We start from the raw sequence: 57671 nt of genomic DNA on the forward strand, positions 1-57671 counted from the left end.
AAGTGATATTAAAAGTGCTTTTTTAGTTGTTGCAGCGAGTAGTGATTCAATATTAAATGAACAAGTTGCTGAAGATGCCGCTGAGAATCAATTAGTAAATGTTATTACAAATCCGGAAAGTGGTAATGTTCATTTTCCGGCAGCGATTCATCGTGGTTTACTTAATATAGCAGTTTCTACTGGGGGAGCGAGCCCGAAGCTCGCAAAAAAAATTCGAGATGATATTGCAAATAAATATGATGAGACATATGAATCGTATTTAGATTTTTTATATGAAGTAAGGTTGAAGTTAAAAGATTTACAGTTAGAAAAGAGGGCACGAAATATATTGCTCCAAGAAGTGTTAAAATCAGTATATGTGCAAAACGAGGGGAAAAGAGAAAGTTTTTTACGAGAATTAGAGGAAAAGATTTTAAAATAATAAAAGATAAAGTGCGCTTTACAAATATAAAAATATAATTTATAATCACAAGTAACTTCAATAGATGAAATCGATGAGCAAGAAGAGTACGTATATTTGATGCGTTCAGAGAGCTGGGGTTAGGTGGGAGCCCGGTACGATAAAATATACAGAATGGGCTTGCGAGAGGTATGTTGAACATTGTAGTAGGCAACCCGGGTTCCGCCGTTAAAAGGATAGAGTATCGGATTTATTCCTGTACTTGAACAAGTGGGATTTATCAATCCAATTGAGGTGGTACCACGGTATTTACATTACATATATCGTCCTCTACATGCATATTTGCGTGTAGGGGACTTTTTTATTTTCTAAAGGAGGTGTGCGAGTATGAAATGAAAGTGTATAATTAACAAAAAATTAAATATTCAGAAAAGGAGAATTTATGATGAAAGAAACACAGCAATGGACGTCGAAAATAGGCTTTGTACTCGCAGCAGCCGGAGCCGCAGTAGGTCTTGGTGCGATATGGAAATTTCCATATGTTGCAGGTAATGGCGGGGGAGGCGCATTCTTCCTTGTATTTTTACTATTAACTTTATTTATAGGTATGCCTCTTCTAATAGCGGAGTTTGTTATTGGACGTAGCACGCAAAAAGAGGCGGTTACAGCTTATAAAGTACTAGTGCCAAATAGCAAATTATATCCTTGGATTGGTCGTATGGGAGTTGTTACTTGTTTTAGTGTACTATCTTTTTATAGTGTTGTAGGTGGATGGATTTTACTTTATTTATATTATAGTGTGACAGGAAGTTTCTGGAATGGAGCAGCTGATTATGGACAATTGTTCGGTGAAACGATTTCAAATCCATTAAGCGCGATTGGAGCACAATTTATCTTTATGCTTTGTACGATTTTTGTTGTAAGTAAAGGTGTAGAGAAAGGTATAGAAAAGGCAAGTAAGTACATGATGCCGCTATTATTTATTTTATTTATTGCGATTATTGTTCGTGCGCTAACACTCGATGGTGCTTTTGCTGGAGTAGAGTTCTTCTTAAAGCCGGATTTTTCAAAGCTTACAGCAGATACGATTTTATATGCGATGGGACAATCTTTCTTCTCGCTAACTGTAGGTGCCTCGGTAATGGTAACGTATAGTTCGTATTTAAAGAAAGAAGAACATTTAGCGAAATCAGCAACATCTATTGTAAGTTTAACGGTTTTTGTTACAGTACTTGCAGGATTAGCAATTTTCCCAGCGATTTTTGCGTTGGGAGTTAAACCGACTGAAGGACCAGGACTACTGTTTATCGTCCTTCCAGCAGTATTTGCAAAAATACCATTTGGTCAATTTTTCTTTATTATGTTTTTAATTTTATTCTTCTTTGCGACTTTAACATCAGCAATTTCAATGCTTGAAATTGTAGTAGCATCTGTTGCGAAAGGTAATGAGAAGAAGCGTCCGTCAGCATCATTATTAATTGGTATTCTTATTTTTGCAGTCGGTATTCCATCAGCTTTATCATTTGGGATTATGAGTGACGTGAAAATATTCGGGAAAACATTCTTTGATTTAGTTGACTTTTCGGTAAGTAACGTATTGCTGCCGTTAGGAGTACTAGCTATTTCATTATTTGTACCAAATAAAATGAGTAAAGAGTTATTGATGAAAGAATTAGAAGTGACGGAAACGAAGGGGAAAACGTTATTTAACATTTGGTTCTTCTTACTTCGTTATGTTATTCCGGTAACTGTAATAATTGTATTTTTAAATGCGATAGGTGTATTTAAAATGTTTGCATAAAAAAAGGCGGGGATCTCCCGTCTTTTTTTATGTGGATGTTGATGAGTGTAATAAACGATTATATGCTTTATAGGCTGTAGTGACTGCAAGGAATGAACCGATTAAAAATAATACTGAGCCGCCAAATGTAAATATCCGGCCAATATACGTCTCTCTAGCTTCTTCTATTTTTTGTTGTAATTGCGTATTCATATTGATCACCTCGTAAACTATAGGCATTTAGTTATAGTCTATGTAGAATGCCTATATTGTGTGAAGTGTAAATAAAAAACCTCGGTAGGCACCGAGGTTTTTTATAATCCGATATAAGGAGATGGGTCAACTGCGTTTGTCTTGCCGACATTCCATTCTCCAAGATGAAGTTCGAAGTGTAAATGTTGTCCGTATGATTGGCCCGTGTTCCCCATAAATCCAAGCTGATCGCCTTGTTTTACAGTTTGTCCATTCGATACAGAACGGCTATTCATATGAGCATATACTGTCGTATATGTTTTTCCGTTTATACGGTGAGATAAATACACTACGTTTCCGTAACTAGATGATAATTCTGAACGAATAACAACGCCATCTGCAGCGGCGATAATTGGAACCGTTCCCGAAGCAGCGATGTCAATTCCTTTATGATTATCTAAAGAACGTACACCAAATCCGGAAGTTTTTGATCCAGCTGCTGGTTTGATAAAGCCACCGATATTTGTATCATGTGGTGTTGGGGCCGCTTGAGTTGCTTGAGCAGATTTAGTAGCTTGTTGTTTGCGAGCCTCTTCTGCCTGGCGAGCTTCTTCCGCTTTACGAGCTTCTTCGGCACGTTTTTCTTCTTCAATTGCTTTTTGAACAGCTTGACGTTGATTTTCTAAAATGCCTTTGGATTCTTCTAATCCTTCAATCTCTGAATCTACTTTTGCTACTTTCGTATGTAGATCGTTAATAAGAGTTTGTTGCTGTTGTTGGTTATTTTGTAATTCTTGCTGTTTTTGTTCTAGTTTTTGTTCAGATTCTTTCAGTTGTTGTTCTTTTTTCTCAACAGCCTCTTTTTCTGACGTTACAGCATTTTGATCAGATGTTTGTTTTTTTACAATATCTGTATCGTTGTTTAATATTAAACTTACGGAGTACATATTATCAACAAGATCAGCAATGTTTGTAGAGTTTGTTAATACTTCTGTAATGATATTGGTACGCGGTTTTTCTTGCATAGATTGTAACCGTTGTTTAATAACTTCCTGACGTGTATCTATGTTTGTTTGTAATTGTTCTATATGTTTCTTTTTGTCAGTAATTACTTGTTGTGTTTTGCTAATTTCTTTTTTTGTATCATTTAATTCAGTCTCGTTTTTATTAATAGAAGTAGTTAATTCATCAATTTTCTTCTGTAATTCTTGAATTTCTTTTTCTATTTGTTCTTTCTCGACTGATTTATTTTGTAAGTCACTTTGTTTGCCTTCTAATTCAGATTGAATGTTAGATAATTTATCTTGATTCGTTTCAGCGTATGCAGGTGAAAGTAACGGGGAAGCAAAAATCGTTCCTGCTGCTAAAACACTAAACGCTGCAAATTTCTTTTTCATTGTTGTCTGACTCCTTTCCCTATGAATGTTATATATCATAAGAAGAGGGGTGTCTATCGTTGTAATCATAATGTAAAGAAAATTTTATAAAATTGCTAAGTTTTGTCGGAATTTATCATTTTTCAACTGTAATTGTCATAGTACATACATTTTATTCATATGTGTAACAAAGGTATATTTTGGAATTAATCTGTAAAATGAAGAAGGAAAGTAATCGTTTTTATGAGGTGAAATATTACTTGGAAAGCTAATAAAACACTAGTGAGGAATCGTTCTCATGTTAGGTTTTCTGACATGGGTCTGCTTTTTGTCAAGAAAATTATTTGTGTTCGGGCAAAGTTATTTTGTTGTCAGATTTAAATTTTTGATTTATGATTTTTAACAGGGGCAAAATGTAGTGAATTGTCGAATAATATGTAATACTCTTAATTTCTTAGTTTTATAGAGATAGAATGAGAGATAGAGTGACACATCGAAGAGGGGGTTACAACAAATATGAAAAGAATAGGACTTGCATGGCAAATATTAATAGGGCTTGCGCTTGGTATTGCGGTTGGGGCGATTTTCTTTGATAATCCAGCTGTTGTGAAGTACTTACAACCAATTGGTGATATTTTCATCCGATTAATTAAAATGATCGTTGTACCGATTGTTGTAGCAAGTATTGTTGTTGGGGTTGCTGGTGTTGGCGATGTTAAAAAACTAGGTCGACTAGGCGGAAAAACAATTCTTTACTTTGAAATTATTACAACAATTGCAATTATTGTTGGTCTATTAATAGCGAATATTTTCCAACCAGGAAAAGGCGTAAATATGGAGCAGTTAACAAAGACAGATATTTCGAAATATACACATACGACAGAACAAGTACAAAGTCATTCATTTGCAGATACATTTGTAAATATTGTTCCAACGAACATTATGAAGTCGTTAGCTGACGGAGATATGCTTGCTATTATCTTCTTCTCTGTATTATTTGGTTTAGGTGTAGCAGCAATTGGTGAAAGAGGAAGACCAGTTCTTCAATTTTTCCAAGGTGTAGCTGACGCAATGTTTTACGTAACAAACCAAGTTATGAAATTTGCACCATTTGGTGTGTTTGCATTAATTGGTGTTACAGTTTCTACATTTGGTCTTGCTTCATTAATTCCATTAGGGAAATTACTAATTGTCGTATATGGAGCAATGATCTTCTTCGTCGTAGTTGTCTTAGGACTTACAGCGAAAATATTTGGAATCAACATTTTCCAATTCTTTAAGATTTTAAAAGACGAGCTGATCTTAGCGTATTCTACAGCAAGCTCAGAAACAGTTTTACCAAAAATCATGGAGAAAATGGAGAAATTCGGTTGTCCGAAAGCAATTACATCTTTCGTTATTCCGACAGGTTATTCATTTAACTTAGATGGATCAACTTTATATCAAGCAATTGCGGCTCTTTTCTTAGCACAAATGTACGGTATTGATTTATCTATTACACAACAAATTACATTATTGCTTGTATTAATGGTTACATCAAAAGGTATCGCAGGTGTACCGGGCGTATCATTCGTTGTATTATTAGCGACACTTGGTACAGTAGGTATTCCACCTGAAGGCTTAGCGTTCATTGCTGGTATTGACCGTATTTTAGATATGGCTCGTACAGCAGTTAACGTTGTAGGAAACTCTTTAGCAGCTGTAGTTATGTCTAAGTGGGAAGGTCAATATGACGCTGAAAAAGGACAAGCTTATTTAAAAGAGATTTCTGAAAAGGGTCAAGCGGCTTAATTATAATATGAACAAGCTCTCACATAATATGTGGGAGCTTTTCTGTATATAGAAGAGGAGCAGACATAATGAAACGTAAATATGGTGACGGTTCTTCGTGGAAGAGGCTAATAGAAAAGAGTTATACGGTTAAGCAAGTGGAAGAGGGAATGCTCGGAATACTGGATATAAAAAAGGTGAGAGAGCCTAGTTGTAAAGAATATGATGGTGAAGAACTTTGTATTGCAGCGGATCAGTATACGTGGATTCAATATTTCATAGACGGGAAAAACTTTGCGATTACCGCTATGTTAGATGATCAGAAAAAATTAGTGCAATATTATATCGATGTGGCGAAAGAATATAAAATAGACGATCGTGGTTTACCGTATTTTGATGATTTATATTTAGATGTAGTATTATTACCTAGCGGTAAGGTGTATGTATTAGATGAAGAGGAGCTAGAGGATGCTTATAAAAGTGGTGATGTCACGAAGGAAGAGTATGAGTTAGCTTGGTACACTACGAAATGGATATTAGCAACAATAAAAAATAATGAATTTTATTGGATTTCAATGTTGAAAGAAGAAATAGAAAAGTTAAAATGATTGTTGTATTCGAATTTTTGTATAATTACCAAAAAAATCTATACAAAAAATAATTGACTTTTGTTTTGTAAGCGAGTAAAGTTAGGAAAGAAATTATTATTAAAAAATAAATATGAAACCTTCTTATAAAGAGAGGCGGAGGGACTGGCCCTACGATGCCTCGGCAGCGGACTTGATTTCAGAGTGCTGTGCCAAATCCAGCAAGCGTGTGCTTGAAAGATGAGAAGAGTGTTTCTTATAGATGTATAAGACCTCTTCTCATCGGAAGAGGTCTTTTGTTATTCATTAGAAAAAGGTTGAAACTAGGGAGAGATGATACTTTGAAAGAAACGAGAGGAAATGGTTTAGCTTTATTACCACTTGGGATATTTTTGGCGCTATTTATTGGTTCTGGAATTATTACAGGTGATTTCTATAAATTGCCGATACTTGTAGCGATCTCAATTGCTGTAGGAGTCGCTTTAATGATGAATCGTAAAGAAAGTTTTAATGTGAAAGTAGAGCGGTTCGCTAAAGGTGCAGGAAATCCGGATATTATGATTATGGTATTAATTTTTGTGCTTGCAGGTGCATTTTCTGAAACTGCTAAAGGAATGGGCGGAGTAGACTCAACTGTTAATTTAGCATTAACTATTTTACCGCCAGGATTTATCGTAGCTGGAATCTTTGTTATTGGGGCATTTATTTCATTAGCGATGGGAACTTCAATGGGAACAATTGCAGCATTAGCGCCGATTGCTGTAGGTATTAGTGGTCAAACTGATATCTCAATTGCGCTTGCAATGGCTACTGTTGTTGGCGGAGCGATGTTTGGTGATAATTTATCATTTATTTCAGATACAACAATCGCAGCTGTTCGTTCACAAGGAACAGAAATGAAAGATAAGTTTAAAACGAACTTTTTAATTGTGTTACCAGCGGCTATTATTACAATTGTGCTATTAGTAATAGTTACTTCAGGAAGTGACACGCAAATTAAAGCACATAGCTTTGATTGGATAAAGATTTTACCGTACGCAGGAGTACTTATTACAGCGCTACTTGGCTGGAATGTACTTATTGTATTAACTGGTGGAACTGTACTATCTGGTGTTATCGGTCTTATAGATGGAAGTTACACGTTAGAAAGTTTCTTTAAAAGTGTAACGACTGGAATGGGCGGTATGATGGAGTTAGTATTACTTGCTATATTAATTGGCGGTATGGTTGAATTAATCCAATATAATGGTGGTATTCAATATTTAATGAATGTATTAACACGTAATATTCGTTCGAAAAAAGGAGCGGAATTTGGTATTGCTGGTTTAGTGAGTATGACGAATATGTGTACAGCGAATAATACGATTTCAATTATCTTTACAGGCCCGCTTGCTAAAAATATTGCAGATCAATATGAAATAGACCCTCGTAAATCAGCGAGTGTATTAGATCTTTTCTCATGTTGTGTGCAAGGATTAATTCCGTACGGTGCCCAAATGTTAACAGCAGCAGGATTTGCAGCGTTATCTCCGGTTGAATTGTTGCCATATGCATTTTATCCAATCTTAGTTGGAGTATGTGGGATTGCTTCTATTTTAATTGGGTTTCCAAGGTTTTCGAAAGTAGCTGAGAAAAAAGAGTATCATAAAACAGCTTAATTTAATATGAATGTTAGTAATTAAAAAACGTGCAGAGAATAGACTCTGCACGTTTTTTGCGTAAAGGGCTGAATATGACTCGGTCTTAAGTCTGAGTTAAAAACGGTTCTTAAGCTCGTTATGGGAAGATGAAAAAATAGTTAAGATAAGAGTATCAAATCGAAGGGAGGCAAGCACAAGATGAAACAATTTCTAGCGTTTATCGCAGCCGGTATTTTGGCTTTAATTGCTCTTGGTAGTCTTGCTGGTATTGTAGGATTCGCAATCGGAGCAGGAGTTGTATATTGGAGCTATAAATCATTTGTGCGAGCTAAATCATTTTTTGGAAAGTTAGCTTGGGGTATTGTTGGTTTAATCGGTTTATCCATTGCACTTTCTCATTCGCCAGCATTAATCGGTATCGCTGCTTTAGTGGTTTTATACTACGGATACCGTGAGTGGAAAAAAGAAAAAGATGTAGTTGTTGAATCTGCTCCAGAAAGTTCTAAATCATATAGCAACTTTGAAGATGAGTGGAACAAATTAATGAAAAACTAAAACAATAAATCAAATTATAATTAAAGTAGAAGAGAGGAAGATTTATAATGAAACAATCTTTATTCGGACGTGTACGCGATGCAATTTTAGCTGATTTTCATAACGTGTTAGATGAGAAGGAAAGAAAAAATCCAATTGCGATGTTAAACCAATATTTACGTGATAGTGAGCGTGAAATAACAAAAATTGAGAAGTTAATTGAGCGTCATAAAACATTAAAATCTAACTTTGCTCGTGAGCTTGAGCAAGCACGTTATTTCGTTAATAAAAGATCAAAGCAAGCTATCATTGCTCAAGAAGCAGGTGAATTACAATTGCACGAACGTGCGTTAGAAGAGGTAGCTTATTATGAAGGGCAAGTAACTCGATTAGAAGAAATGTATGCAGGTGTTGTAGAGCAAATTGATGAGTTAGAGCGTCGTCTTTCTGAAATGAAAAATAAATTAAAAGAAATGCACGCAAAGCGTATGGAACTAATGGCACGTGAAAATATGGCACATGCAAATCGTCGTATGAATACTGCGATGCATAAAATGGATGAAAATAATCCATTCTTACGATTTGAAGAGATTGAAGATCATATTCGTGACTTAGAAACTCGTATGAATGAAGAGCATGAGCGTGACACATTTGATATGAAAATTGCAAAACTTGAGCGTGAAATGAAAGAAAAGAATGATGTATCGTTAACGAAAGAGTTAACAAAATAATAGTAGTATATTATAAAACAGGCTTATGATATAGTGATAGGAGAAAAGGTGTTGGAAAGCAATGCCTTTTCTTCTATGTATATGTGACAAGAAGGGGGGAGCTGAAATGAAGAAACATTTTTCAAAGACACAATTAATGGGGATGCTCCTCATCATATTTGGGTTCGGTCTTTTTCTTGATATGATACTTGGACATTTTGAACCAGGTGGTCTCATTTTTGCATTTATTATGCTTATGTTTGGAAGGCATTATCGTAAAAAGAATCGTTATGTACGGGGAAATGTATTTTTATTTGTTGGTGGTATCGTATTTTTATTCTTCTTATTTTCATCAGCAGCATTTGTTCTTGTCGTATTTGCTTGTTTAGCTTTAATTGGTTATCAATTGATTCAACAAGGGCATCAGCAAAAAGCAATGAAGGTTGAAATTAAAGAAAAAGGGATGATAGACGAAGAGAAGCAAATATATCGTACAGAACCATATTTGAAAAATATGTTTGTAGGCAATGTGCGAATGATGGATCATATTTATGAACTTGAGGATATTAATGTTCAATATGGTGCTTGTGATGTGGAAATAGATTTAACAACTGCTATGATTCCAGAAGGGGAAACGGTAATTGTTATTCGAGGTGTCGTTGGTAATATTCGTTTATATGTGCCATATGATATTGAACTTTCTTTAAATCATTCTGTTATTGTCGGGCGTGTGCTCTTGCCAGGTCATGAAGAGACAGGGTTTAACCGCAATGTTACATTTAGAACAGAGCAGTATAAAGAGGCTCCTCGACGTATTAAAATTATTTCTTCGCTTGTCGTAGGCGACACGGAAGTGAGGAAAGTATAATGAAGAAACAAAAAAATATTTCGTGGATGTATATTCGTTATTCTATGTTGTCCTCTGTTAGTATCGCACTCATTTGTACAATTGTATATGTATGGAAAAGCGAGCAACAAGTGTATGATTTATTATGGAAGGAATCCATCGCTTCTGTTCCAATTGGCTTGTTTATTATGACTACAAGTTTACTTATCGGGGGAATTGTAGGATATGCAATCGGTTACTATATAGAGCAGCGTATACAAGGATTAAATACGTTTCTATTTGAAGTAGAGCGAGGGAATTTTCCGAGCGATGTTTCGTTTACTGCAGATGATGAATTTCATGAAGTGGAACGAAAAGTAATCGTTCTGGCTCGTCGATTAGAGGAGCAAGCTGGACTCTTTCAAAAAGTAACGAATGAACGAGCTCATTGGAATGAAGAGATGAGACAAGAAGCGATTTCTCAAGAAAGGCATCGTTTAGCAAGGGAGTTGCATGATTCAGTAAGTCAGCAGCTTTTCGCAATGTCGATGATGATGTCAGCGATTAATGAACAAATAACTGAATTTCCAGATGTGACAAAAAAACAATTGCAACTTGTTGAAAATATGGTTGTAAATGCTCAATCAGAAATGAGAGCATTGCTCCTTCATTTACGTCCTGTACAATTGGAAGGTAAGAAACTGACAGAAGGTATAGAGGAATTATTAACGGAATTATCACGAAAACAACATATGAAAATTGAATGGCTTATTGAGCCAATAGAATTAAAAAAAGGTGTAGAAGATCATTTATTCCGTATTGTGCAAGAAGCGCTATCAAACACGTTGCGACACGCGAAGGCAAAGAAAACAGAAGTGCGCCTTCGAAAAATTGATCAATATGCGATTTTAAAAATCATTGATGACGGCGTTGGGTTTGAAGTAGGGGTTAATAAGGCTGGTTCATATGGCCTAAGATCGATGCAAGAGCGTGTTCATGAAATTGGTGGGACACTCAAGGTACTTAGTTTCCCGGCCAAAGGTACACAAATAGAAGTAAAAGTACCGATTATGATTGAGAGAGGAGGAGAAGTATGATAAAAGTATTGCTTGTCGATGATCATGAAATGGTTCGTATGGGTGTATCGGCATATTTATCTACACAGCCAGATATTGAAGTAGTAGGGGAAGCTGAGAATGGAAGAAAAGGATCAGAATTAGCATTGCAATTAAGGCCGGATATTATTTTAATGGACCTTGTTATGGATGAGATGGACGGTGTCGAAGCAACACGTGCTATTATTCAAGAATGGCCAGAAGCAAAAATTGTAGTTGTAACAAGCTTTTTAGATGACGAAAAATTGTATCCTGTTATTGAGGCTGGGGCGACCAGTTACTTATTAAAAACATCAAGAGCAAGTGATATTGCTGATGCTGTACGAGCTACTTATGATGGAGAAACAGTATTAGAGCCGAAAGTTACCGGGAAAATGATGTCCCGTATGCGTCAAAAGAAAGAGCAACCTTTGCATGATGATTTAACGGAAAGAGAGTTTGAGATTTTGTTATTAATCGCAGAGGGAAAAAGTAATCAAGAGATTGCGGACGAGTTATTTATTGCACTGAAAACGGTAAAGACACATGTGAGTAATATATTAAATAAATTGAATGTAAGTGACCGTACTCAGGCGGTTATTTATGCATTTAGGCATCAATTAACGAAGTGATAAAGTGAAACTTTAATCAGTGGGGAGGTTGTTCCTCCCCCACTGATTATCAGCCCTCACCAATCGGGCTTTTACGGGCAGTTAATGCGGGATAAAGTGAAACTTTAATTGGCGGGGAATTCCTCGCTGATTATTGGCTCGATACAATATAGATTTGGCGTTAAAACTATTGAATGTTTTTATTGACGATAAATAATGTAAGCGTTATCATTGAGGTGTTAACAGTACATATAAAGGGGAGAATGTATATGTTAGTTCAAACTATATTCGGAATGGATAAGTCTAAAAAATTAGGGAATTATGTGAACGCATTACAAGCGCTTTGTGAACAATATAATGTTGAAACAGATAAAATTGCGATTATTGAGGCTACAGAGGAATACTATTTATTTTTAGTAAAGCAAGAAGAGCACTATGATGTTGTCAAGGTAGAAACAGTTGATACGAATATTGAATATTATACGAAGGCTTATAAAATAAGCAGTTTTAATCATACTGCGTATCAAATGTAAAAAAACTCCCTTTTGGGAGTTTTTTTAGGAGGCTTTTACTTCGTGAGATTCGGTTACTAATGGAACTTTTTTCGTACCGCTTAACTTAGCCATTGCAAGACCAATAAGAGCTCCTGCTAATGCTGGTATTAGCCAGCCGATTCCTTCATTATATAAAGGGATAAATTCAAAATATGGTGTGATAAATGAAACTGAAATACCACCTTGTTTTAATCCATCAAATACGCTCACTACAGCTGCTCCAATTAAAGCACCTACATAAACAGAGCGATATCCACCGAAGTATTTATGAAGTAATGATAGTAGTACGAGTACAATCGCAATTGGATACACAACAAGTAGAATTGGAACAGAGATTGCGATAATTTTCGTTAAACCTAAGTTGGCAACTAGTAATCCTAATGCGCAAATGATACTCGCGAACGTTTTGTATGAAAATGTAGTCAATAATGTTGAAAAATATTGGCTGCACGCAGATACGAGTCCAACGCATGTCGTTAAACAAGCGAGTGTAACGATAAGAGATAATAGGAGCAAACCGTATGGACCGAATAATTGTTGTACGATAACAGTAAGTAGCTGTCCGCCATTTTTTGCATATCCGAGCGAGACGCTAGTTGCCCCAAGCCAGCCGAGTGCACCGTATACAAGTACGAGCCCTGTAGCGGCAATAAGCCCTGCTTTTGCTGTGGCGATGGCAATGGACTTACGATCATTCACACCTTTAGAGCGAATTGCATTTACAACGATAATTCCGAATGCAAGTGCTGAAATAGTGTCCATTGTTAAGTAGCCTTCCATAAAGCCTTTGAAGATTGGAGAAGTTTGATACTCTTGCATTGCTGGTCCTGATTGCCCAAGTGGTGTAAATACACTTTTAACAAACAATAAGAAAATAGAGAGTAATAAAATAGGTGTTAATACATTTCCAATACGATCAACAAGTTTAGATGGATTCAAACTCAGCCAAAATACGATAGTAAAGAAGATGATTGTATATACAAATAGCACTAGGCTGCTAGAGCGGATTGTTTCTGGTAAGAAAGAACTAACACCCATTTCATAAGCGACATTTGCAACACGTGGGATGCCCATAGATGGACCGATAGCAATGTATACAATTACTGTAAAGAAAATTCCGAATAATGGATGAACATGACTTGCAAGTTGCTGCATTCCATTTCCAGATAGAGAAATTGCGATAACAGTTAGTAGTGGTAAGCCAACTCCTGTTAGTAAAAATCCAATCATTGCTGGCCAAAAGTTTTCACCTGCATTTTGGCCAAGCATGGGAGGGAAAATTAAATTACCTGCCCCAAAAAATAAAGAAAATAGCATAAGACCCGTGAAAAAAATATGTTTTTTTGATACAGTGTTCATTGTTTTTCCTCCTTTTTTAAATTCATTTGTAAGAACACAAAAAACTCGTCCCTAAAGAAAGGGACGAGTTATATTTACCCGCGATACCACCCTAATTTACACATGTAGAAATAAATCTATATGTATACGGCTTTGCAACGTACAACATGATACGTGTTCCTTGTAACGGGGGACGGCCGGTAAGAACTTACTGTAACATTCGGTTCTACTTCTCGGAGATGATTTTCGGTTACGCGCTGAACGTTGGCTTTCAGCAAATCGCCAACTCTCTGGGGAACAGTTCTATAACGTACTCGTTCTCGTCAATGAATTTTTATTCAAGTATTCTGACAGTATTGTTGCATGTTTTTTTTAGAAAGTCAATATGTTTTTTGAAAGATATATTTATATACGGAAATATCGAAAGTGATATTCGTTGTTGTAAAGGAAATGATGAATTGTAAAATGGGAGTGAAAATTTGCGGAGAATTGTAAATTTTATAGAGAAAATTGATATTTATAGGAGTGAAGAAGGGATTGTTTGAATTTATAGAGAATAATACAACAATCCACTTGCTGGAAAGAACAAACCAAAAGAGGTGACTGAAATGCTTGCGATGGGAGTATTATTTGGCATTATTGCTATAATTGGTTTTATGTGGTTATATTATTCGCGTTCGTTTAAACAAGCAGAAGTTTTACTCTTTCAAAAAGGTAGTTTGTTGACAAATCAGTCTAGATATTTAGTATGTCCGAAGTGTGGAAGTGCACAGGCCAGAAGTGGAGGATATCAAGAGTGTTGCAAAATTAGATTATGAAAGAAAGGAAGCCTCACATTATTTTGTGAGGCTTCCTTCCTTACAACTTCATGGCGCTCCAAATTGTCCATCGATCTCTTTCAATAATAGGAGAGACGTTTTGTAATGCGGTCTGTATATGTTGTAGAAGTTGAGAAAGTTCATCATCTGTTAACTCATATAGAATGGATCGACCTGTTCGAGGAGATAAATCTTGCAATAATGTTTCTACAGAATCATGTATTTTTCGTATTTCCCATTGTGTTTGTGTGGGAAGTACATGAAGAGAATGTTTTTGTAATTCTGTCTGTATAGTGTTGGTTTTTGGACGTCTTTTTGACTCTATTTCAATAAGTTTTGGAAATAGAGAGAAAAAATATCCGCGAATGTGTTCGGGACTTCCTGGAATTGTACAATCTTCAATTGTTCGATCTTGTAAAATAAGTACACCGTTTTTATTTAATATACGAGAAGCTTCACGTAAAAATGTAGGAATGTCTTGTAAATGATGAATAACTGCACGCGAAATAACTATGTCGAATGTTTCATTAGGGTATGGGATATTATGTGCATCACCGTGGATGAATGAAATGTTTGAAAAGTTGTTACAATTTTCTTTTGCAGCTTGTAATATTTCTTTTGAAAAATCAAGTCCCACAACATTATTGGCTCCCATAAGAGCGAGTTCTTTCGTATAAATCCCACCACCACAGCCGATATCAATTATTTGCTTGTTTTGTATTTCTGTAATGTTTTTTACCATTTCAGCCCAAGAAATATGAGCGTTTCTTGTTGCATATGTGTACTTATTATTTTCATCATGAAAATTAATGGACATGATAAAGACCTCCTTTCAATGATTAGTATAGCGTATTTAATAGGATGTCACGTTTTTGTTTTATGTATGAAGATTATAAGGATTTCTTATCGTAAGAGGAGGATTAATTTGAAAGGGAAATATGTATTGGTGTTGTTGTTTGTTATGTTACTAGCAGCTTGTGGTCAAGTTGAACCGAAAAAAGAAACAAAAAAAGTAGAAGAGACGGTGAATGAAGTGAAAGAAACAATAGGGGTAACCGTTATACAAAAAAAACATAAAGAGAAAAAGTTGCAGGAATCAGAAGCGAAGTTAGTAATAGACATTTTGAATAAAGCTGAGAAACAAGAAATAACAGGAAGCTTCGGTGAACCTGAATATGAAATACAAATTAGTAGAGATGGGAAAAAAGAAACTTATTATGCATGGTTAAGGGGAGAAGATAGACGAGGATGGGTGCAATATAAGAAAGCTATGTATATGTTGAATGAAAAAGATACGGAAAAGCTTTTGGATATATTTCCAAATGTCTCAGAACAAAAAGAAGATGAGATGCAGGTAAGCCCTTTAACGGAAGTAACAAAAAAAGATTTGCAGATTACCGCGTTTCATATTAAAACAGGCGATCAAAACGTGAATTATACGGTACGGTATACGATTTCACAATCACTATACAATAAGTTAGTGAAGGAGCAAGAATATTATTTGCAACTCAATTTTCCAGAAAAAGTTCAAAAATTAATTGGAGCAAAAGAGAGTGAAATGATTTTAGGTGAAAAAGTAAAGGAAGGGTATAAGCAATATGAATTACATGCTACTGTTCCGATAAAAAGCGCTTCAGAATCACAATTAAAATCATTAGAAACATATTACGAAAGTTATGATTTGAAAATATTAAACAGTAAAAAAGAAAAAATAGGTGTGTTTCAAAATATAATTCAGATTGTTAAAGATTATGGTGAAAAAATGAATTTTCAAAGATAAAGTGAGACTTTAATTAGCCCTTACGGATTGGAATGAATATAAACTCGTCAAATCTATATGACCTTTCCTAGGAAATGATAATAGAGAGGGGAAAGCACCCCTCTCTATTACTTTGCTTTTGCAGATGGCTCATTCATTGATTTTCGTGTAATAAGAAAAGAAATCATAAGAGCGGAAAGGATGACAAGGGCAATAAATACGTGATTGGGCAACAAATCTAATAATAATACGTAACTAACGGTATAAAAAATAAGAGTTGAAGCTAAAAACGATAGAGCACCTATTATAAGAGATTGTAAATTCATTTTTGTACACCTCCTTTTATTTATATTTTTGGCTGAAAATGGATTATATAAACATTATTTCTAACAATAGAAAAAAATATGTCATAATAGAGAAAAGAACAAGCTTTAATGAATGAATATGATTCATTAATGAGAGATAAAGGAGAGGAATATGAAAAATAATAAAAAAGGATTATGGGGAATTATTGTTGCGATAGGTCTATTTTTACTGTCTAAGTTAAAGTGGGTATTTGCAATTTTTAAATTAGCAAAGTTTTCAACGGTATTTAGTATGTTTCTATCGCTTGGCGCATACGCAGTTCTATATGGTTGGAAATTTGGAGTGGCGCTCATTTATTTGTTGTTTGTTCATGAAATGGGCCATTTATGGGCTGCGAAAAGAAAGGGGATCCCAACATCGCCAGCAATCTTTATTCCATTTATGGGGGCCCTTATTGGAATGAAAGAGATGCCGAAAAATGCGAAAGATGAAGCTTACATTGCCTATATGGGTCCGCTTTTCGGACTTCTGTCATTTTTACCCGCGATACCGCTTTATATAATGACGAAAGAGCCATTTTGGGCGCTTGTTATTTTGCTTGGAAGTATGATTAATTTCTTTAATTTAATTCCCGTTTCGCCGCTAGATGGTGGGCGAATTATTTCAGTTGTCAGTACTAAAATTTGGGGAGCAGGCCTTATTTTATTACTTGGCTATTCAATTTACTTTAAAAGTATTTTGGGAGGATTTATTGTTATTATCGGTTGTATGGAGTTATATAGAGTAATAAAGAGAGATGAGCCGATTAAGGAATTAGGGCATAAAATTGATGGGATGAAAGAATATGTTACTAGGCTTGAAGAGGAATTAAAAGAAACGGGTGCTGTACATCGGACTATATACGTGATGCATCATGAGATGAATGCATTAAGACAAAGAGAACGGGAAAAAGAGTTACAAATAGGTGAACTTCAAAAAATGGAAGTGTTAGAGTATCTTTTACCGAAGTTCGAACCGTTAGATTATGTTCCATATGAAGATGAAAAAGATGAGTATACAATTCACATAAGGGAAGCATTTGAAGCGTCAGAAAGAAAATTAAATGAATGGAAAACAGAAAAGGAACAACAAGAAAACTATTATAAAGTGGATGCGAAAACGAAATGGACAGTATTTGCTTGTTATATTGGATTAATGGCTATACTCGGTTACACAGCTTATGAAGGATATATTGTTTTACAAGAACATTTGCCAACGAGAAATGTATAGAAAAATATTGTCGAAATGATAGGAAGAATTTATACAGGAATTATATTTCTACGAGAGAAAGTTACAAGTATAGTCATACATTGTAATATTTTTAGTAGAGAAGGAGTTCTGTATATGAAGAAATTGTTAAGTGTATTCGGGATTATTATCGTGATGATCATTGCGAGCTATAGTCTTATGAAAGTGCTGTTACATTATGCGAATAAGCCTGCTGAGGTAAATACAATAGCTCAAATAGAAGATGTGCAAGAAGAGACAAAAGTGCTAAATTTTATTCGAATGACACATGAAAGCTATAATAATTTCTTAAATTACGGTAAAGCAGAGAATTATACAGACGGGGATTGGAATCAATTTAAGCAATGGTTTCAACAACAAGAATCATCGTTAAAAAATATACATACAGAAATAAAGAATGAAAAAATAAAACGTGATGTAAATAGAAGCTATGAAATTGTAAAAAAAGGTGTGGAACTTCAAAATATTGAGTATGTAGTGTATGCCCACCGTGTATATCATGACTTGGATATTATCGTAAATAAATATAGAGGTGAAACGAATATCTGGGGATATACGGAGTTTGGCGATGGGAAAGATATAAAAGTAATTGAACAAGCTATACAAACAAAATAATAAGCTAGCTAGAATTCTAGTTAGCTTATTTTCTTTTGTAAATACAATGTTCATATATTATTCACAAAAACACCGTGTTAATAGTGATTAAAATCACAATCTGCATTATAAGATTCAGTTAAACTAAAAACAGTTAAGGAAATAGAGGAGTGGGATACAATGTTAAGTGCAAAAACAATTGAAATCGTAAAGTCAACAGTACCATTATTACAAGAAAAAGGCGTTGAAATTACAACGAGATTTTATGAAATTTTATTTTCGGAACATCCGGAGTTATTGAATATTTTCAACCATACAAATCAGAAAAAGGGAAGACAACAACAAGCGTTAGCGAATGCTGTTTATGCAGCTGCAACGTACATTGATAATTTAGAAGCTATTATTCCAGTTGTAAAACAAATTGGTCATAAGCATAGAAGTTTAGGTATTAAAGCAGAGCATTACCCGATTGTAGGTACATGTTTACTACGTGCCATTAAAGAGATCGCAGGTGCACCTGATGAAGTTTTAAATGCATGGGGAGAAGCATATGGTGTCATTGCTGATGCATTCATTAGCATTGAAGCAGAGATGTATGAAGAAGCTGCACATAAAGAAGGTGGATGGAAAGACTTCCGCAACTTTGTGATTGTTAAAAAAGTGAAGGAAAGCGATGTTATTACGTCATTTTATTTGAAACCTGAAGATGGAGGGAAAGTTTCTTCATTCATCCCAGGTCAATATGTAACGATTCAAATCAATATTGAAGGTGAGACATATACACATAATCGTCAATATAGTTTATCCGATGCTCCTGGGAAAGAATATTATCGTATTAGTGTAAAAAAAGAAAAAGGTGTAGATACACCAGACGGTAAAGTGTCTAATTACTTACATGAACATGTAAAAGAAGGAGATGTTTTACCAGTAAGTGCACCAGCGGGAGATTTCGTGTTAAATATGGATTCAACATTACCAGTTGTACTAATTAGTGGTGGAGTAGGGATTACACCGATGATGAGTATGTTAAATACGTTAATTGAACAAGATTCAAAACGTAATGTATATTTTGTTCATGCAGCAATAAATAGTAATACACATGCAATGAAAGAACACGTTAAGACAGTAGAAAATGAATATGAACAAGTTAAAGCATATACTTGTTATTCTGCACCGACTGAAAAAGATTTAGAAATGAAGAACTTTGATAAAGAAGGTTTCATTGAAAGTGAATGGTTAAAAACTATTATTCCGACAACTGAAGCAGAGTTTTATTTCTGTGGTCCAGTAGCATTTATGAAGCATATAAATGCTGCACTAACTGATTTAAGTGTGAAACAAGAGCATATTCATTATGAATTTTTCGGCCCAGCAACAAGCTTACAATAAGCAAAAAAACGAGGTATTTATTTTACCTCGTTTTTTATTTGTTCTCGTAATAAACGGTTTACTGTTTCACGACGTATACCTATCAGTTGACCAATTTCGGTTTGTGTTAATATTTCATATATAGGAATGTCACCTAAATATAGGGCGAACCATTCTTGTAAACGATGAAGACGTTCTTTCGGAGAGACGGTTGTCAATTGATCAATTCGTTGTTGCATCATTCTTAATTTAGATTGCAATTGCATAGCGATGTTAGCATACGATTCGGGATTTGCTTGAAGTCTCTCGTACCATTCACTATTAGTGATCGGTTCCACTTCTGTTTTTATTAAAGCGATAGCTGTACCGTGATATTCTTTCGGTGAAATTAAAGAATGATGAGGTATCGTTTCACCTGGAACGATAATGTTGAATAAAAATGGTGTTCCGTCTTCTTCTAGCCGAACTACTTTTAATAAGCCTGTTTTTATAAAGTATAAAGGACCGTCCTCGCCTTGACGGAATAGTACATCTCCTTTGTGTAGAATCAATGTTAGCCCCCCATTAATATGTTTCTATTTCTTCTATTTTAGCGTATATGTATATAGACAATATGCTATTTCAACAGCAATTTCATTGACGAAATGTATGCTATTACAGTAGTATACTATTTAGTGTGTAATAGTACTAGCAATGAATACGCTGTAGGGGGTTTAGTATATTGTTAGATGCGATGAGAATGACGGATATGAGAATTCCGGCGAATGCTATCATTCATGTAGAAGAGATGAAAGGTGGAGTCGTTTTATCCGTTGAAGTAGACGGCCAAATTATTTATACGATGGCTTATGATGAAGAAACAGATAGCTATGCTGAATTATATGATCGAAACGATAAGAGGGCGTGCCAAGTACATGAAGACTTCATGGGGTGGTCACTTCTTCATTAAAAAAGATGTCAATATGACATCTTTTTTTATTAAATCGATAGAATATACAAAGAAATGAAATATAAGGATAAAATTTGTAATAATTGATTTTGCATTGTTAGCACTCTGTAACTGCAAGTGAACTATTTTTTCGCTATCATAAAGATAACAGTCGCAGTTATAGGAGTGGTCAACTTGAAGAAAGTACATATTTCAAATTATATGTTATTATGTGTTTGTTTAATTTTATTTGTTCTCCTCGGAGGATTTTTATATTCATGTGTATAAGAAAAACGCATTCTAAAAAGAATACGTTATAAAAGGGAAATAATGATTAATCTAGTTCCAAGAATAATCAACGTAATACGTAATAAATTAATTACGGCGTTACCACTTAGTTTTGTATTAATGTAAGCCCCGATTTTTCCGCCAATCCATGCACCCGGAATCAGGATTAATGCATAAATCCAGCTGACATTTCCAAGTGAGATGTGAGTTGCAGAACTTACAATTGCTGATAGAAATACGATGAACATTGAAGTTGCTACTGCAATATGTGCTGGGAATGCAAAAAGAAGCATCATTGCTGGAACAAGTAAGGCACCGCCACCAATTCCAAATAATCCAGATATAAACCCAACTATAAAGGCGATAAAGATAGCAAGAAACGGTGGGAATTGGTAGTGTACAGTATTTCCATCATTATCTGTAAAAGAACGCTTAATTACAGACGTATTTGAGAGGGAAAGAGGTTTTAATTTGTCTCGAAGCATAAGTAGAATTGAGACGAATATAAGGAAAATCCCAAAGTATAAAGAAAATGTGTCTTGGTTTAAAAATTTATTTGCCCATGATCCGATAATACCACCAGGGCCGCTTCCGATAAATAAAATAAGTCCACTTTTATAATCTACTCGCTTATGCTTCATGTAAGTAAGGGTGGAAGATAGTCCTGTGAAAACGACTGTTACCATAGAAGTCCCTACTGCAAGTTGTGGTGATAAACTGTGTAATCCAATTAATAACGGAACAATAATAATTCCGCCTCCAAGCCCAACTAGGCTGCCGACTGTTCCGGCGATTAGTCCGATGAAAAGTAACATGATGTATTCCAAAATTGCCAACTCCTCTAAATAACTTATCCACCAATTATTATACACGCTTTTTAATGAGAAATAGGCTTGTTCACAAAAAAGTCGTCTTCCTAGAAAAATAAGGAAGACGACTTTTGATTAGAAAACAAAATGTAATAGGTAGTAAAACAGAGCAGCTAAAGAAGCTGAAATAGGAAGTGTAATAACCCATGTAATTAACATGCGTTTTGCAGTTCCCCATTTTACCCCTTTCACACGGTGAGAAGCACCAACCCCTAAAATAGAAGAAGAGATAACGTGCGTCGTACTAACCGGTAAGTGAATGAATGTTGCACCGAAAATAACAAGTGATGATGATAAATCGGCAGCTACACCATTTACAGGACGAATTTTCATAATTTGTCCACCGACAGTTTTAATAATTTTCCATCCGCCGACAGAAGTACCAAGCCCCATTGCGATAGCACAAGATAATTGTACCCAGAACGGGATATCGCTAGAAGTATGATAGTTATTAGCCATAAGAGCCATCGTAATGATTCCCATTGCTTTTTGTGCATCATTCGTACCGTGTGTGTAGGCTTGTAATGCTGCAGTGAAAATCTGGAATATACGGAAGTTCTTATTCGTTTTCGTTAAGTTAAAGTTTTTAAATACTACTTTAAAAATACTGTATACGGTATAACCAATAACGAAAGCGATAATCGGTGAAATGATTAAAGCTTCAATAATTTTAATAAATCCTTTAAGATTTAGCGAGCTAATCCCAGCGGCCGCAATTGCTGCACCTGCGATTGAGCCGATAATTGCATGCGAAGAACTACTTGGAATACCGTAGTACCAAGTAATTAAGTTCCAAGCTATCGCCGCAAGCAAAGCAGCTAAAATTACAAGAGAACCATTTTGTAAGGCGAATGGATCAACGATATCTTTTGTAATCGTTTTTGCTACACCTGTAAATGTCATTGCGCCCAAAAAGTTCATAATAGCCGCCATAATAATGGCATGTCTAGGCTTTAGAGCTTTCGTTGAAACAGCCGTTGCAATAGCGTTTGCTGTATCGTGAAATCCATTGATAAAGTCAAAAGCTAAAGCGCAAATGACTACTAAAACGGTCAGTATCAAGAGTGTATCCATGATCAAACTCCTTACGCGTTCTTCATAATAATTGTTTCTAATACGTTTGCAACGCTTTGACAGCTATCAGCTACTTCTTCAAGCTCTTCGTAAATCTCTTTAAATTGAATAATCTTAATCGGATCTTTTTCACGAGAGAATAAGTTCTTAATCGCATGACGGCGAATATCATCACACTGTGATTCATAATCCTTAATCTTAATCGCATTTGTACGAATGTCGACTAATTTTTTGTTAGACATTAATTCAACAGAGTTTGCAATCTCAATCGCACATTGATTAATTGCTTCTACGAATTTAATCATGTATTCATCTGCTTCTGTAATAGAATACATTTCGAACAGACCAGCACTGTGATCTAATCCGTCTAATACATCATCCATACTCATTGCAAGTTGTAGGATGTCCTCACGTTCAATCGGAGTGATAAACGCTTTGTTTAACTCCATAATGATTTCGTGAATAAATGAGTCACCTTTTGACTCATACTCTTTCATGCGCATAGAAAACTCTTTTAAATCGCTAGCATTTTTAATTTTATACTCCACGAAAAACTGCGCGCCTTCTTTTAAATTTTCGGAAACATTCATTAACATTTCAGAAAATTTATCTTTTTTTGATTTAAAGACCATTATTGTTACCCCCACAAAAGTAATATATGTAAAATATATTGGCTAATCAATTCTAACAAAAAACTGTCGTTTTTTAAAACATTTTATCGAAAAGTTTACAAAAACTTAACATAACTCTCGTTGTTCTATTAATAATATTAATATCCAATAGTGAATATCTTACTTGTAGAATGTCCTTTTCTTGCAAAAAGTATGAATGTAAAAGAAAAGCTTTACACTATAGGAATGACTACGTTATTATAATAAATTTAAAAGGCGGTATATTCTTCCTTTTAAAAAGAAGAGTGTAAATAAATGAAGGAAGTGAACGAATGAAATTGAAGAACACTCATTTTAAAAAAATGCTTGAGTGGTTCAATAAGAGGAAGAAACTTCGTAATTCATTAATTGTATTGGGAAGTCTATTCGTTACTCTATTTATTGCTGTAAATATAATAATTTCCATTCAAGACATATCTGAACTAAAACAAGCTGTTCCACAACCGACTTTAATTTATGATGCAAATAATGAGGTCGCAACTAAATTAGCTTCTTCGAAAACAGAAGGCGTTAAAAGAAAAGATATTCCTGATATTATGGTTCAGGCAATTGTTGCAGTAGAAGATAAGGAATTTTTTAACCATCATGGTATTTATTATAGTGGAATTATAAGTGCGGTTTTTAAAAATATTACAGCAGGAGAAGTTGTAGCTGGGGGAAGTACAATTACACAGCAGCTTGCGAAGAATGTATTTCTGACACAAGATCGTACATTTTCTCGTAAAATAAAGGAATACTTTTTAACAAAAAAAATAGAACGTACTTATACAAAAGATGAAATTATTGAAATGTATATGAATCAAATTTATTTTGGGGAAGGTGCTTGGGGTATAAAAAGGGCAGCAAAATCTTATTTTGATAAAGATGTAAAAGATTTAACAATTTCAGAAGCTGCAACGATTGCAGGCTTGATTAAAGCACCATCTGCATATTCACCTTATAAAAACTTTAACAAGTCAATTGAAAGACGTAATGTCGTATTAAGCTTAATGAAAGAGCAAGGGTATATTTCTGACGAACAGTATAATAAAGAAAAAGAGAGTGGTCTTGTATTAAAACGTGGTGTGGATGATAAATACAAGGGAAAATATTCTCAATATGTAGACTATATTGTTAGAGAAGCGATGGACAAATACGAATTGACACAAAATGAAATTTTAGCAGGTGGTTATCGTATTTATACTGAGCTTGATCCGAAAAAACAACAAGCTGTAGAAGATGTTGTGAATAATGATAGCTATTTCAAAGATAGTGGCTCAGATCAACTTATGCAAACAGGTGTAGTCCTTATAAATCCCAAAACAGGCGGTGTTCCAGCTTTAGTTGGGGGTAGAGGACCATATCAGTTTTTACAATTTAATCATGCTACGCAATTAAAAAGACAGCCAGGTTCAACATTAAAGCCTCTAGCTGTATATGTACCCGCTTTAGAACAAGGGTATGAAGTATACGATATATTAAAGGATGAACCATTTCATATTAAAGAATATGAACCGAAAAATAGTGATCAGGCTTTTCATGGTAATGTGACAATGTATGAAGCGGTAGCAAAGTCGTATAATGTTTCCGCTGTGTGGCTATTAGAACAAATAGGATTAGATAAAGGATTGAAATCTTTAGAGCGATTTGGTATTCCATTAGTACCAGAAGACCGTACGTATCCAATTGCTTTAGGTGGGATGCATGTAGGGACATCACCATTTGTAATGGCTCAAGCATATAGTACATTTGCTAATGATGGGGTTCAAGTAGAGGCTCATGCGATTAGAGAAGTTCAAAATGCTGAAGGGGAAATAATAGGGAAATGGTATAAGAAAGAGACACGAGTGACGAGTGAGAAAATTGCTCAAAAGATGACGTATTTATTAAAAGGTGTTGTAGAAAAGGGAACAGGTGGAAAAGCGAAAGTTACTAATGTTGATACAGCAGGAAAGACAGGGACTACTCAACTTGTAAATGGCCCGAGCGTAGGGGCAAAGGACTCGTGGTTTGTAGGATACACACCAGATTTAGTAGGTGCGATTTGGGTAGGATATGACAAAACAGATAGCGAGCATTATGTTCCAGGTGGTAGTCAAATTACAACGACGATGTTCCGGGATATCATGAAAAAAGCAAATGCAAACCCAGCCCAAAAAGCGTTCCAATTATCGTTAATATCTGAGGCGGACTATAAAAAACAATTGCAAACAATTGAAGAAGAAAAGCGAAGAAAAGAAGAAGAAAAGAAAAGGCAAGAAGAAGAACAACAAAGGAAAAAAGAACAGCAAGAGTGGTTTAATAAAGTGAAAGAGTGGATTCCATCATTATGGTAAAAAAAGAGGCGAATTTCGTTATTCGCCTCTTTTTCATGTGAAAAATAAAGTGTGCTCATAATTTGTGAGGTAAATGCTACTATTCATTAAGAGTAATGTTCGTACTGCCAAAGGAGTGGGAATCGTATGTGATGATTATTGTTCCTTTACTAATCGGTTCGTATGGTAATTCTTCTTCATAACTACCATTATTTTCATTATGGATAGACAGCGTGATTTCATCAATTCCTTTATTTGTATATTGATCTTTAATCGTTTCAGCAATTTGAAGTAGAGTTTCGTAACTAGGAGCTTCCGTAATAAGCATTCCTTTTATAACTTTTTTTTCATTATTTGTGGAATTGGAATAAAGGATGTTGTTTTGTTTCGTATACAAAATTTTGTATGGAACAGTTTTTCTATCTGCTTTTGAAATAGTGGAATATTTTAGAGTTAAAAAAAATCCTACACATAAAATAATGCATACCATAAGAGCAATCCAAATGCGTATCGGTGACATAACTCTCATTTTTCATCCCTCTTTCATATCTTTGACTTCATTATTTATCATACAAAATGAGGATTAAGATAGAGTAAATTTGAGGTAAAGAAACGTAAAGAAGGAGCACTTATCCTCCCAAACAAGTGCTCCTTTTTATTAAAAGAGAGATTTAATAGACAATCAAAATCACATCTATTACTTATAAATGTGCTTAGTCCTCTCAAAATATTTTCGGAAATTGTGGTTAGTAAATTCGGAAGACAGATAGTGTCGCAGTTGTATCGCCCGCAGGTCCTTGAGCGCCTTGAGGTCCTTGAGCGCCTTGAGGCCCTTGAGCACCAGTAGTCCCCGTAGTTCCTCCGCCTAGGCAACCAAATCCATATTGAACTAGAATAGCTTGACCAAGAGCTTGAAGAAGTCTAACAAATTCTGTAAGTTCTGACTTAGGGATGTTAATATGGTTACATGCTCTTACTTCGCAACAATTATTACCATAAAATACTTTTCCTTTATTTTTATTGTTCATCTTTTCATTCTTTTCTTTCATAGAATCATCAGTCATTACTATATATTAAAATGAAATTTATACTAAATTCGTGATGGACAAACTACCATTTCTAAAAAAAATAAGAAATTGGCCCACCTACGAAAGAAATAAGTAAGATATAGAGAAAGGTTTATATAATGTAAAGAAGAAAAGTGCAACATAAAAAACTACATGCTAATTGTTGGGAGTGTTTAACAATTGGCATGTAGTTCGTGGATTAGTCCTTTATTTACATTGATTTAATTTTTCAAGGGTTGTTTTAGGTAAGATTGGAATTGAAATAGTGAAAGTTGTACCATCTTCATTACTAGTCATTTTTAATGTGCCGTTATGATTTTGGATGATTTTTTTTGTTACTGACAAGCCTAGTCCTGTTCCCGAATCCTTCGTTGAGAAGAATGGATCAAAGATATATTCTTGAATAGCTGGAGGAATACCAATTCCATTATCTGTGAAAGTAATCCGAATGAAGTTATTAAGGCGATAACTAGTAATTTGAATAGAAAGAGGTTTGTCGCCTTGAGCATCGACGGCATTTTGAAATAGATTTAAAAACACTTGAACAAGTTCATGTCGATCAATATTGACTAAAATATCATCTAATTCATTAGAGAAGTTATAATCAATTGAAATATTATGCAAGGAAACTTCACTAGCTAGTAACTGTTGAATATAGTCACGTAAAAATGTATTGATGGGAAACGGTTCTCTTGTAAATTCCCGTGTTTTTGAAATGGCTAAAAATTTTGTAATAATATTATTTGCACGATCTAATTCAGGGATAAGCAAGTTTTTAAATAACTCTTTATTTGATGGAGAAATGCTTTCTTGTAAAAATTGTAAGTATCCTCGTACTGTTGTAAGAGGATTTCGTACTTCGTGTGCAATTCCAGCTGCGATTCGCCCTGCTAACGAAAACTTCTCTGCATCACGTTCTGTATTTAAATAATGAAAGACACTAATAACTCTAAAAATCTCCCCGTTATAATCGCGAATAATTCGGTTATTTATAATGCCATAGTTTTTGTCTAAAACTTCTTCATTATATATTTCTGTTCCCGTTTTTAATGTTTCAATTGCTTTAATTTTTTCTTCCGGCAAGTTTAGTAATTGTTGAATCGGTTTTCCGATAATATCATTTCGTATTATACCGAAATCATCTGCAGCAACTTGATTACATAAAGTAATATTCCCGTTACTATCGATAAAGGTTACATGATGTGAAAAGGCATCAAAAATATGTACAAAGTGTTTTTCAAGTTGTTCAAATAAAAATAATGAATCACAAGTAAGTTGAAAATGAGCCTCTTTATTCTCTTTTGGTATTTCTTGAATGGAATGAGTCGTTCTAGTTTTCTTTATTCGTAAACCAATATGTGGATTTTTGTATGTGAAATGATGTGGTAATTGATTCACAAGTTCTTCATAAAAACGTACTTTATTTTCTAGTTCTTCAATTCGTTTTTCATGAGATACAGTAGCATCGTTTGGAAGCATAAATAAATAACCCCTCATTTTAAAAATTCTTCCATATAGTATATCATATTTTTATAAGGATACTCTTAAAGAAAAGGCTACATGATGCAAAGTGTTTGGAAAGTGAATTGAAGATGAAGTTAAAAGGGAGGGGTATATGTGCTGTTTATTGGAGTGACAGGATGGGGAGATCATGATTCTTTATACATAAATCCCTATGAAAATAGAAATAAATTACGAACATATAGCGAGTATTTTCCTATTGTGGAAGTGGATAGTTCATTTTACGCGATGCAACCTGCACGAAATTATATAAAATGGGCAATGGAAACGCCGAAAGATTTTTCTTTTGTCGTAAAAGCGTATCAAGGAATGACAGGACATATGAAAGGTGAAATTCCTTTTTCTACGTTCGATGAGATGTTTGATGTGTATAAACAGTCTATTCTTCCTTTAATAGAAGCTGATAAATTAAAAACAATTTTATTTCAATATCCACCATGGTTTGATTGCAAAAAGAAAAATGTAGATTTTCTTCGATATACGAAAGAAAAAATGGAAGGTTTACCATGTGCAATAGAATTTCGAAATCAAACATGGTTTTATCCAGAAATGAGAGATAAGACGTTACAGTTTCTAGAACAGGAGAAATGGATTCATACAATTTGTGATGAACCACAGGCTGGGATAGGTTCTGTGCCACTCGTGTTAGAGGTTACGAATTCAGACATGGCATTAATACGTTTTCACGGTCGAAATGTTCATGGTTGGCTTGATAAAGGGGAAAATTGGAGAGCGGTTCGCTGTTTATATCGCTACAACAATAAAGAACTGGAAGAATGGGTTGAACGACTAGAGCAATTAAAAAAGAAAACAAAGGATATATACGTACTGTTTAACAACAATTCAGGTGGGGATGCAGCAGATAATGCGAAACAGCTTATGAAAATGATGAACATTACATATGGTGAGCCGAAGCCGGAGCAATTAAATTTTTTTGAATGATAATAAACAAGAAAGGCACTGTACAAACAGGGAGAATGTACAGTGCCTTTCTATATGAAAAAGAGGGGTAACAATGTTACTGAGCGTTTGGTTGATTCATCAATTGTTGGCTTCATAATAAATGATAATGGTTATCATTATCATTGTCAATGGTTTTTCTAAAAATATATAAAAAACTTTATATATTTTAAATAGAGATAAAAAAAGAACAGCGATTAATGCTGTTCTTTTCCATTGACGAATTGTTGTAAATCAAAAGGAGTTATCGCTTGGATAAATTCTTTTGAGATAAGTGTTTGAACGAGAGTGCTCTCAGAGATAGAAGCACCTGTCTTCTTTTCATAAGCTTGTTTTAATAAATCAAGTTTTTCAGCCGTTTCTTTTGGTAATTCAATTGTAAGTGTGTTCATAATTTCTCCCCCTTATTATTAGAGTACCACTACAGTATAGGAGAGACAAGAAAAGAGAATATGAAATATAAAAAAGGTTACCAAATTTTAAAATGGTAACCTTTTTTATGTATAAGAGTTATTAAGCAATACCGATATACTTTAAAGTTTTTGATGGAGTACTGTGATCAAAGAAGTGTTGTAAAAACGCAATATCAACACCTGATTTGTATGCACAATAACCCCAAGTTTTTCGAAGTGTATGTGAGCTAATCCCTTCTAATCCAACTTCTTTTGCAGCTTTGTTTAAAATGTACCATGCATGTTGTCTCGTAATAGATTTTGTTCCTTTTTGAGATTTTAACAATGGTTCATTACGTTTCCAAGTTTTACGTTCTTTCATGTAGTCTTCGATTGCGTGCTGTAAGTCTTCATTTACAGCAAACCATTTATGTTTCTTCACTTTTTCATTGTAAAATAAAATGGAATGGCGAACATTTTCATTTTCATCGATTACATCACTAACTTTTAATTGTAAGATTTCACTTACTTTCAAGCCAGAATTTACAGCTAATACGAATAATAAGCCATCACGTTTCGAAGATTGTAAAAGTATATTTTTGATAGTTTCTAATTGTTTTTCATTTTGAATAGGTTGTCCTGCTTGTTTCATTTCACGCACTCTCCTCTTTTATATGTGTAAAGGAAAGGATTAACTTGTTTCTTACTATAAAGGGAGAGTGTGAATTTCATGTGAACTCCTAGTGAAATTAAGACAAATTATTTGACTTCTTTTACTTTTTGTAAATTGAAATAGAATACAACACTGTTAGTCGTATTATACACACCATACTCGGCATGATGTAGGTCTAAAATGTTTTTTACAATAGATAATCCGAGACCGGTACCTCCAGTGTGACGGCTACGTGATGCATCTAGACGATAGAAGCGATCCCAAATTTTTTCAAGACTTTCTTCAGGGATAGGGTTTCCTGTATTTTCGATTTCGACTTTTACGGTATCTTCTGCTTCTATAATGGAGACTTGTATTTTTTCTCCCTCTGGTGTATACCGAATTGCATTACTTAGTAAGTTCACAACTACTTGCTCAATGCGACTGCGATTTGCTGTAACAAGTATAGAAGGGTCTGCATCGACGTTCACTTGTAAATGTTTTTCTTCCATGCTAAATAATAATTTTGTGTAGACTTGTTGCGTTAATTCACCGATTGAGAACGTCGTCATATCTAGTTTGTAAGTACCAGATTCCAACTTTGCTAATTCTAACATTTCAACAATCAGCCTGTTCATATTTTCTGTTTCTTCTAAAATAACATCAGTATAATACGAAGTATCCTTACTAACACCATCTTTAATTCCTTCTGCAAAACTTCTAATTACACTTAGCGGTGTTTTTAATTCGTGTGATACGCCAGAAATGAATTCTTTTCTTGTTTTTTCTAATTGACGTTCACGTTCAATATCTTGTTGTAACTTTGTATTAGCAACATTTAATCGATCGATTCGATCTTTTAAATTTACAGATAATGTATTGATACTGCCAGAAAGTCCGCCAATTTCATCGTCAGCTGTAACTGGTAATTTCTCACTAAAATCAAAATTAGCCATTTTTTTCGTAACACGATTCATTTTAATTAATGGCTTTACAATGATTTTTGAGTAGTAGAAGGATAACAAAATAATAACGAGAAACACGATGATTAAGGCATAGACATAATAATCTTTTAAAACGAGCATCGCTTCATTAACAGGCTGCAAAGATGCTATCGCAAAAGCGTATTCTGTAATCCTTCCATTTTCTATAATCGGTTTTACAAAGATACTATTTTTTATATTTTCTCCGCCATCTAATATGAAAGTACTTAATTGGTTCGAGTTAGAAGTGCCCTCTCTAATCATATCAGCAAAATATTGAACGGCTTGTAATGTTTCAATATCATTTGCAAGGCGAACCTCAGCTTTGGATGGGAGCTGTAACTTAGTTATAACACCTGTAAAGACGATTCGAGTTGTAGATTTGTATCGGCTCGCAAGTCTATTCTTAGAAGGATTTCCATTAATTGATTGAAAATCCGAATAGAAATGTTCGTTTTGCCATTGATTATAATTCGTTCCTAATTTTTGTGGTGTGATTATATTATTCTCTTGCACGACTCCATCAACATTGATTATTACATCTTTTTTTAAACCTAAATTTTCGAATTTATTATATTCTTCTGGTGTTAAAAGATTATTGAGTGGAATGGAATACTGTTTATTATTGTTGGGATTAAATACATCGATATAGTAATTGTTATCACTTTTAATAATACCGTTAGAATCTAAAAACTGCATATCGGCATTTGTTTTATCATGAAATTCTTGTTTTAGTTTTCTAACCTTCTCATAACTTTTATCACTTTTATCATAATTATCTACGAATTTTTCAAAAGCAGTTTGGACTGTTTTTACTTTCTTATTAATATAAAATTTCTCTAAAAATAGAGATTGTCCTAGGAAAAAAAGTAGGAATATGATTGTAAATAAAGTGGATGTTAATAAAAATAGTTTAAAGACGATACTTCTGTTTTTCACTGCGTCACCTCTTATGAGAAATACTGTAAATGATTTCTTTATCCCGCTTTAACGGGCAATAAGACTCCCACTTCAAAATTCGGCGAATACAAGGGAGTTAAGTGGGAGATCAATTGCCCGTAAAATCCGATTGGTTCAACTAATAATCAGTGGGGGATGGAAAAACCCCCCACTGATTAAAGTTTCACTTTATTATAACAAACGTTACAAGAAAGTAGAGGGGAGAAATCTGTCTCTTTATAAAGTAGTTATTTATAAAAAGTCACATAAAAAGAACTCGCCAGACGTATGACAAGTTCTTTAGTGTACTATTGTTGAATTGCTGCATCTAAAGCGATTTCAATCATTTCGTTAAATGTAGTTTGACGCTCTTCAGATGTTGTTTCTTCGCCAGTGAAGATGTGATCGCTAACTGTTAATACTGATAATGCATTTACACCGTATTTCGCTGCTAATGTGTAAAGAGCAGTTGTTTCCATTTCTACTGCTAATACACCGTAATCTCCAAGTTTTTTAACCATGTCCATGCTTTCACGATAAAACACATCTGCTGTTAAAACGTTACCGACACGAACGTGTAATCCTTTTTCAGTTCCAGCATCATAAGCTTTCTTTAAAAGGTCAAAGTTTGCAGCTGGTGAAAAATCAAATCCTGGGAATGTTAAACGGTTCATATTAGAATCAGTACAAGCCGTCATTGCGATAATAACATCACGAACTTTTACATCTTTTTGAATTGCACCGCAAGTTCCAACGCGAATTAAATTTTTAACTCCGTAGCTTTGGATTAATTCGTTTACATAAATAGAAATAGAAGGAACACCCATACCTGTACCTTGAACAGATACACGTTTTCCTTTATAAGTTCCAGTGAAACCTAACATACCACGCACATTATTATAGCAAGTAACGTCCTCTAGAAATGTTTCAGCGATATATTTTGCACGTAATGGATCACCAGGTAATAGAATAGATTCAGCGATTTCACCTTGTTTTGCTTCGATATGTACACTCATAAAAAAGTCCTCCTTATAATGTATTGATAGAAATCAATATCATTTGCATTATACACTACGAATCCTTTCAATTAAAATCTTTTTATTATTTGTAATATGTGCAAAATAGGAGGATTTCATAAATCATAATCTAGAATATATATCTTAAGAAGTTTTGTATGAATAGAGACAATAAAAATGGTAGGTGATGTTTTGAAAAATCTTGTCATCGGGCTTATTGCGTTAGTACTTATTGTGGCAGGAGGATTTTACATAAAAAAATATCAAGAAAACGAAGAGACTGTAGGAGATGTTCAGGAAGTAAAGTGGGATGTTTCGAATGGAAAGGGAAATGAGAAAGTAGATATTGTATTTCAGTTGTTAAACAACAAGAATAATGAAATTCGTGGTGTAAATGATCAAATGCGGGCAGTGATTGTAGATGGACAGTTAAAAAACATACAACAAATTAAACCCACATTTGCAGGGAACGGGTCATATAAGTTATCTTCCAAAATAGCGAAAGACGAAGAATATACAATATTTTTATACGAAGACAAAAATAAGTCCGTAGAGTCATTCGCTAGGAAGAATTTTGGTAGAACGAAAGAGGAGAACAATAAGAAAAAAGTGAAATTTCCAATCGACAGTGTACTTACAAAAAAAATAGGAGAGTATGAAGTTTCTCTTTTATTTGGTGCATTACATCCGAATGAACCAGTTACGTTAACATTTCAGTTTCAAGCGAAAAAGGGTGAAAAATTGAAATTACATTCAGAGAGAGGAGAAGTAGAGTCACTCTATATAGTGGATGAAACGAAGGAGAATTTTTTATACGCTATGCCTGTAGATACGGATGAACAATTACAATACCGAATTACATTTCCTGCCGAGGGCACGTATAAAATGTGGGGGAATTTCTATATAAATGGTAAGAAGTATGAAAAAGAATTTATTGTACAAGTTCAAAAAAGAAAAAACAGCTAAGAATTTAGCTGTTTTTTCTTTTTCCTATTAATTTTGTTACAGAGAGCATTGTAATTGGTAAAGAATGATTCTTCCTAAATGCTAAATATTTACCGCTCCATGCTGGTTTATATTTTTCTTTAAAATGTCGTAATCCGCTGAAACTATACGTATAACGAACGTTATTAAAGATTGCAGCAGCCACTCGTTCAGACCAGAAAGACTGTGTGGATAAACCAACATTTGAAAGTGGTGCCATACCGATATTAAAGGAGTGGTATTCATTTTCTTTTGCCCACTGGAATAAGTGGATGAAAATTGCGTCCATAATGCCGCTAGGCGCATCTGGATAATATCGCATTAAATCGACAGATAATGATCCGTTTTGATATACAGGCATGAATGTTGTGAATGCAATAATTTTTCCATCCGCATCAGATAATGTTGCGATAGGAGCGCGACTAATATATTCACGATCGAAGTATCCGAGTGAAAAACCTTTCTCTTTTTTTCCACCAAGCCATGCATCTGAAACTTTTCTTAACTCTTCATATAATTCGTCGGAGAAAGGTGGCTCATGAATAGAGAATGTATAGCCTTCTCTTTCAAAACGGTTGAAAGTAGCTCGCATGCCAGCGCGTTTCTTTCCTGTTATTGTAAAGGTATTTAAATCAACAACAGCTTCTTCACCAAGCTTAAAGAAGTTATAACCAAAATCGTGGTATAAACTCATCCATTTACTTTCAATTTGATAGAATACACAAATGTATCCAAATCGATCAGCCTCAGCTAAAAACTCTTGCAATACAGTACGATAGGAGGAAGGGTCCCCAATTGGATCACCTAGTACAATAAGTCGTTTTCCAGTTATTGAGAAGAGAATGAGTGCTTTTCCATCACTACTGAAAAAGAACTGTTTATCTCCTAAAAAACCTAAATGACTAAGTACATTTCCACCATGTTCATCTAAGAAGTTGTGTAATCGTTTATCATTAGCTGGTTGCCCGGGAAATTCATTTCGATAACGATTTGCAATGAGTGAACCAATTAGTAAAAAAGTAGGAACAAAAAAGGCAGCTGCTAATGCACTTCGTTTCACTTGTGTAATATTACGAACGACAAAATCAGGTTTGAAAGCTTCTTTTGCACCTGCAAATAAAATACCTAAGTTTTTATATAAATATAACGTTACAAGTAGGAATATAAAAACTTTTACGATATCGGAAAGTGAGACTTCCATTTTCTCACGTACAAACCTTTTACGAAGCATATACAATACAGCGAGTACGATTAATAAAATAAAAGTTTCTTCAACATCAATTCCTTTTAGTGTGTTAAAAATAGCCGCTCCAATTAAAGAAACAATCGTCATATAATAAGAACGTTTTGTTCCGTAATATATCCCCCGCGAAAGAATGAGGAGGAGAATACCGAATGTTAGCGATAAGCTAAAAGAAAATTGAATAAGATGTTTTGGAGCTAGAATATGTAAGGCGTGTGCCCGATTTATACTTGTCGGTAGAATGGTTGATAAAATAACCATTAAGCCAGCAAATACTGTTAAAGCAGCAGATGCCCAAGAACCTAACTTTCCTAGAAAGTCACGCTGCAAAGTCCATATAACACCAGTTGTCTCTAATGCAGGCGCAATAAAAGGTTTATCTTCAAACTTTTTAATGGCTACTCCTGTCATTTCAAAAGCTGCAAAAATGAGACCAAGGCAGAAGGGCAAGATGTAATAGACGAGACGATATAATAACATAGCAGGGAGTAAAACACCTGTATCGATGCCGTATTGCCCAAGCCCAGTTAAGAAGACAAGATCAAATGATCCAAGGCCACCAGGAACAAGACTAACGACACCAGCTAAAGCAGCAATAACATATACGCCTAAAAACTTTTGGAATTCGATTTCAATGCCAAATAATAGTAATATGACGTACATAACAATACCAGCAGATACCCATTCGACTAATGAAACTAATGAGTATAAAACAGTTGGGTTTTTCTCCTCTTCTTCTTGTTCCTCTGTTTGCGTCGCTTTTCTATTTTTTAATTTAGAAAATCCGATATATATAGGGACGAAAAGAGCGAAGAAGATAAGAACAGGCCATAGCCATGGTTTTTCATGCAAAATAAATCTCGTGTCTAATATTCCGATGAGACCAAGAAATGAAAGAATGGCTAATCCATTAATAAAGGCAGTTGTCATCCAAGCGATACTTTTAATAAGTTTTCCATTTTCTTTTATATATGGACGATAAAGCATTGTGCGTACGCCGGCTCCAACAAGACCACCAAACCCGATAAATCCATTTAAAGTATTAGCAATCCACGAGATACGGAAAATCTTTTGGACAGGGATATCAGCTTTTAAGTAACGAAGCATAACATAGTCATAAAAGAACATTGTTGATACAGCGAATGCACCAAGTGTAATTGCTAAAAAGACTCCTCCAGTTGGAATGTTTTTAATTGTATCAATCGCTTCTAAAAAAGAAATGCCCGCTAATTCTTTTTTTGCTTGAAAGAATACAATTGTTAATACAACAAATGGGAAGACAATTTTCCCGATTTGTAAGAAACGTTTCCATGAAAACGACATAAATACAACTCTCCTTGTATAAGAAAACTGAGACAATAATATTATTATGACAAACTTCAAGAAAAATAAAAAGGTAAATTCCTGTATAGGCGAGCTATTTTTTATATAGGTATATTTAAAAGAATATTTTGTTTATCAGAAAATTAAGTTAGAATAAGATGAAAGAGGGGGAGGGGAGTATATGATTATAAAAGGTTACGTAGGATATGAGTTAGAAAAAGCGAAACCTAATACATCAGAAGATTTTTTTAACAGATCTGAAGTGACATATATATTAAATGGTAAAGAGAAAACTTTTTCGGTTTTATACGTTCGATATTTTGAAGAAGTTTTACAAGAAATTACTCCTTTTGAAGGAAATCCAGTGTATAAAGTAGAAGAACAAAACATATATTTGCGTGATATTGTAGCGATATGTTGTTTAGTGAAAGATAAGGAGCTTCGTGCGCAAAAACGTTTGTATTTAAATAATATGGAAGAATTTCAACAATATTTTGATGAGGGAACGGTGTCGAAAGTACAAGAAATATTGGCTGAATTACATAAAAATAAAAGAGTAGAAATAGCGTGAAATGGCAAAGGAGAGAGAAAAATGTCTAATTTGATGGTTGAAAATCAAACAGAACAAGTTTCTATATTTTTAGAAGATGCTATTAATTTGATAACCAATTATGTAAATTATCATACGTTACCTTCTTTATTAGAGGAAACACCAGCAGGGAATGAGCAATATTATAAAGGGGTATTAGCATCAATGAGACGACTTCTCGTTTTTTGCGAAGAAGGACAGGATGCATGTTTTGTTTTGTTGAATAGCCAGCCATTTCGAAAAACAGCAGCTGAAAAAATTTTATATAAGATTTACCATCAAGTAATTGCAGAGTTTTTTTCACCGAAGAGTGATCATTGGTATGAAAATAGTCGGTCTGCATATACAGGGAAAAATTCTATCGTTTTTCAACAAACACCACCTGCATCTTTGGAGCAAGTGATGAAGAGTTTAGAAGGTAAATTTCAATTGATGCGTGAAGAACTAGAATATTATGAGACGGATTATCAGACAAAGATGTTGCACAAATATTGATTGAGGAAAAGAAGCTAAGGTTACTTAGCTTCTTTTCCTTTTGTACAGTTATATAAGGGATTTTCATTGAATATAGTTAAGTGGATAGCATTAGGGAGGTGCAACATGAATCAGCAAGGTGTATTTACAGATTACTTTCATGAAGTAGAAAATTGGTGTGAAAGTGTTCTTCACGTATTAGATAGCCGCGCAATGGAAGTGTATGATGTCCATATGCTTGCCTATAAAATTCAGACGTTATTAGAGCGTATGAAAGAGCATGAGTATGAAACAGATGCAGAGTTTATGTATGAAATAAGCGATGATGTAGAACATATTCAGCATCACTTGCAGGAAGTATTTATGCAAGAAGAAGAGGAATATGAATTATATGAAAGAGGGGATAGTGAACGAGCTGTCCCGATTGGAGGACATACACTCCCGCCATTACCTTATCCGTATAATGCATTAGAACCGTATATTTCTAAAGAAATTATGATGTTACATCATGATAAACATCATCGGAGTTACGTGGAAGGGTTAAATAAAGCAGAGAAGATGATGGAAGAAGCGAGAAAAACAAATAAATTTGATTTAATTAAGCATTGGGAAAGGGAAGCGGCTTTTCATGGGTCAGGTCATTACTTACACACGATATTTTGGAATAACATGAAAAAAGACGGTGGTGGAAGTCCAAGAGGAGCTTTTTCACAACAAATTGAACAAGATTTTGGGAGCTTTTTACGTTTCCAAAAACATTTTACAGAAGCGGCCTCTAAAGTAGAAGGTTCAGGCTGGGCAATTCTCGTTTGGGTACCCCGGTCTGGAAGGTTAGAAATTTTGCAAAGTACACTTCATCAATTATTTACACAATGGGATACGATACCGCTCCTTGTACTAGATGTCTGGGAACATGCGTATTATTTACAATACCAAAATCGAAAAGATGAATATATTAAAAACTGGTGGAATGTTGTAAACTGGCCTGATGTAGAAAAAAGGTTTGAAACTGCGAAACAAATTGAATGGACACCATATTAGACGCAAATTCTCTGCGTCTTTTTTAATGGAAGTAGAAGGAAGATTTCGTTCATATTTTAAAAGGCCAAGCATACACTTGTACAAAAAGTGCCAAAAGGACGTGGGGGGAAATATGAGACGAATTTGTGTAATCATTACGCTTCTTATGATGTATGCAAGCGTTATGCCGATTCCTACATATGCAAAGATGAACAGCAATGTCAGTGCTCGAAATGCTGTATTAATGGAGCAACAGTCTGGTCGTGTATTATACGGAAAAGCAGAACATGAGCCTCAAAAAATTGCTAGTATAACAAAAATTATGACCGCCTTATTAGCTGCTGAATCAGGGAAGATGAAAGAAATGGTATCAGTTAGTAATGAAGCGGTGAGGGTGGAAGGATCGGCAATCTATTTAAAGCCTGGACAAAAAGTGAAGTTAGAAGATTTAGTATACGGACTCATGCTTAGATCTGGTAATGACGCAGCGCAAGTAATTGCTGAAAGTGTGGGTGGGAGTATAGATGGATTCGTATATTTAATGAATCAAAAAGCGAAAGAAATTGGAATGAAAGATACGCACTTCTCAAACCCTCATGGCTTAGATGGAGATGGATCACATTATTCGTCGGCTTACGATATGGCATTATTAACGAAATATGCAATGGGAAACGAGACATTTAAGAAAATCTTTGGAACCAAAACATATAAATCAGATTCTTGGGATTACCCGTGGAAAAATAAACATAAGCTGGTAACGTCTTATTATGAATTTGCAACAGGAGGAAAAACAGGCTTTACGAAGAAAGCTGGGCGAACGCTTGTGACAACGGCATCAAAAGATGGACTAGATTTAATTGTCGTAACTTTGAGTGCCTCTAGTGATTGGGATGATCATATGAATTTGTTTGATAAAGGTTTTGAACGTTTCAAACAAACGAAAGTTTTAGGACAAGGAGCAATTGCTGAAATAAATGAAAAGAAGTATGCCAACCATGTTTATACGAAAAATAGTTTTTCGGTACCGTTAACTGAAGAAGAAAAAAAGAACGTAGTATTAAAAGTTGAACTCCATAAAAGTATAAAACTTACGGATGGAGTAAAGGTTGGGAAGACAGACATTTATGTTGGTAATGAGAAAGTTGGAGAACGGAATTTATTTTATAGTAAACGGAAGTTAGTAGCTACAACGGGACTTTACTGGAATAATGTGAAAGAAATTTTTTCTTACATGATAGGTGTTGGGAACGATGGTTAATCTCGTATGGGTAGCGATGGCTGTCATTGGGATTGTATACGCCATGATAAATGGAACGATGGAAGAAGTGAATAAAGCTGTATTTGACGGAGCAAAAGATGCGGTAACGATTTGTATAGGACTTATTAGTGTTTTAGTATTTTGGCTCGGTTTAATGAAAATTGCAGAGGAAGCCGGATTGTTAAAAAAATTAGTTACACTTTTTATGCCGATAGTAAAAAGGTTGTTTCCAGAAATACCAAAGGATCATCCGTCTATGGGATTTATTCTATCAAATATGATGGCAAACTTTTTTGGTCTAGGTAATGCAGCAACCCCTCTTGGTATTAAAGCGATGGAACAACTGAAAGAGTTAAATGGAGGAAAGGATTCGGCGAGCCGTTCTATGGTGACGTTTCTAGCATTAAATACATCAGCCATTACATTAATTCCTACGACAGTCATTTCCATTCGAATGACGTATGAATCAGCGAATCCTACTGAAATTGTTGGGGTAACATTTATTGCACAAGTACTTTCTATGATTGGAGCAATTTGGATTGACCGCTATTTTTACCGAAGAAGGAGTAGAAAGGGGCGGAAAAAATGAGTATTGTAAATACAATTTCCTTATGGGTAATTCCTTGTGTAATTGGTTTTATCCTTTTATATGGCACAATAAAGAAAGTACCGACGTATGAATCGTTCGTTGAGGGAGGAAAAGAAGGGATTCAAATTGCAATTTCCATCTTACCGTTTATGGTTGGAATGCTTGTGTCTATTTCTATATTCCGGTCTTCAGGTGCGTTAGACGCAATGATATCGGTAATGAAGCCAATGTTAGATTTGATCCATGTTCCAGCAGAAATTGTTCCACTAGCACTTATACGCCCTATTTCAGGCTCTGCTGGTTTAAGTATTACGACCGATTTAATTGCCACATATGGGCCAGATTCGTTTATTGGGAGATTGGCTTCTACGATGCAAGGGAGTACAGATACGACTTTCTATATTTTAACTGTATATTTTGGAGCGGTTGGGATCAGAAAAATGGGGGATGCACTAAAAGTAGGACTTTTTGCAGATTTAATCGGGATTATATGCTCAATTGTGTTCGTTTCTTTATTGTTTCAGTAATACTATTCATTTTTTACGCTATTTCGCTTATAATACGTATACGACCACTATTAAGGTGTAGCTTAATAGTGGTTTTTTTATGTGGTATTTTTGACAAAATGATGAACTTTTATTGTGAGAAATATGAAAAATATGGACAATAATAAAGGGTAAAAACATGATTTGACCTTTATATGTTTATTATCATCGCTATGTTGTTTAAGTAAGATGAAGCGAATAGCCGTAAAGCGTATGCGGTTGCCAAGTCTTTCTAATGTAAGGTAAGATAAATTCGAGGTGAAAAAAAGAAATGGAACGATTACAAAAAGTGATTGCGCAAGCAGGTATTGCATCGAGAAGAAAGGCTGAGGAATTAATTCAGCAAGGAAAAGTGAAAGTTAATGGAAAAATAGTGAAGGAGTTAGGGACAAAAGTAACTCCTCAAGATAAAGTAGAAGTAAATAACATCCCTCTTGAAAAAGAAGAACCTGTTTATTTTTTACTATATAAACCAACTGGCGTAATTTCAAGTGTATCAGACGATAAAGGAAGAAGTGTTGTAACGGACTTTTTCCCGGAAATTACACAACGTTTATTCCCAATCGGACGCTTAGATTATGATACGTCTGGCGTATTATTAATGACAAACGATGGGGACTTCGCAAACGTATTAATGCATCCTAGATATAAAGTTGAAAAAACATATGTTGCAAAAATAAAAGGGCCATTAACAGGTGAGAAAATTCGCATGTTAGAACGCGGTGTTACGTTAGAAGACGGTAAAACAGCACCAGCACGTGTGAAAATTATTTCTTGGGACAAGCGTAAAGAAATGGCTATTGTACAATTAACAATTCATGAAGGACGTAATCGTCAAGTACGTCGTATGTTTGAAGCGTTAGACTGTAAAGTAGTGAAATTAAAACGTGAACGTTATGCTTTCTTAGAAGTAGGAAGCCTGCGACCTGGTGATGCGAGAGAATTGACACCACATGAGGTGAAACAATTACGCGCGCTTGCTTCTACAAAGCCAAGATAAGCTATAGAGTTAAAAATTCACCAGTGGAGTGCTCTGCTGGTGATTTATTCAATACAACATTTACAGAAGATAATACATAACATTTATCGAGGAGAGGAGAAGTAATATGAAGAAAAATCGCTTATTATTTCGCGTTATTATTCTACTCATTTTATGTGGTGCTGTAGGATTTACCCTTTATCAAGGATTCTTTGCTAATAAAGAGAAAATGCAAATCGGAAAAGAAGCACCTAACTTTGTTGTGACGGATTTAGAAGGGAAGAAAATTGAACTAAAAGATTTAAAGGGAAAAGGTGTATTTTTAAACTTTTGGGGCACGTGGTGTAAACCTTGTGAAAAAGAAATGCCTTATATGAATGAATTATATCCAAAGTATAAAGAAAAAGGTGTTGAAATCATAGCGTTAGATGCAGATGAAACGGATATTGCAGTAAAGAACTTTGTGAACCAGTATGGTTTGAAATTCCCAGTTGCCATTGATAAAGGACAAAAGATTATAGGAACATATGGAGTAGGTCCATTACCGACAAGCTTTTTGATTGATAAAGATGGAAAAGTAGTGGAGCAAATTATAGGTGAACAAACGAAAGAACAGTTAGAAGGGTATTTAAAGAAAATTACTCCGTAATAAAGAAAGCCTTTACATAAGGGGTGCGTGTCTATAGTGCCTCTGGTTTAAAAATTCTGAGTATTGCGGTAACTCGAGGTTAGAATATACAATAGTACATATAGATACAGGGGCGGTGAGAGTGTTGAAAGAAATTAAATGTGAATGTGGACATGTTAATCCGATAGGAACCGTTTTTTGTGAAGCTTGCGGGAAACCATTTGAAAGCAATGAAAATACAAAACTATTGGATATGCGCTATGAGGGGAGTGCACGGAGATCTCTCACGCAGACAAAAACGATAATCGATAAAATTTGGAGCTTTTTCTCTTCTGTAAAAGTGGGTGTATGGCTAATCGTAATAACTTTAGCTGCATCAGCGATAGGAACTATTTTTCCGCAAGAAATGTACATAACTCCAGGGATTGCACCAGCTGAATATTATAAACAAGAATACGGATTTTTAGGACAATTATACTATCAATTAGGGTTTAATAATTTATACGGTTCATGGTGGTATATGATTTTGATTGCTTCTATCGGTATTTCACTTGTGATATGTAGTTTAGACCGTGTTATTCCACTTTATAAAGCTTTAAAAAAGCAAGGCGTAAAAAGACATCCTAGCTTTTTAAAGAGACAGAGATTATATGGGACTGGTACACCGCAAGAAGGTGACCTGGAAAGAGTGCAAAAGAATTTAAAGAAAAGAAACTATAACGTGAAAGTGGAAGACGGAAACGTTTTAGCAGAAAAGGGACGCTTCTCGCGTTGGGGTCCATATGTAAATCATATCGGTCTTATTATCTTTTTATTCGGTGCGATGCTTCGTTTTTTACCGAGTATGTACGTAGACGAAGCACTTTGGTTACGTGACGGTGAAACGAAAGAGATACCAGGGACGGATGGACAATACTACTTAAAAAACGAGAAATTTATAAAAGAAGTTTATGATAAAAGTAAGGACAAGGAAGTTTTTGATGAAGCGATTGATCGTGTAGGCGATAAAATGATTGCGAAAAACTTCCAAACGAATGCCGTATTATATAAAGCAGTAGGAGAAAATATAGCAGGACAAAAACCGAAATTAGAAAAAGTAAAAGAAGCGGAAATTCGAGTGAATGAACCACTGAAATTTGATCAATTTGCAGTGTATCAAGTGGATTATAAAGAAAGTGAATTTAAAAGTATGTCCTTTAACTTACAAAATAAAGAAAATAATCAAAAGTGGGGACCGATTAAAGTAGATTTAACGAATCCTAAGGAAAAATATGATTTAGGAACTGGTTATTCTCTAGAACTATTAAGCTATTTTCCTGATTTTTATTTTGATGAGAATGGAAAACCAAATACGAAAACGAAATTACCAAACAATCCTGCATTTGTATTTAAAATGTTTACACCTGAAACACCAGATGGTGAAGTGAGTTTTGTTGGTATTCAGCAAAATATAGAACCAGATGGAAACAACAAATATAAAATGTCGTTTGCAGGTGTTGAAATGCAAAATGCAACAGCACTTACTGTAAGAAAAGATTTAACGCTTTGGATTCTCGGCATTGGAGGATTTATATTTATGGTTGGTGTCATTCAAGGTATGTATTGGAATCATCGCCGTATTTGGATACAACGTGTTAATGATGAATGGTGGATTGCAGGGCATACAAATAAAAATTGGTTCGGTTTAAAGAAAGATATTGAAAGAGTAATAGAAGGTACAGCAATTCCACAGCCAAATGATAAAGTAATTGATAAAAAAATTAGTTAAGGTGGGGAAACGATATGGTGCAAATAAGTAGTAACTTTCTCTTTACCGCATTTATTTTATATTTAATTGCGACTCTATTTTTTGGGGGAGCCATTAAAGAAAAGGGTCATAAATGGGCAAATGTAGGAATAACGATTACAATTTTAGGGTTTATAGCACAAACAGTATATTTTGTTACAAGGTGGATTGCATCAGGGCATGCGCCAGTTAGTAACTTTTTTGAATTCGGTACATTTTTCGGCATGATGCTTGTAGGAGCATTTATTGTCATGTATTTTATGTACCGTGTAAGCATAATCGGACTATTTGCATTACCAGTTGCGCTTTTATTAATTGCCTATGCAAGTATGTTTCCGAGGGAAATATCTCCGCTTATTCCATCTTTAAAAAGTAATTGGTTACATATTCACGTGACGACTGCAGCAGCAGGACAAGCCATTTTAGCGATTAGTTTTATTACAGGCGTTATGTATTTATTGAAAAATGTAGATCAATCGACGAGAAGTAAACGTACATTTTGGCTAGAGACGGTAGTATTTACACTTGTTTGTACAGTTGGATTTATTGGAGTAACAACGGTATTTTCTAGTATGAAATATGAAGCGAAGTTTCAATGGATTGATAAAAATGAACAACAACTGGAAATGAAGTACAATCTTCCGGCTTTAGTTGGACCGCATGAAGGGAAGTTACTGACAGAAAATAAATTAGAACCGGCAGTTGAAGTTCCAGCAATTGTAAATGCAAAAAAATTAAATACTGTTATTTGGTCAGTGTTAGTTGGAACATTACTGTATATTGTATTAAGACTCGTTTTACGGAAGCGAGTATCGGCGGCACTTCAGCCGTTAGTAAAGAATACGAATAGTGATCTACTAGATGAAATCGGATATCGATCTATTGCAATTGGATTCCCAGTTTTCACATTAGGTGCATTAATTTTTGCGATGATTTGGGCTCAAATAGCGTGGACGCGCTTTTGGGGCTGGGATCCGAAAGAGGTTTGGGCACTTATAACGTGGCTCTTTTATGCTGCAGTACTACATTTACGATTATCTAAAGGGTGGCATGGGGAGAAATCAGCTTGGCTTGCAGTAATTGGTTTTGCAATCATTATGTTTAACTTTATTGTAGTAAACTTAATTATTGCCGGTTTACATTCATATGCATAGAGAAATAAAATAGGAGAGTGCATGTCACTTTCCTATTTTATTTTTGTCAACTTTTCTTCTTTTTTGAGAAAAACATGACAAAGTAGCGGTTGATTTTGTAAAATGATGTCGAGGACATTATATACAGTTCAAAAAAAATACATAGTTTTGGAAAAAAATTGAACAAAATTTATTATTCTTGTGAAGCATAATATGGGAAGTGAAACATTTAGAAGATTGCTTAAATAAACGAGAATAGCGCAACATAATAGTTAAAGAAGGGTAGGTGTGAACCGCTGAGGTGAGAGTACGCAGCGGGTAGAGATGGAAAATGAATCAAGAATTTTAATTGTAGATGATGAGGATCGTATTCGTCGTTTATTGAAAATGTACTTAGAAAGAGAACAATATACGATTGAAGAAGCAGATAATGGTGATACAGCTTTAGAAATGGCGTTGCAAAATGATTACGATTTAATCTTATTAGATCTTATGATGCCTGGTAAAGATGGCATTGAAGTATGTAAAGGGGTTCGTGAGAAGAAAGCGACACCAATTATTATGCTGACAGCAAAAGGTGAAGAAGTAAATAGAGTACAAGGATTTGAAGTTGGAACAGATGATTATATTGTAAAGCCGTTTAGTCCACGTGAGGTCGTGCTACGTGTGAAAGCGGTATTACGTCGTGCTGTACCAACAACATTCTTTACACAAGATACAACGACAAAAGATGTTACTGTATTCCCTCACTTAACAATTGATAACGATGCACACCGTGTTACTGCAGATGGCAATGAAGTAAACTTAACGCCGAAAGAATATGAGTTACTATTATTTTTAGCGAAAGCTCCTGATAAAGTATTCGATCGTGAGCAGCTGTTAAAAGAAGTATGGCAATATGAATTCTTCGGAGATTTACGTACAGTTGATACACATGTAAAGCGTTTACGTGAGAAGTTAAGCAAAAAATCACCAGATGCAGCGAAAATGATTGTTACTGTTTGGGGTGTAGGTTACAAATTTGAGGTTGTGAACGACTGATGCTTTGGAGAAGTGTAGTAGGGAAGTTATGGATGACCATATTACTTCTCGTTTCGTTTGTTCTTGGATTTGTTGCGATTTTACTTTCACAATTTTTTAGAACGTATTATGTTGATATGAGTGAAAATAGACTTCAAAAAGTCGCAACAAGTGTTACGGAATTAATTGAAGAAGGTGCCGATGTAAAAACGATTGAGAACATCGCGTACAAATTCTCTGATCCACTTTCAAGGATTATTATTGTAGAAGATGGCAAGGAAATCTCTTCTTCACCGAAACAAGAAGGGTTAGTCACCCTTACAATGGATAATTTAAAAGAAGATAAAGAATTAGCCGCTGTTTTTACGGACAAAAAAGAAATTAAGAACAACATTAGAAAAGCTTCTGATAGTAGAAAGAATAAAAGCACTGAAAATGATATTGTGATCGTTGGGAAACCAGTGCAATCAAAAAATCAAAGCGCAGTGTTCGTATATGAATCTTTACAAGTGCCAATAAAAGATATGGAGAGAACGACTGATTTCATTTTCTTAGCCGCTGGGATTGCGATTATATTAACAACTTTCTTTGCGTTCTTCTTATCTACTCGGATTACAGCACCGCTTCGTAAAATGCGTGAGGTTGCTTTTGAAGTGTCACGTGGGAAATTTGATGCAAAGGCTCCTATGGTATCTCAGGACGAAATTGGTGAGCTGGCAACGGCCTTAAATCAAATGGGTAAACAGTTGAAGTTTAATATGAATGCTTTGCAGCAAGAAAAAGAACAGTTAGCCAGTATTTTGAGTAGTATGGCAGATGGAGTTATTACGTTAAATCAAGAAGGTGAAGTCGTAGTTATTAATCCACCGGCTGAACATTTCTTACAAGTTTGGCAAGAAGAAAAAGAGATAGAGTTAAGTAAAAAATTACCTTCTGAACTTGTGGAACTATTCCATCTCGTTGTAGAAAGCGAGCAACAACAAGTTGTTGAAATTAATTTACAAAAAGGGAACTATGTAGTTCTTATGACACCACTTTACAATCAAACGAAAATTCGTGGGGCTGTAGCGGTACTGCGAGATATGACGGAAGAACGTCGTCTTGAGAAAATGCGTCAAGACTTTATTGCGAATGTATCACATGAACTTCGTACACCGATGGTCATGCTGCAAGGGTATAGTGAAGCGATTTTAGATGATATTGTGCAAACGAAAGAGGAAATAGATGAGTTTGTTCAAATCATTTATGATGAATCCGTTCGTTTAGGTAAACTTGTAAATGAATTGTTAGATTTAGCTCGTATGGAAAGCGGTCACGTAGAGTTACATATTGGTGAAGTGGACATACATCCGTTTGTGGAAAAAATTGGTCGTAAATTCCAAGGGATTGCAAAGGATAAAGAAGTTGAACTAACAGTTGATTTCCGGAATCAGATTGAAGAATATGCGTTTGATGCAGATCGGATGGAACAAGTGTTGACGAACTTGATTGATAACGCAATTCGTCATACGAATGCGGGTGGACATGTAACGCTTGTAATTGATACGAAAAATAATGGCCTCATTTTTGAAGTACAAGATTCGGGTGTAGGCATTCCAGAAGAGGATATTCCATTTTTATTTGATCGTTTCTATAAAGCTGATAAAGCAAGAACACGTGGGAAAAAGGGTGGAACAGGACTCGGGCTTGCAATTGCGAAAAATATTGTTCAAGGCCATGACGGTAAAATTTCTGTATCAAGTGTTGTTGGAGAAGGAACTACATTCTCTGTATATTTACCGAATCGTATAATTTAGATATGCTTTTTTAAAGTTGATAATGAATAAAGTTCTGCTGTTTTTTATTTTTTTGTAAACTCAATTAAATAAAGAATGGTAGAACTTTTTTCTATCTTGGTCGAATCAAGAATAACAAGAGAGGGTGCTGTGAAGAAATGAAATTATATACAAAAACAGGAGATAAAGGAACGACAAGTGTAATAGGTGGCAGGGTTGATAAAGATGATATCCGTGTGGAAGCGTATGGAACAATAGACGAGGCAAATTCTCATATTGGATATGCAATGACTAAGGTTCAAGGCGGGGCTTTTAGAGATATTTACAATGAGCTCGAAAATATTCAACATGAACTATTTGATTGCGGAGGAGACTTGGCAATAGTGGAACAAAAAATTCCTTATAAAGTGACAATTGAGATGGTTGAAAGTTTAGAAAGAAAGATTGATTTATATATAGAAGAAGCCCCGCCATTAGAACGCTTTATTTTGCCAGGTGGTAGCGAGGCGGCGGCTACTATTCATATTGCACGTACTGTTGTAAGGAGAGCAGAACGCTCTATAGTATCATTGCAAAAAGAAGTGAAAATAAATGAAGTTGTCTTAAAGTATGTAAATAGATTATCTGATTATTTGTTTGCGATAGCTCGAGTAATAAATGCCCGATTACAAGTGAAAGATGTGGAGTATAACCGTAGTGCATTAGTTTTTCGTGATAAGAAAGAGAAGGAAGTGGAGTAATTCACTTTCTTTTTTTGTATACTTTTTTCTGTAATATACCAAAATAGAGAAGGTATGGTGGTAATTAGAAAACGGAGGATGTATATGAAAGTTTTAAAATGCGGCGTCATGTTATTGAGTATGCTGTTTGTATCTCAATTACATGTTTATGCAGAAGAAAATCGATGGACATGGCCTGTTGAAGGTCAGATAAGTGATTATTTTGGGACAAGGCATGGAAAACACTATGGTATTGATGTAGCTGCGCCGATTGGAACGCCTGTGGCAGCTATTCAAGATGGTAGGGTAACGAAGTCTTATTATTCAAGTAGTTATGGAAATGTTGTATTTATTAAACACGGAGAATATGAGGCTGTATATGCACATTTAAATAAGAGATATGTGGGGCAAGGAGATTATATTTCCAAAGGAGAAAAAATTGGAGAAGTAGGGAACACGGGAGAATCGCGAGGTGCACACTTACATCTAGAACTTCATCAAGGAAGATGGACGATGGCGAAAAAGAATGCGATGAACCCATTGCTTGTTTTAAATGAACAAAGAAATGAAGTTGTTTCTTCATCATTATATGTCGTACAAAAAGGGGATACTTTAGTTAGTATTGCACGGAAATTTAGTATGACACTTAAGGAAATTAAAGAAAAAAATGGATTGCAGCAAGAGCTAATTTATCCTAATCAACAATTATATGTTAAGTGAAGGAAACATTTCAAAAATTAAACTTTGAACAAATTTATGTTCTTCTTAAATAAGGTTCAATGTAAATGAAATTATATGGGCGCTTTTGCTAGAACTATTGAGTGAATTAGAGCATCTATATCTAAAAGAAAACCGTCCCAAAATTTATTTTGGGACGGCTTCTTTTACCAAAAAATAAAGACACATATAAATCCAGAAATAGCTAAATAGCTATATAAGTAAAAAACTTTTGTTCTTGTTTTCTCTTTTGTTCGAAACAGTACGATAGTCGGTTCAATTAAACCGATTGTCAAACAAAGTAGGCCAAGAAGCATACAACCAATCGAAATAGAATACAGGGCGATTTGTGGTGCTTGAAATGGAATCATCCATTTTAATAAAAATGCAATAAGTGCAGTGTAACAAATACTACCGATGTATTTATTCAGTGGTGTATTAGAACGAAAACCAGGAAGTTTTTTTAAGAAAGAGCGGGAAACAACTTCTGTTTGTAAAGATGTATGCTCTTCAATAATTTTTTGAGCTTCTTTTCCTTTTTGAAAAAGAGATAAGATCCAATTTCGCTCACCCTGAAAAATAAATTGAGAAGTTGTCAAATAGTGATCAATCTTCACTTTATTCCAACTCTTCCACGGATGACGCTCACACAATTTTAATTTACTTTCTGTTTTTTTATCATACTGATAAATACTAATGCCATCTTCATCGAAAGTAGCATAGTATGTCTCGTTTGAGAATGTGCCTAAATCAATTGGACAGTAGAAAAGTAATTCTTTTTTTAAGTAAAAGTATTCTTTTCTTAAGTTTTTTTTCATTGCTTCTCGAATAGAATGTCTCTTGTCTTTTTTCATGACATTTCCTCCATAACTCAGAAAATGTTCTTATCTTAACAATTCAATATCTTATCACTTTTAATTATATATGACTAGGTAATTCAAAAGAGAAATGCCGAATAATAAAAAATATGGATTGTATTGTAAAATATCTCGCAATTTATTTGTTGTTACGAAAAATAAATAACTAATTTTAAATAAGTTACAATTTTTTAGTTCACAATGTTATGAGGTTGTTGTATAATGAAGGGGAAAATAGAATATCGGTCTATCTTCGGGGCAGGGTGAAAATCCCGACCGGCGGTGATGAACTATTTATGATTTTGTTCTAAGCCCGCGAGCCGTTAAGGCAGGATTTGGTGTGATTCCAAAGCCGACAGTATAGTCTGGATGGGAGAAGATGGAGGTTCAAGCGTTCAAAAAAGATATGGATTTGAACGTCTGTTTGATGTGCCTTAAATTCTCCCTTTGTGTAAAACACAAAGGGTTTTTTCGTTCTATGAAAAAATAGGCATAGCAGAACCTTTCCACTTTCCATGAGATGATCGATGGAAAAGGAGAGAGAAAGATGAAACAAAAAAACAGTGTAGTGCAGATGGTGAGTGTAGCGATGCTAAGTAGTATTGCATATTTACTAATGATGTTAGATTTCCCGTTCCCAGGGCTTCCGCCATTTTTGAAAATTGATTTTAGTGATGTACCAGCTCTAATTGCAGCAATTATCTTTGGACCAGTAGCAGGAGTGATTGTAGAGGCGATAAAGAACATTTTACATTACGGGATTCAAGGAAGTTTAACGGGAGTACCAGTTGGAGAAATTGCAAACTTTATTGCAGGATGTTTATTTATTGGACCAGCAGCTTTCTTATTTAGAAAGTATCGTACTGTGAAGAGTTTAACTACAGGATTAATGCTAGGGACAATTACAATGGCACTTATTATGAGTGTATTAAACTACATCATCATATTCCCGGCTTACACTTGGTTTTTAAATTCACCGGCTATGTCTAGCGAAGCTATAAGAACAACGGTTGTAACGGCAATCTTACCATTTAATTTAATTAAAGGGATTGTTGTAACAATTGTATTTGTAGCATTATTCTCACGCCTGAAAGTATGGGTGTTTGCAAAAATGAAAAATGCATAATATATATATAAACCATTAGTAGTGTGAAACTACTAATGGTTTTTTATTAAGGAAAATAAAATTTAGATACAAAAAATGCCCCTCATCAATATGAGGGGCATTTTTTGAAGTTAATAAAAGACTATTCGAATTTTAAAGCGTCTCCGTCAAATGATTCGTCAGCAACTTTAATTGAGTCAGTTGGACAGCCTTCGAATGCATCCATCATATCTTCAATTAATACATCTGGAATTTCAACGATACCTTGGTTATCATCTAATGTTACAAATGCAATACCTTCATCATCATAGTCATAAATGTCTGGTGCAGCAGCGCCACAAGCACCACATGCAATACAAGTATCTTTATCAACGATTGTATATTTTGCCATCTTTTTTCCCTCCTGATAATATGTATGTGAAAAGCTCGCCATAAAAATTATAACCTTATTGTAAAACGGTTTGTAAAACTTTTCAACATAAAATTATAATGATAATGCTTATCAATTAGAGTGTCAACTTATTTTTGAATTATGTCATAAGATTTTCAAAATACGTAAATATGATTTGGTTTGATACAATAGAATATATACAAGTATATAGTTCTTATATGATAAGTTTAATGAGCGAAAGTAGATAGTGTAATTGTACTGAAAAGAATGAAGTTAAGATTGGAAGGTGGAAGCGGTCATGCAAATACAATATACTTTGTTGCATTGTTTAAAACAATTGAATGGTGAAAGAACCGTTTCTTCTATTTATTATTTACTAAAGGGCAAACGTTCTTCGCAAACTTTACAAGATGGAAATATGTTCCGAATTTCTTTTTTGTTCGGAATATATAAATCATTGAATAGAAATGACTATGATGGTGAAGTTGCAAAGTTGTTGCAAGCGAATTTTATTCAAGAAATACATGAAAATACATATGTGTTAACACCTACGGGTAAAATGCAGTTACATAAATGGGGGGAAGTTTATGCTTTTCCGGCGCATTTGCATGGTTTACATTATGGTGAATTAGGTGAAACATTTTGGAAAAGATTATCATTAATTATTCAAACCATATCAAATTTACAACAGAATAATACGAAGTTTATCCCAATTCAGCAAGATACAGAAATAATGATGTGGGTGAAACGTTTTCTAACAGGAATACCATATAAGAGAAGTGAGTTGGCGAGAAAACTATGGACGGAAGTACATAATCTTTTAGAAAAGAGCAATACGATAGAAGCGACGATTGTAACATATCGACTAACGGGTTATGAACGTATTGGTTGTACATTGCAACAATTAGCAGAAATTACGAAACAAGATATATTCAGGGTGTATTTTTTATTTTGGGGTACAATGCATTTCTTTATACAAGAAGTTCGTGATAAAGAAAATGAATTTCCACTATTAGCTGAAATTATATCTTATCCAAATGAGAGAGCTGAATTATTTAGTTTATCCACGAAAAAAACATATAATTTTTGGAGACAAGGACGTTCTTTAGAAGAAATAGCGACGATTCGGAATTTAAAGGTTGCAACGATAGAAGATCATTTTGTTGAAATTGCTTTGCGAGAAAAAGATTTTTCTATTGAAATGTTTATGGAAAAAGAAAAGATAGACAAAGTAATAAAAGTAATTGAAGCATTGCAAACGCGGAAGTTACGTGTTTTGAAACAAGCGGTTGGAGAAGATATCTCTTATTTTGAAGTTCGTCTTGTATTAGCGCGGATGGAGGGTGTAAATGAAACTTGAAGAATATTTATATAAGTGGTTTGGATATTCTGAATTTCGTCCAGGTCAAAAAGGAGTTATTACAGATTTATTAGAAGGAAAAGATGTGATAGCAATGCTTCCGACTGGAAGAGGGAAATCTATGTGCTATCAGTTTCCGGGGCTTATGCGAGAAGGAACAGTGCTTGTTGTATCACCGTTATTATCTTTAATGGAAGATCAAGTGACACAATTAAAGTATGTTGTGAAAAACCGAGTAATAGCATTTAATAGTTTTCGGACATTAAATGAAAAAAGAGAAGCGATGAAAAAATTATCTTCATATAAATTTATTTTTGTTTCACCAGAGATGTTACAGTCGGAGTTATTAATTAGGGAATTGAAGAAAATTCATATTTCATTATTTGTTGTTGATGAGGCTCATTGTATTTCTCAATGGGGTTATGATTTTAGACCGGACTATAAAAAACTAAATGTAGTTATTGAAAATATTGGTTCTCCTACAGTATTAGCATTGACAGCCACAGCGACAAAAGGGGTACTGCAGGATATCGCAAATAGTTTAAATTTAAAGGGTGCCGCGGAACATGTATACTCTATTGATCGTCCTAATATTGCAATGGATGTGCAATTTGTAGAGACGATAGAAGAAAAGAAAGAGGCGCTTTTAGAGCAGGTGATGTATTTACAAGGGCCGGGGATTGTATATTGCTCAAGTAGAGCGTGGACAGAAAGGTTAACGGAATACTTGAGAGGGAAAGGTGTTACTGGTGTAGCTTTTTATCATGGTGGTATGGAACATGAAGAGCGTATGTTAATTCAACAGCAGTTTATGAACGATCAATTGCAACTTGTAATATGCACAAGTGCATTTGGTATGGGGGTAAATAAGGCGAATACGCGATATATTATTCATTTTCATTATCCAACTAATATAGCTTCTTACTTACAAGAAATCGGAAGAGCTGGAAGAGATGGCGAACCGAGTATAGCTATTTTATTATGTAGTCCGTTGGATCATGATTTACCAATTTCAATCATTGAGGATGAATTGCCAAGTAAGTCACAAATACAATTTTTATTTTCTTTACTACAAGAAAGAATGTTTCAAACGAAAGAATTACCAATAGAAGATGTAGAAGAAATTTGTTATAATGCAGCAAGATTTAATGAGCAATATTGGCGTTTCGTTCGTTATCATCTCGAACAGGTTGGAATTATACAACAACGAAGATTGTTATTAGAAGGTTTGTCAGATGAAATTATGAACCGATTAATAGCTGAAGTAGAAATAAGGTTGCGTAATAAATATAGTGAGCTAGAAAATATGAAATCATGGATACAAGTTAAAGGGTGTAGACGTGAATATGTGCTGCAACAGTTCGGTTATAGGAAAGAGCAAGAGTTAATTAATTGCTGCGATTATTGCGGTATTATAAAAGAAGATTATAAAAAAAGACGAGCGCAACAATCGGATTTCGACTATAATTGGGAAACAGAGTTACAAAAGCTTTTCGGCCTAGAAAAGATGGAGGAATGATGAACATTCAAAGGCATAATGTTGAAGATATGAGTCCGCAGGAAATAAGGCTGAATCTATATATAACACAGTTAATTATTATCGGTATTGGCTGTTTACTGGCATATATATTATTTCAAGATGTAAAAGAAGTCTTTAATTTATGGAAATGGGAACCAGTATCTATACTTATTATAGGTGGTTTGTTAGCGATTGGTATTGTGTTATTAGATTATGTTGCAATGCGAGTGTTTCCGGAGTCTTGGTTTGATGATGGTGGTATTAACGATAAGATGTTTCGAGGAATGTCCGTTCTACACTTACTCGTTATTACGTTCTTAATTGGTTTTGCAGAAGAATTTTTATTTAGAGGTGTAGTACAGACTCATTTTGGAATTGTAATTGCGAGCTTCGTATTTGCACTGTTACATATTCGTTATATAACAAAGCCATTTTTGTTTTGTTTCGTCTGTTTCATTAGTTTTGTCTTTGGTTATGTATTTGAATGGACAGGAAATTTGTTTATAACAATCTTTGCACACTTTCTTGTTGATTTTATAATGGGACTCCAATTAAGAAAATAAATGGAAGGTGGTGGTGAACAACATGAGGAAACGAATTCCTGATTTTGAAGAGGAATTAGAAGTTGAGCGAGTGGAAGAAAAAGAAAGTTTACCGCCGCGTAGTGAAATTCATAGAAATAAAGAAAAAAAACAAAAGTTTAAAATAAATCACATTTTCGTCCGGGTTTTAACATTTCTATTCATTCTGCTGCCGATTAGTATTTTGTGGTACACGGATAAATATATTCAGGTGAAGGGTGATAGTAATAATGCCGGAAAAAGTGCGTTTGAAGTAATCTTCTTTGATTCAGCTAAATCTGAGTCGCAGAAACATTCTGAAAAAGTAATAACGCATACTGTGAAAGAGGGAGAAACTTTAGAAAGTATAGCGAAGCAATATTTTTCAGATGGAAATGGAATTGAAGTAATTAAAAAGTATAATAACTTGCAAGAAGATGAAGTGAGTGCAGGTCAAGAATTAAAAATTCCGATAAAAGATAAGTCCACAAAGCAAGAAAGCTAGTGAGTTAAGCGATCACCGTTTGTTATAAAAGCCTAGGATTATCTTTATGAGGAGGGGAGTCAAAAATATGATATGGATTATATTATTCAGTACTCTCATAGGCATGGGGATTTTATTGCTTCTTGTGATGTATAAAGAAGCGATGCGTAATACGGTGTTGGAACATACTTTAGTATTTAAAGAATTTCCGAAAAGTTTTCAAAAAGTAAATGTGTTTTTTATTTCTGATATTCATAGAAGAGTCATTTCGAATTTGTTAATTGAACAAGTAAAAGGAAAAGTAGATCTCGTAATTATCGGAGGAGATTTAGCAGAGAAAGGTGTCTCTTTATCAAAAATCTCTGCGAATATTCAAAAGTTAAGAGAGATAGCTCCTGTATATTTTGTGTGGGGAAACAATGATTATGAGATAGAATATCATGAATTAGATGCGTTATTATTAGAAAATAACGTAAAAGTTTTAGATAATACAAGAGTGGTATTTGAGTCTGAATTAGGCGAGAAAATTTGTTTGCTCGGTATAGATGATGTTGGATTGCACCGTGATCGTCTAGATTTGGCATTGGCGGATTGTAAAGAAGATGGTTTTCGTATCCTAGTTAGTCACAACCCTGATATAATAAAAAAAATGTCTGGAAATGAACAGATTTCACTTGTCTTAAGTGGACATACGCATGGAGGGCAAATCCGATTATTCCCATCTAAAAAATATTTAAAAGGTGGCGTATATAACCATTTAAATACGATTCTCTTTGTTAGTAATGGGTATGGAACAACATTGATACCACTTCGTTTCCGAGCACCTGCTCAAACACACATCATTACATTGTGCGGAGGGAAATGATGCCAACTCTTAATGGGAAATACAATATAAAAGCCGTTTCGAATATAATTGGAGTTCAGCCGAGTACGCTTCGTGCATGGGAAAGACGATATCAAATTATTGCCCCAAAGCGGAATCAAGCTGGGCATCGTTTATATACAGAAGAGCATATTCAAATTTTAAAATGGTTAATGGAAAAAGTTTCTTCCGGTATGATGATTGGACAAGCAGTTCGATTATTAGAAGAGAATCGTTTGCAGAGTACAGTTCAAAAAGAGATACATTTCGATAAAGAAGTTGTTTTAGTGGACGATTTGCTACAAGCTTTGTTAAAATTTGATGAAATTACAATTGCTGCATTATTAAACGAAGCTTTTAGTATATATTCAACAGAGAAGGTTGTTGCCAGTATTGTTCTTCGAGTGACAGACAAATTATTAACGTCAAAAAATAATAATGAGATTTCAATGGTGCAATTTCAATATGCACTATCATTTTTACAAACGCGTCTAGGGATGGTGTATCACAATGCCTCAATGTTTTCCTCTTTACACAAAGTTATTGTGTTAGA

60 protein-coding genes, 2 riboswitches and 2 other annotated features (2 of these 64 only partly in view) are annotated in these 57671 nt (G+C 34.6%); of the genes, 41 read left to right on the plus strand and 19 right to left on the minus strand.

Annotated features, from left to right (window positions below):
- Both DN407_RS07050 and DN407_RS07055 read left to right on the plus strand, forming a co-directional pair.
- Positions 1-421 carry the 3' portion of an NAD(P)-binding protein gene (locus tag DN407_RS07050; protein ID WP_000283354.1) on the plus strand. 194 nt of this gene lie to the left of the window's left edge, so the window shows 421 of its 615 coding nt (coding positions 195-615); its start codon lies off the left edge, out of view; its stop codon occupies positions 419-421.
- 64 nt (positions 422-485) lie between these two features.
- Positions 486-734: a binding site (T-box leader), on the plus strand.
- A 111-nt stretch (positions 735-845) separates the two neighbouring features.
- The gene (locus DN407_RS07055; RefSeq protein ID WP_000665430.1) at positions 846-2201 is read left to right on the plus strand and encodes a sodium-dependent transporter; all 1356 of its coding nucleotides are present in this window, start codon (positions 846-848) and stop codon (positions 2199-2201) included.
- Between the two features lie 27 nt (positions 2202-2228).
- On the opposite strand, the gene DN407_RS31555 is transcribed toward DN407_RS07055, so the two are convergent.
- Positions 2229-2393, minus strand: coding sequence for a hypothetical protein (locus DN407_RS31555; protein WP_001096002.1), 165 nt, complete (start codon positions 2391-2393; stop codon positions 2229-2231).
- A 101-nt stretch (positions 2394-2494) separates the two neighbouring features.
- Positions 2495-3769: a murein hydrolase activator EnvC family protein gene (locus DN407_RS07060; protein WP_000726071.1), complete on the minus strand. Its 1275-nt coding sequence runs from the start codon at positions 3767-3769 to the stop codon at positions 2495-2497.
- A gap of 495 nt (positions 3770-4264) precedes the next feature.
- Between DN407_RS07060 and gltP the strand changes: the two genes are divergently transcribed.
- The 9 genes from gltP (at position 4265) to DN407_RS07105 (ending at position 12053) form a co-directional block, all read left to right on the plus strand.
- Positions 4265-5539, plus strand: coding sequence for a glutamate/aspartate:proton symporter GltP (gene gltP / locus DN407_RS07065; protein ID WP_000821131.1), 1275 nt, complete (start codon positions 4265-4267; stop codon positions 5537-5539).
- A 68-nt stretch (positions 5540-5607) separates the two neighbouring features.
- Positions 5608-6126, plus strand: coding sequence for a ribonuclease FAU-1 family protein (locus tag DN407_RS07070; RefSeq protein WP_000824661.1), 519 nt, complete (start codon positions 5608-5610; stop codon positions 6124-6126).
- Positions 6127-6246: 120 nt separating this feature from the next.
- Positions 6247-6352: riboswitch (SAM riboswitch) on the plus strand.
- Positions 6353-6446: 94 nt separating this feature from the next.
- Positions 6447-7763 (plus strand): Na+/H+ antiporter NhaC family protein, encoded by a 1317-nt coding sequence (locus tag DN407_RS07075; RefSeq protein WP_149216140.1) that lies wholly within the window; start codon positions 6447-6449, stop codon positions 7761-7763.
- 180 nt (positions 7764-7943) lie between these two features.
- Positions 7944-8300, plus strand: coding sequence for a lmo0954 family membrane protein (locus tag DN407_RS07080; protein WP_000808641.1), 357 nt, complete (start codon positions 7944-7946; stop codon positions 8298-8300).
- A 47-nt stretch (positions 8301-8347) separates the two neighbouring features.
- Positions 8348-9010: a PspA/IM30 family protein gene (locus DN407_RS07085; RefSeq protein ID WP_000814127.1), complete on the plus strand. Its 663-nt coding sequence runs from the start codon at positions 8348-8350 to the stop codon at positions 9008-9010.
- A gap of 106 nt (positions 9011-9116) precedes the next feature.
- Positions 9117-9857, plus strand: a complete 741-nt coding sequence (gene liaF, locus DN407_RS07090) for a cell wall-active antibiotics response protein LiaF (protein WP_000716096.1) — start codon at positions 9117-9119, stop codon at positions 9855-9857.
- Positions 9857-10912, plus strand: a complete 1056-nt coding sequence (locus tag DN407_RS07095) for a sensor histidine kinase (protein WP_000744326.1) — start codon at positions 9857-9859, stop codon at positions 10910-10912. The genes liaF and DN407_RS07095 overlap by 1 nt, the downstream gene beginning before the upstream one ends.
- Complete coding sequence (locus DN407_RS07100; protein ID WP_000598707.1) at positions 10909-11541, plus strand: response regulator; 633 nt, start codon at positions 10909-10911, stop codon at positions 11539-11541. Before DN407_RS07095 ends, DN407_RS07100 begins: the two co-directional genes overlap by 4 nt.
- 173 nt (positions 11542-11714) lie before the next feature.
- A complete protein-coding gene (locus DN407_RS07105; RefSeq protein ID WP_149216141.1) occupies positions 11715-12053 on the plus strand; it encodes a DUF3922 domain-containing protein in 339 nt (112 codons plus the stop codon).
- Between the two features lie 24 nt (positions 12054-12077).
- Here the strand turns inward: DN407_RS07105 and brnQ3 are convergent, their stop codons facing one another.
- On the minus strand, positions 12078-13433 hold the full coding sequence (gene brnQ3 / locus DN407_RS07110) for a branched-chain amino acid transport system II carrier protein BrnQ3 (RefSeq protein WP_001099140.1): 1356 nt from the start codon (positions 13431-13433) through the stop codon (positions 12078-12080).
- A gap of 56 nt (positions 13434-13489) precedes the next feature.
- Positions 13490-13748: a binding site (T-box leader), on the minus strand.
- A gap of 272 nt (positions 13749-14020) precedes the next feature.
- On the opposite strand from brnQ3, the gene DN407_RS07115 reads away from it, so the two are divergent.
- A complete protein-coding gene (locus DN407_RS07115; RefSeq protein ID WP_000880630.1) occupies positions 14021-14230 on the plus strand; it encodes a hypothetical protein in 210 nt (69 codons plus the stop codon).
- Between the two features lie 40 nt (positions 14231-14270).
- On the opposite strand, the gene DN407_RS07120 is transcribed toward DN407_RS07115, so the two are convergent.
- Positions 14271-15047 carry a class I SAM-dependent methyltransferase gene (locus DN407_RS07120; protein ID WP_000026286.1) on the minus strand — a complete coding sequence of 259 codons (777 nt, stop codon included), beginning with the start codon at positions 15045-15047 and terminating at the stop codon, positions 14271-14273.
- Between the two features lie 108 nt (positions 15048-15155).
- Here DN407_RS07120 and DN407_RS07125 point away from each other — a divergent pair, with 108 nt between their 5' ends.
- Positions 15156-16010: a YhfM domain-containing protein gene (locus DN407_RS07125; protein WP_000677064.1), complete on the plus strand. Its 855-nt coding sequence runs from the start codon at positions 15156-15158 to the stop codon at positions 16008-16010.
- A 107-nt stretch (positions 16011-16117) separates the two neighbouring features.
- Here the strand turns inward: DN407_RS07125 and DN407_RS07130 are convergent, their stop codons facing one another.
- Positions 16118-16315, minus strand: coding sequence for a hypothetical protein (locus tag DN407_RS07130; RefSeq protein ID WP_001053356.1), 198 nt, complete (start codon positions 16313-16315; stop codon positions 16118-16120).
- 151 nt (positions 16316-16466) lie between these two features.
- Between DN407_RS07130 and DN407_RS07135 the strand changes: the two genes are divergently transcribed.
- The 3 genes from DN407_RS07135 to hmpA all read left to right on the plus strand — a co-directional run bounded on the left by DN407_RS07135 (position 16467) and on the right by hmpA (position 19565).
- Positions 16467-17564 carry a site-2 protease family protein gene (locus DN407_RS07135; RefSeq protein WP_000794491.1) on the plus strand — a complete coding sequence of 366 codons (1098 nt, stop codon included), beginning with the start codon at positions 16467-16469 and terminating at the stop codon, positions 17562-17564.
- 114 nt (positions 17565-17678) lie between these two features.
- Positions 17679-18197, plus strand: coding sequence for a hypothetical protein (locus DN407_RS07140; RefSeq protein WP_000735526.1), 519 nt, complete (start codon positions 17679-17681; stop codon positions 18195-18197).
- Positions 18198-18356: 159 nt separating this feature from the next.
- On the plus strand, positions 18357-19565 hold the full coding sequence (gene hmpA / locus DN407_RS07145) for an NO-inducible flavohemoprotein (protein WP_000947317.1): 1209 nt from the start codon (positions 18357-18359) through the stop codon (positions 19563-19565).
- 17 nt (positions 19566-19582) lie between these two features.
- On the opposite strand, the gene DN407_RS07150 is transcribed toward hmpA, so the two are convergent.
- Complete coding sequence (locus DN407_RS07150; protein ID WP_000600581.1) at positions 19583-20095, minus strand: Crp/Fnr family transcriptional regulator; 513 nt, start codon at positions 20093-20095, stop codon at positions 19583-19585.
- Between the two features lie 170 nt (positions 20096-20265).
- Between DN407_RS07150 and DN407_RS07155 the strand changes: the two genes are divergently transcribed.
- The gene (locus DN407_RS07155) at positions 20266-20493 is read left to right on the plus strand and encodes a hypothetical protein (protein ID WP_000883009.1); all 228 of its coding nucleotides are present in this window, start codon (positions 20266-20268) and stop codon (positions 20491-20493) included.
- 293 nt (positions 20494-20786) lie between these two features.
- Here DN407_RS07155 and DN407_RS07160 read toward each other — a convergent pair whose 3' ends face one another.
- The 3 genes from DN407_RS07160 to DN407_RS07170 all read right to left on the minus strand — a co-directional run bounded on the left by DN407_RS07160 (position 20787) and on the right by DN407_RS07170 (position 23335).
- Positions 20787-21587 (minus strand): sulfite exporter TauE/SafE family protein, encoded by an 801-nt coding sequence (locus DN407_RS07160; RefSeq protein ID WP_000455762.1) that lies wholly within the window; start codon positions 21585-21587, stop codon positions 20787-20789.
- Positions 21588-21704: 117 nt separating this feature from the next.
- On the minus strand, positions 21705-22703 hold the full coding sequence (locus DN407_RS07165) for an inorganic phosphate transporter (protein WP_000380273.1): 999 nt from the start codon (positions 22701-22703) through the stop codon (positions 21705-21707).
- An 11-nt stretch (positions 22704-22714) separates the two neighbouring features.
- On the minus strand, positions 22715-23335 hold the full coding sequence (locus DN407_RS07170) for a DUF47 domain-containing protein (protein ID WP_000231449.1): 621 nt from the start codon (positions 23333-23335) through the stop codon (positions 22715-22717).
- Positions 23336-23646: 311 nt separating this feature from the next.
- Between DN407_RS07170 and DN407_RS07175 the strand changes: the two genes are divergently transcribed.
- Entirely contained in the window at positions 23647-25689 is a 2043-nt protein-coding gene (locus DN407_RS07175) for a transglycosylase domain-containing protein (protein ID WP_000769230.1), read from the plus strand.
- Positions 25690-25768: 79 nt separating this feature from the next.
- Here the strand turns inward: DN407_RS07175 and DN407_RS07180 are convergent, their stop codons facing one another.
- The 3 genes from DN407_RS07180 to DN407_RS07190 form a co-directional block, all read right to left on the minus strand.
- A complete protein-coding gene (locus DN407_RS07180) occupies positions 25769-26197 on the minus strand; it encodes a hypothetical protein (protein ID WP_001265588.1) in 429 nt (142 codons plus the stop codon).
- A gap of 217 nt (positions 26198-26414) precedes the next feature.
- Positions 26415-26717 (minus strand): hypothetical protein, encoded by a 303-nt coding sequence (locus DN407_RS07185; RefSeq protein WP_114159488.1) that lies wholly within the window; start codon positions 26715-26717, stop codon positions 26415-26417.
- A gap of 225 nt (positions 26718-26942) precedes the next feature.
- A complete protein-coding gene (locus DN407_RS07190) occupies positions 26943-28214 on the minus strand; it encodes an ATP-binding protein (protein WP_000937242.1) in 1272 nt (423 codons plus the stop codon).
- A 138-nt stretch (positions 28215-28352) separates the two neighbouring features.
- Here DN407_RS07190 and DN407_RS07195 point away from each other — a divergent pair, with 138 nt between their 5' ends.
- Positions 28353-29198: a DUF72 domain-containing protein gene (locus tag DN407_RS07195; RefSeq protein ID WP_000897354.1), complete on the plus strand. Its 846-nt coding sequence runs from the start codon at positions 28353-28355 to the stop codon at positions 29196-29198.
- Between the two features lie 215 nt (positions 29199-29413).
- Here DN407_RS07195 and DN407_RS07200 read toward each other — a convergent pair whose 3' ends face one another.
- The 4 genes from DN407_RS07200 to deoD form a co-directional block, all read right to left on the minus strand.
- Positions 29414-29608, minus strand: coding sequence for a DUF3924 domain-containing protein (locus tag DN407_RS07200; protein WP_001094860.1), 195 nt, complete (start codon positions 29606-29608; stop codon positions 29414-29416).
- A 121-nt stretch (positions 29609-29729) separates the two neighbouring features.
- Positions 29730-30260, minus strand: coding sequence for a tyrosine-type recombinase/integrase (locus tag DN407_RS07205; protein WP_000806236.1), 531 nt, complete (start codon positions 30258-30260; stop codon positions 29730-29732).
- Positions 30261-30367: 107 nt separating this feature from the next.
- Positions 30368-32182: a sensor histidine kinase gene (locus tag DN407_RS07210; RefSeq protein ID WP_000797508.1), complete on the minus strand. Its 1815-nt coding sequence runs from the start codon at positions 32180-32182 to the stop codon at positions 30368-30370.
- 308 nt (positions 32183-32490) lie between these two features.
- The gene (deoD, locus tag DN407_RS07220; RefSeq protein WP_000110710.1) at positions 32491-33198 is read right to left on the minus strand and encodes a purine-nucleoside phosphorylase; all 708 of its coding nucleotides are present in this window, start codon (positions 33196-33198) and stop codon (positions 32491-32493) included.
- Positions 33199-33375: 177 nt separating this feature from the next.
- Here deoD and DN407_RS07225 point away from each other — a divergent pair, with 177 nt between their 5' ends.
- Positions 33376-34164 carry a hypothetical protein gene (locus DN407_RS07225; protein ID WP_000232610.1) on the plus strand — a complete coding sequence of 263 codons (789 nt, stop codon included), beginning with the start codon at positions 33376-33378 and terminating at the stop codon, positions 34162-34164.
- Between the two features lie 4 nt (positions 34165-34168).
- On the opposite strand, the gene mprF is transcribed toward DN407_RS07225, so the two are convergent.
- Positions 34169-36748, minus strand: coding sequence for a bifunctional lysylphosphatidylglycerol flippase/synthetase MprF (gene mprF, locus DN407_RS07230; RefSeq protein WP_000010891.1), 2580 nt, complete (start codon positions 36746-36748; stop codon positions 34169-34171).
- Positions 36749-36929: 181 nt separating this feature from the next.
- On the opposite strand from mprF, the gene DN407_RS07235 reads away from it, so the two are divergent.
- The 14 genes from DN407_RS07235 (at position 36930) to DN407_RS07300 (ending at position 49983) form a co-directional block, all read left to right on the plus strand.
- A complete protein-coding gene (locus DN407_RS07235) occupies positions 36930-37319 on the plus strand; it encodes a hypothetical protein (protein WP_000584363.1) in 390 nt (129 codons plus the stop codon).
- A gap of 21 nt (positions 37320-37340) precedes the next feature.
- The gene (locus DN407_RS07240; protein WP_000067556.1) at positions 37341-37832 is read left to right on the plus strand and encodes a YpuI family protein; all 492 of its coding nucleotides are present in this window, start codon (positions 37341-37343) and stop codon (positions 37830-37832) included.
- Positions 37833-37937: 105 nt separating this feature from the next.
- Positions 37938-38852 (plus strand): superoxide dismutase, encoded by a 915-nt coding sequence (locus DN407_RS07245; protein ID WP_001075739.1) that lies wholly within the window; start codon positions 37938-37940, stop codon positions 38850-38852.
- Between the two features lie 112 nt (positions 38853-38964).
- Positions 38965-40089, plus strand: a complete 1125-nt coding sequence (locus tag DN407_RS07250) for a D-alanyl-D-alanine carboxypeptidase family protein (RefSeq protein ID WP_001252636.1) — start codon at positions 38965-38967, stop codon at positions 40087-40089.
- On the plus strand, positions 40082-40678 hold the full coding sequence (spmA, locus tag DN407_RS07255; RefSeq protein ID WP_000247811.1) for a spore maturation protein SpmA: 597 nt from the start codon (positions 40082-40084) through the stop codon (positions 40676-40678). The genes DN407_RS07250 and spmA overlap by 8 nt, the downstream gene beginning before the upstream one ends.
- On the plus strand, positions 40675-41205 hold the full coding sequence (gene spmB / locus DN407_RS07260; protein ID WP_000029514.1) for a spore maturation protein SpmB: 531 nt from the start codon (positions 40675-40677) through the stop codon (positions 41203-41205). The genes spmA and spmB overlap by 4 nt, the downstream gene beginning before the upstream one ends.
- 289 nt (positions 41206-41494) lie before the next feature.
- Positions 41495-42223, plus strand: coding sequence for a 23S rRNA pseudouridine(2605) synthase RluB (gene rluB, locus DN407_RS07265; protein WP_000440556.1), 729 nt, complete (start codon positions 41495-41497; stop codon positions 42221-42223).
- A gap of 106 nt (positions 42224-42329) precedes the next feature.
- On the plus strand, positions 42330-42851 hold the full coding sequence (resA, locus tag DN407_RS07270) for a thiol-disulfide oxidoreductase ResA (protein WP_000742194.1): 522 nt from the start codon (positions 42330-42332) through the stop codon (positions 42849-42851).
- Between the two features lie 121 nt (positions 42852-42972).
- Complete coding sequence (gene resB, locus DN407_RS07275) at positions 42973-44598, plus strand: cytochrome c biogenesis protein ResB (RefSeq protein ID WP_000910547.1); 1626 nt, start codon at positions 42973-42975, stop codon at positions 44596-44598.
- Between the two features lie 14 nt (positions 44599-44612).
- Complete coding sequence (resC, locus tag DN407_RS07280) at positions 44613-45770, plus strand: cytochrome c biogenesis protein ResC (protein ID WP_000250081.1); 1158 nt, start codon at positions 44613-44615, stop codon at positions 45768-45770.
- Positions 45771-46073: 303 nt separating this feature from the next.
- Complete coding sequence (resD, locus tag DN407_RS07285) at positions 46074-46790, plus strand: DNA-binding response regulator ResD (RefSeq protein ID WP_000426861.1); 717 nt, start codon at positions 46074-46076, stop codon at positions 46788-46790.
- Positions 46790-48565 (plus strand): sensor histidine kinase ResE, encoded by a 1776-nt coding sequence (gene resE, locus DN407_RS07290; RefSeq protein ID WP_000964697.1) that lies wholly within the window; start codon positions 46790-46792, stop codon positions 48563-48565. Before resD ends, resE begins: the two co-directional genes overlap by 1 nt.
- A 137-nt stretch (positions 48566-48702) precedes the next feature.
- Positions 48703-49284, plus strand: coding sequence for a cob(I)yrinic acid a,c-diamide adenosyltransferase (locus DN407_RS07295; RefSeq protein ID WP_000781277.1), 582 nt, complete (start codon positions 48703-48705; stop codon positions 49282-49284).
- Between the two features lie 84 nt (positions 49285-49368).
- Positions 49369-49983, plus strand: coding sequence for a peptidoglycan DD-metalloendopeptidase family protein (locus DN407_RS07300; protein ID WP_000866125.1), 615 nt, complete (start codon positions 49369-49371; stop codon positions 49981-49983).
- Between the two features lie 164 nt (positions 49984-50147).
- Here DN407_RS07300 and DN407_RS07305 read toward each other — a convergent pair whose 3' ends face one another.
- Positions 50148-50834 carry a hypothetical protein gene (locus DN407_RS07305; protein WP_000710837.1) on the minus strand — a complete coding sequence of 229 codons (687 nt, stop codon included), beginning with the start codon at positions 50832-50834 and terminating at the stop codon, positions 50148-50150.
- A 248-nt stretch (positions 50835-51082) separates the two neighbouring features.
- A riboswitch (FMN riboswitch) is annotated at positions 51083-51222 on the plus strand.
- Positions 51223-51384: 162 nt separating this feature from the next.
- On the opposite strand from DN407_RS07305, the gene DN407_RS07310 reads away from it, so the two are divergent.
- Positions 51385-51963, plus strand: a complete 579-nt coding sequence (locus DN407_RS07310; RefSeq protein ID WP_000810856.1) for an ECF transporter S component — start codon at positions 51385-51387, stop codon at positions 51961-51963.
- A gap of 121 nt (positions 51964-52084) precedes the next feature.
- Here the strand turns inward: DN407_RS07310 and DN407_RS07315 are convergent, their stop codons facing one another.
- The gene (locus DN407_RS07315; protein WP_001151993.1) at positions 52085-52333 is read right to left on the minus strand and encodes a ferredoxin; all 249 of its coding nucleotides are present in this window, start codon (positions 52331-52333) and stop codon (positions 52085-52087) included.
- A gap of 298 nt (positions 52334-52631) precedes the next feature.
- On the opposite strand from DN407_RS07315, the gene DN407_RS07320 reads away from it, so the two are divergent.
- From DN407_RS07320 to DN407_RS07345, 6 genes are all read left to right on the plus strand, one after another.
- Positions 52632-53693: a YpbB family protein gene (locus DN407_RS07320; protein ID WP_001167013.1), complete on the plus strand. Its 1062-nt coding sequence runs from the start codon at positions 52632-52634 to the stop codon at positions 53691-53693.
- A complete protein-coding gene (gene recQ / locus DN407_RS07325; protein WP_000762979.1) occupies positions 53683-55212 on the plus strand; it encodes an ATP-dependent DNA helicase RecQ in 1530 nt (509 codons plus the stop codon). The genes DN407_RS07320 and recQ overlap by 11 nt, the downstream gene beginning before the upstream one ends.
- The gene (locus DN407_RS07330) at positions 55212-55775 is read left to right on the plus strand and encodes a CPBP family intramembrane glutamic endopeptidase (protein WP_001025779.1); all 564 of its coding nucleotides are present in this window, start codon (positions 55212-55214) and stop codon (positions 55773-55775) included. The genes recQ and DN407_RS07330 overlap by 1 nt, the downstream gene beginning before the upstream one ends.
- 22 nt (positions 55776-55797) lie before the next feature.
- On the plus strand, positions 55798-56277 hold the full coding sequence (locus DN407_RS07335; RefSeq protein WP_001231553.1) for a LysM peptidoglycan-binding domain-containing protein: 480 nt from the start codon (positions 55798-55800) through the stop codon (positions 56275-56277).
- Between the two features lie 67 nt (positions 56278-56344).
- Positions 56345-57121, plus strand: coding sequence for a metallophosphoesterase (locus DN407_RS07340; protein WP_000637796.1), 777 nt, complete (start codon positions 56345-56347; stop codon positions 57119-57121).
- On the plus strand, positions 57121-57671 hold the 5' portion of the coding sequence (locus tag DN407_RS07345; RefSeq protein WP_001142653.1) for a MerR family transcriptional regulator. It continues 325 nt past the right edge of the window; only the first 551 of its 876 coding nucleotides appear in the window; the start codon lies at positions 57121-57123; its stop codon lies beyond the right edge, outside the window. The genes DN407_RS07340 and DN407_RS07345 overlap by 1 nt, the downstream gene beginning before the upstream one ends.

It is taken from the genome of Bacillus sp. JAS24-2 (genome assembly GCF_008274905.1).
Lineage (GTDB): Bacteria > Bacillota > Bacilli > Bacillales > Bacillaceae_G > Bacillus_A > Bacillus_A cereus.

Excerpts from the sequence above, each read along its gene's own strand:
- resC (WP_000250081.1), top strand. The coding sequence starts at position 44,613 with ATGGTGCAAATAAGTAGTAACTTTCTCTTTACCGCATTTATTTTATAT.
- DN407_RS07295 (WP_000781277.1), top strand. The coding sequence starts at position 48,703 with ATGAAATTATATACAAAAACAGGAGATAAAGGAACGACAAGTGTAATA.
- DN407_RS07170 (WP_000231449.1), bottom strand. The coding sequence starts at position 23,335 with ATGGTCTTTAAATCAAAAAAAGATAAATTTTCTGAAATGTTAATGAAT.
- liaF (WP_000716096.1), top strand. The coding sequence starts at position 9,117 with ATGAAGAAACATTTTTCAAAGACACAATTAATGGGGATGCTCCTCATC.
- DN407_RS07240 (WP_000067556.1), top strand. The coding sequence starts at position 37,341 with ATGTCTAATTTGATGGTTGAAAATCAAACAGAACAAGTTTCTATATTT.
- resE (WP_000964697.1), top strand. The coding sequence starts at position 46,790 with ATGCTTTGGAGAAGTGTAGTAGGGAAGTTATGGATGACCATATTACTT.
- brnQ3 (WP_001099140.1), bottom strand. The coding sequence starts at position 13,433 with ATGAACACTGTATCAAAAAAACATATTTTTTTCACGGGTCTTATGCTA.
- DN407_RS07180 (WP_001265588.1), bottom strand. The coding sequence starts at position 26,197 with ATGAGAGTTATGTCACCGATACGCATTTGGATTGCTCTTATGGTATGC.
- DN407_RS07235 (WP_000584363.1), top strand. The coding sequence starts at position 36,930 with ATGATTATAAAAGGTTACGTAGGATATGAGTTAGAAAAAGCGAAACCT.
- DN407_RS07190 (WP_000937242.1), bottom strand. The coding sequence starts at position 28,214 with ATGCTTCCAAACGATGCTACTGTATCTCATGAAAAACGAATTGAAGAA.
- resA (WP_000742194.1), top strand. The coding sequence starts at position 42,330 with ATGAAGAAAAATCGCTTATTATTTCGCGTTATTATTCTACTCATTTTA.
- DN407_RS07115 (WP_000880630.1), top strand. The coding sequence starts at position 14,021 with ATGCTTGCGATGGGAGTATTATTTGGCATTATTGCTATAATTGGTTTT.
- DN407_RS07105 (WP_149216141.1), top strand. The coding sequence starts at position 11,715 with ATGTTTTTATTGACGATAAATAATGTAAGCGTTATCATTGAGGTGTTA.
- hmpA (WP_000947317.1), top strand. The coding sequence starts at position 18,357 with ATGTTAAGTGCAAAAACAATTGAAATCGTAAAGTCAACAGTACCATTA.
- DN407_RS07185 (WP_114159488.1), bottom strand. The coding sequence starts at position 26,717 with ATGAAAGAAAAGAATGAAAAGATGAACAATAAAAATAAAGGAAAAGTA.
- recQ (WP_000762979.1), top strand. The coding sequence starts at position 53,683 with ATGAAACTTGAAGAATATTTATATAAGTGGTTTGGATATTCTGAATTT.
- DN407_RS07330 (WP_001025779.1), top strand. The coding sequence starts at position 55,212 with ATGAACATTCAAAGGCATAATGTTGAAGATATGAGTCCGCAGGAAATA.
- DN407_RS07080 (WP_000808641.1), top strand. The coding sequence starts at position 7,944 with ATGAAACAATTTCTAGCGTTTATCGCAGCCGGTATTTTGGCTTTAATT.
- DN407_RS07225 (WP_000232610.1), top strand. The coding sequence starts at position 33,376 with ATGGTAGGTGATGTTTTGAAAAATCTTGTCATCGGGCTTATTGCGTTA.
- DN407_RS07085 (WP_000814127.1), top strand. The coding sequence starts at position 8,348 with ATGAAACAATCTTTATTCGGACGTGTACGCGATGCAATTTTAGCTGAT.
- DN407_RS07060 (WP_000726071.1), bottom strand. The coding sequence starts at position 3,769 with ATGAAAAAGAAATTTGCAGCGTTTAGTGTTTTAGCAGCAGGAACGATT.
- DN407_RS07130 (WP_001053356.1), bottom strand. The coding sequence starts at position 16,315 with ATGAATTTACAATCTCTTATAATAGGTGCTCTATCGTTTTTAGCTTCA.
- gltP (WP_000821131.1), top strand. The coding sequence starts at position 4,265 with ATGAAAAGAATAGGACTTGCATGGCAAATATTAATAGGGCTTGCGCTT.
- DN407_RS31555 (WP_001096002.1), bottom strand. The coding sequence starts at position 2,393 with ATGAATACGCAATTACAACAAAAAATAGAAGAAGCTAGAGAGACGTAT.
- spmA (WP_000247811.1), top strand. The coding sequence starts at position 40,082 with ATGGTTAATCTCGTATGGGTAGCGATGGCTGTCATTGGGATTGTATAC.
- DN407_RS07120 (WP_000026286.1), bottom strand. The coding sequence starts at position 15,047 with ATGTCCATTAATTTTCATGATGAAAATAATAAGTACACATATGCAACA.
- DN407_RS07315 (WP_001151993.1), bottom strand. The coding sequence starts at position 52,333 with ATGGCAAAATATACAATCGTTGATAAAGATACTTGTATTGCATGTGGT.
- DN407_RS07245 (WP_001075739.1), top strand. The coding sequence starts at position 37,938 with ATGAATCAGCAAGGTGTATTTACAGATTACTTTCATGAAGTAGAAAAT.
- DN407_RS07135 (WP_000794491.1), top strand. The coding sequence starts at position 16,467 with ATGAAAAATAATAAAAAAGGATTATGGGGAATTATTGTTGCGATAGGT.
- DN407_RS07165 (WP_000380273.1), bottom strand. The coding sequence starts at position 22,703 with ATGGATACACTCTTGATACTGACCGTTTTAGTAGTCATTTGCGCTTTA.
- DN407_RS07140 (WP_000735526.1), top strand. The coding sequence starts at position 17,679 with ATGAAGAAATTGTTAAGTGTATTCGGGATTATTATCGTGATGATCATT.
- DN407_RS07055 (WP_000665430.1), top strand. The coding sequence starts at position 846 with ATGAAAGAAACACAGCAATGGACGTCGAAAATAGGCTTTGTACTCGCA.
- DN407_RS07340 (WP_000637796.1), top strand. The coding sequence starts at position 56,345 with ATGATATGGATTATATTATTCAGTACTCTCATAGGCATGGGGATTTTA.
- DN407_RS07320 (WP_001167013.1), top strand. The coding sequence starts at position 52,632 with ATGCAAATACAATATACTTTGTTGCATTGTTTAAAACAATTGAATGGT.
- resD (WP_000426861.1), top strand. The coding sequence starts at position 46,074 with ATGGAAAATGAATCAAGAATTTTAATTGTAGATGATGAGGATCGTATT.
- DN407_RS07175 (WP_000769230.1), top strand. The coding sequence starts at position 23,647 with ATGAAATTGAAGAACACTCATTTTAAAAAAATGCTTGAGTGGTTCAAT.
- DN407_RS07335 (WP_001231553.1), top strand. The coding sequence starts at position 55,798 with ATGAGGAAACGAATTCCTGATTTTGAAGAGGAATTAGAAGTTGAGCGA.
- rluB (WP_000440556.1), top strand. The coding sequence starts at position 41,495 with ATGGAACGATTACAAAAAGTGATTGCGCAAGCAGGTATTGCATCGAGA.
- DN407_RS07070 (WP_000824661.1), top strand. The coding sequence starts at position 5,608 with ATGAAACGTAAATATGGTGACGGTTCTTCGTGGAAGAGGCTAATAGAA.
- DN407_RS07200 (WP_001094860.1), bottom strand. The coding sequence starts at position 29,608 with ATGAACACACTTACAATTGAATTACCAAAAGAAACGGCTGAAAAACTT.
- DN407_RS07300 (WP_000866125.1), top strand. The coding sequence starts at position 49,369 with ATGAAAGTTTTAAAATGCGGCGTCATGTTATTGAGTATGCTGTTTGTA.
- DN407_RS07305 (WP_000710837.1), bottom strand. The coding sequence starts at position 50,834 with ATGAAAAAAGACAAGAGACATTCTATTCGAGAAGCAATGAAAAAAAAC.
- DN407_RS07205 (WP_000806236.1), bottom strand. The coding sequence starts at position 30,260 with ATGAAACAAGCAGGACAACCTATTCAAAATGAAAAACAATTAGAAACT.
- DN407_RS07095 (WP_000744326.1), top strand. The coding sequence starts at position 9,857 with ATGAAGAAACAAAAAAATATTTCGTGGATGTATATTCGTTATTCTATG.
- DN407_RS07310 (WP_000810856.1), top strand. The coding sequence starts at position 51,385 with ATGAAACAAAAAAACAGTGTAGTGCAGATGGTGAGTGTAGCGATGCTA.
- DN407_RS07100 (WP_000598707.1), top strand. The coding sequence starts at position 10,909 with ATGATAAAAGTATTGCTTGTCGATGATCATGAAATGGTTCGTATGGGT.
- DN407_RS07250 (WP_001252636.1), top strand. The coding sequence starts at position 38,965 with ATGAGACGAATTTGTGTAATCATTACGCTTCTTATGATGTATGCAAGC.
- mprF (WP_000010891.1), bottom strand. The coding sequence starts at position 36,748 with ATGTCGTTTTCATGGAAACGTTTCTTACAAATCGGGAAAATTGTCTTC.
- deoD (WP_000110710.1), bottom strand. The coding sequence starts at position 33,198 with ATGAGTGTACATATCGAAGCAAAACAAGGTGAAATCGCTGAATCTATT.
- spmB (WP_000029514.1), top strand. The coding sequence starts at position 40,675 with ATGAGTATTGTAAATACAATTTCCTTATGGGTAATTCCTTGTGTAATT.